The organism is Reichenbachiella sp. (genome assembly GCF_039941815.1).
Classification (GTDB): Bacteria; Bacteroidota; Bacteroidia; order Cytophagales; family Cyclobacteriaceae; genus Reichenbachiella.
Genome location: NZ_JBDVDW010000057.1, coordinates 115344 through 173014, shown reverse-complemented (window position 1 = coordinate 173014; position 57671 = coordinate 115344). Strand labels below are relative to the sequence as shown.

At 40.5% G+C, this 57671-nt stretch carries 50 protein-coding genes and 1 riboswitch (2 of these 51 cut by a window edge); of the genes, 28 read left to right on the top strand and 22 right to left on the bottom strand.

Annotated features, from left to right (window positions below):
* Positions 1–592 carry the start of a PorP/SprF family type IX secretion system membrane protein gene (locus ABJF11_RS12685; RefSeq protein WP_348120240.1) on the bottom strand. It extends 998 nt beyond the left edge of the window, so the window shows 592 of its 1590 coding nt (coding positions 1–592); it begins with the start codon at positions 590–592; the stop codon falls past the left edge of the window.
* 255 nt (positions 593–847) lie between these two features.
* On the opposite strand from ABJF11_RS12685, the gene ABJF11_RS12680 reads away from it, so the two are divergent.
* The gene (locus ABJF11_RS12680; protein WP_348120239.1) at positions 848–1678 is read left to right on the top strand and encodes an outer membrane beta-barrel protein; all 831 of its coding nucleotides are present in this window, start codon (positions 848–850) and stop codon (positions 1676–1678) included.
* A gap of 36 nt (positions 1679–1714) precedes the next feature.
* Here the strand turns inward: ABJF11_RS12680 and ABJF11_RS12675 are convergent, their stop codons facing one another.
* Positions 1715–2134: a TerB family tellurite resistance protein gene (locus ABJF11_RS12675; protein ID WP_348120238.1), complete on the bottom strand. Its 420-nt coding sequence runs from the start codon at positions 2132–2134 to the stop codon at positions 1715–1717.
* A 319-nt stretch (positions 2135–2453) separates the two neighbouring features.
* On the opposite strand from ABJF11_RS12675, the gene ABJF11_RS12670 reads away from it, so the two are divergent.
* The 9 genes from ABJF11_RS12670 (at position 2454) to ABJF11_RS12630 (ending at position 12845) form a co-directional block, all read left to right on the top strand.
* Entirely contained in the window at positions 2454–3893 is a 1440-nt protein-coding gene (locus tag ABJF11_RS12670) for an anthranilate synthase component I family protein (protein ID WP_348120237.1), read from the top strand.
* Positions 3890–4456 (top strand): aminodeoxychorismate/anthranilate synthase component II, encoded by a 567-nt coding sequence (locus tag ABJF11_RS12665; RefSeq protein WP_348120236.1) that lies wholly within the window; start codon positions 3890–3892, stop codon positions 4454–4456. Before ABJF11_RS12670 ends, ABJF11_RS12665 begins: the two co-directional genes overlap by 4 nt.
* A gap of 17 nt (positions 4457–4473) precedes the next feature.
* A complete protein-coding gene (gene trpD / locus ABJF11_RS12660; protein ID WP_348120235.1) occupies positions 4474–5493 on the top strand; it encodes an anthranilate phosphoribosyltransferase in 1020 nt (339 codons plus the stop codon).
* Positions 5490–6284: an indole-3-glycerol phosphate synthase TrpC gene (trpC, locus tag ABJF11_RS12655; protein ID WP_348120234.1), complete on the top strand. Its 795-nt coding sequence runs from the start codon at positions 5490–5492 to the stop codon at positions 6282–6284. The genes trpD and trpC overlap by 4 nt, the downstream gene beginning before the upstream one ends.
* Positions 6281–6916 (top strand): phosphoribosylanthranilate isomerase, encoded by a 636-nt coding sequence (locus ABJF11_RS12650; protein WP_348120233.1) that lies wholly within the window; start codon positions 6281–6283, stop codon positions 6914–6916. The genes trpC and ABJF11_RS12650 overlap by 4 nt, the downstream gene beginning before the upstream one ends.
* A complete protein-coding gene (gene trpB, locus ABJF11_RS12645; RefSeq protein ID WP_348120232.1) occupies positions 6882–8087 on the top strand; it encodes a tryptophan synthase subunit beta in 1206 nt (401 codons plus the stop codon). Before ABJF11_RS12650 ends, trpB begins: the two co-directional genes overlap by 35 nt.
* A 32-nt stretch (positions 8088–8119) precedes the next feature.
* Positions 8120–8890: a tryptophan synthase subunit alpha gene (gene trpA / locus ABJF11_RS12640; protein WP_348120231.1), complete on the top strand. Its 771-nt coding sequence runs from the start codon at positions 8120–8122 to the stop codon at positions 8888–8890.
* Positions 8891–9397: 507 nt separating this feature from the next.
* Positions 9398–11161, top strand: a complete 1764-nt coding sequence (locus ABJF11_RS12635) for a peptide MFS transporter (RefSeq protein WP_348120230.1) — start codon at positions 9398–9400, stop codon at positions 11159–11161.
* Between the two features lie 157 nt (positions 11162–11318).
* Positions 11319–12845 carry an oligopeptide:H+ symporter gene (locus ABJF11_RS12630; protein WP_348120229.1) on the top strand — a complete coding sequence of 509 codons (1527 nt, stop codon included), beginning with the start codon at positions 11319–11321 and terminating at the stop codon, positions 12843–12845.
* Positions 12846–12861: 16 nt separating this feature from the next.
* On the opposite strand, the gene ABJF11_RS12625 is transcribed toward ABJF11_RS12630, so the two are convergent.
* Entirely contained in the window at positions 12862–16134 is a 3273-nt protein-coding gene (locus tag ABJF11_RS12625) for a T9SS type A sorting domain-containing protein (protein ID WP_348120228.1), read from the bottom strand.
* 342 nt (positions 16135–16476) lie between these two features.
* On the opposite strand from ABJF11_RS12625, the gene ABJF11_RS12620 reads away from it, so the two are divergent.
* From ABJF11_RS12620 to ABJF11_RS12595, 6 genes are all read left to right on the top strand, one after another.
* On the top strand, positions 16477–16914 hold the full coding sequence (locus tag ABJF11_RS12620; RefSeq protein ID WP_348120227.1) for an outer membrane insertion C- signal: 438 nt from the start codon (positions 16477–16479) through the stop codon (positions 16912–16914).
* A 195-nt stretch (positions 16915–17109) separates the two neighbouring features.
* On the top strand, positions 17110–17436 hold the full coding sequence (locus tag ABJF11_RS12615; RefSeq protein ID WP_348120226.1) for a hypothetical protein: 327 nt from the start codon (positions 17110–17112) through the stop codon (positions 17434–17436).
* Positions 17437–17690: 254 nt separating this feature from the next.
* The gene (locus ABJF11_RS12610; protein WP_348120225.1) at positions 17691–18773 is read left to right on the top strand and encodes an efflux RND transporter periplasmic adaptor subunit; all 1083 of its coding nucleotides are present in this window, start codon (positions 17691–17693) and stop codon (positions 18771–18773) included.
* Between the two features lie 11 nt (positions 18774–18784).
* The gene (locus ABJF11_RS12605; protein WP_348120224.1) at positions 18785–22021 is read left to right on the top strand and encodes an efflux RND transporter permease subunit; all 3237 of its coding nucleotides are present in this window, start codon (positions 18785–18787) and stop codon (positions 22019–22021) included.
* Positions 22022–22026: 5 nt separating this feature from the next.
* A complete protein-coding gene (locus ABJF11_RS12600; protein ID WP_348120223.1) occupies positions 22027–23457 on the top strand; it encodes a TolC family protein in 1431 nt (476 codons plus the stop codon).
* Positions 23458–23545: 88 nt separating this feature from the next.
* Complete coding sequence (locus tag ABJF11_RS12595; protein ID WP_348120222.1) at positions 23546–24229, top strand: heavy metal transporter; 684 nt, start codon at positions 23546–23548, stop codon at positions 24227–24229.
* 81 nt (positions 24230–24310) lie between these two features.
* Here the strand turns inward: ABJF11_RS12595 and ABJF11_RS12590 are convergent, their stop codons facing one another.
* Positions 24311–26740: an ABC transporter permease gene (locus tag ABJF11_RS12590; protein WP_348120221.1), complete on the bottom strand. Its 2430-nt coding sequence runs from the start codon at positions 26738–26740 to the stop codon at positions 24311–24313.
* Between the two features lie 137 nt (positions 26741–26877).
* Between ABJF11_RS12590 and ABJF11_RS12585 the strand changes: the two genes are divergently transcribed.
* The gene (locus tag ABJF11_RS12585) at positions 26878–27378 is read left to right on the top strand and encodes a hypothetical protein (RefSeq protein WP_348120220.1); all 501 of its coding nucleotides are present in this window, start codon (positions 26878–26880) and stop codon (positions 27376–27378) included.
* Positions 27379–27600: 222 nt separating this feature from the next.
* Here ABJF11_RS12585 and ABJF11_RS12580 read toward each other — a convergent pair whose 3' ends face one another.
* The 4 genes from ABJF11_RS12580 to ABJF11_RS12565 all read right to left on the bottom strand — a co-directional run bounded on the left by ABJF11_RS12580 (position 27601) and on the right by ABJF11_RS12565 (position 31643).
* Positions 27601–27999, bottom strand: a complete 399-nt coding sequence (locus tag ABJF11_RS12580) for a hypothetical protein (protein ID WP_348120219.1) — start codon at positions 27997–27999, stop codon at positions 27601–27603.
* Positions 28000–28124: 125 nt separating this feature from the next.
* Positions 28125–28721, bottom strand: a complete 597-nt coding sequence (locus tag ABJF11_RS12575) for a TetR/AcrR family transcriptional regulator (RefSeq protein WP_348120218.1) — start codon at positions 28719–28721, stop codon at positions 28125–28127.
* Positions 28722–28894: 173 nt separating this feature from the next.
* The gene (locus ABJF11_RS12570) at positions 28895–30916 is read right to left on the bottom strand and encodes a dihydrofolate reductase (protein WP_348120217.1); all 2022 of its coding nucleotides are present in this window, start codon (positions 30914–30916) and stop codon (positions 28895–28897) included.
* A gap of 97 nt (positions 30917–31013) precedes the next feature.
* Complete coding sequence (locus ABJF11_RS12565) at positions 31014–31643, bottom strand: deoxynucleoside kinase (RefSeq protein WP_348120216.1); 630 nt, start codon at positions 31641–31643, stop codon at positions 31014–31016.
* Positions 31644–31779: 136 nt separating this feature from the next.
* On the opposite strand from ABJF11_RS12565, the gene ABJF11_RS12560 reads away from it, so the two are divergent.
* Together ABJF11_RS12560 and ABJF11_RS12555 are read left to right on the top strand one after the other, a co-directional pair.
* Positions 31780–32421 carry an O-methyltransferase gene (locus tag ABJF11_RS12560; RefSeq protein ID WP_348120215.1) on the top strand — a complete coding sequence of 214 codons (642 nt, stop codon included), beginning with the start codon at positions 31780–31782 and terminating at the stop codon, positions 32419–32421.
* Positions 32418–34304, top strand: a complete 1887-nt coding sequence (locus tag ABJF11_RS12555; protein WP_348120214.1) for a LysM peptidoglycan-binding domain-containing protein — start codon at positions 32418–32420, stop codon at positions 34302–34304. The genes ABJF11_RS12560 and ABJF11_RS12555 overlap by 4 nt, the downstream gene beginning before the upstream one ends.
* Positions 34305–34317: 13 nt before the next feature.
* Here the strand turns inward: ABJF11_RS12555 and ABJF11_RS12550 are convergent, their stop codons facing one another.
* From ABJF11_RS12550 to dnaX, 3 genes are all read right to left on the bottom strand, one after another.
* Positions 34318–34710: a RidA family protein gene (locus ABJF11_RS12550; protein ID WP_348120213.1), complete on the bottom strand. Its 393-nt coding sequence runs from the start codon at positions 34708–34710 to the stop codon at positions 34318–34320.
* A 58-nt stretch (positions 34711–34768) separates the two neighbouring features.
* Entirely contained in the window at positions 34769–34984 is a 216-nt protein-coding gene (locus tag ABJF11_RS12545; RefSeq protein ID WP_348120212.1) for a hypothetical protein, read from the bottom strand.
* 383 nt (positions 34985–35367) lie between these two features.
* On the bottom strand, positions 35368–36483 hold the full coding sequence (gene dnaX / locus ABJF11_RS12540; RefSeq protein ID WP_348120211.1) for a DNA polymerase III subunit gamma/tau: 1116 nt from the start codon (positions 36481–36483) through the stop codon (positions 35368–35370).
* Positions 36484–36966: 483 nt separating this feature from the next.
* Here dnaX and ABJF11_RS12535 point away from each other — a divergent pair, with 483 nt between their 5' ends.
* Positions 36967–37284, top strand: a complete 318-nt coding sequence (locus tag ABJF11_RS12535; RefSeq protein WP_348120210.1) for a hypothetical protein — start codon at positions 36967–36969, stop codon at positions 37282–37284.
* A gap of 180 nt (positions 37285–37464) precedes the next feature.
* On the opposite strand, the gene ABJF11_RS12530 is transcribed toward ABJF11_RS12535, so the two are convergent.
* From ABJF11_RS12530 to ABJF11_RS12500, 7 genes are all read right to left on the bottom strand, one after another.
* Entirely contained in the window at positions 37465–39708 is a 2244-nt protein-coding gene (locus ABJF11_RS12530) for a TonB-dependent receptor (protein WP_348120209.1), read from the bottom strand.
* Positions 39709–39757: 49 nt separating this feature from the next.
* A riboswitch (TPP riboswitch) is annotated at positions 39758–39865 on the bottom strand.
* A gap of 44 nt (positions 39866–39909) precedes the next feature.
* Positions 39910–40446, bottom strand: a complete 537-nt coding sequence (locus ABJF11_RS12525; RefSeq protein ID WP_348120208.1) for an ATP-binding protein — start codon at positions 40444–40446, stop codon at positions 39910–39912.
* Positions 40410–41036, bottom strand: coding sequence for a nicotinamide riboside transporter PnuC (gene pnuC, locus ABJF11_RS12520; protein ID WP_348120207.1), 627 nt, complete (start codon positions 41034–41036; stop codon positions 40410–40412). Before pnuC ends, ABJF11_RS12525 begins: the two co-directional genes overlap by 37 nt.
* A 66-nt stretch (positions 41037–41102) precedes the next feature.
* Complete coding sequence (locus tag ABJF11_RS12515) at positions 41103–41882, bottom strand: LuxR C-terminal-related transcriptional regulator (protein WP_348120206.1); 780 nt, start codon at positions 41880–41882, stop codon at positions 41103–41105.
* Positions 41883–42051: 169 nt separating this feature from the next.
* Positions 42052–42630: a GNAT family N-acetyltransferase gene (locus ABJF11_RS12510; RefSeq protein ID WP_348120205.1), complete on the bottom strand. Its 579-nt coding sequence runs from the start codon at positions 42628–42630 to the stop codon at positions 42052–42054.
* 165 nt (positions 42631–42795) lie between these two features.
* The gene (locus ABJF11_RS12505; protein ID WP_348120204.1) at positions 42796–44421 is read right to left on the bottom strand and encodes a tetratricopeptide repeat protein; all 1626 of its coding nucleotides are present in this window, start codon (positions 44419–44421) and stop codon (positions 42796–42798) included.
* Between the two features lie 44 nt (positions 44422–44465).
* Positions 44466–44984 (bottom strand): hypothetical protein, encoded by a 519-nt coding sequence (locus ABJF11_RS12500; RefSeq protein WP_348120203.1) that lies wholly within the window; start codon positions 44982–44984, stop codon positions 44466–44468.
* Between the two features lie 453 nt (positions 44985–45437).
* Between ABJF11_RS12500 and ABJF11_RS12495 the strand changes: the two genes are divergently transcribed.
* The 3 genes from ABJF11_RS12495 (at position 45438) to ABJF11_RS12485 (ending at position 47854) form a co-directional block, all read left to right on the top strand.
* Positions 45438–45839, top strand: coding sequence for a hypothetical protein (locus tag ABJF11_RS12495; RefSeq protein WP_348120202.1), 402 nt, complete (start codon positions 45438–45440; stop codon positions 45837–45839).
* A 147-nt stretch (positions 45840–45986) separates the two neighbouring features.
* Entirely contained in the window at positions 45987–47099 is a 1113-nt protein-coding gene (locus ABJF11_RS12490) for a histidine kinase (RefSeq protein WP_348120201.1), read from the top strand.
* Complete coding sequence (locus tag ABJF11_RS12485; protein ID WP_348120200.1) at positions 47096–47854, top strand: LytTR family DNA-binding domain-containing protein; 759 nt, start codon at positions 47096–47098, stop codon at positions 47852–47854. Before ABJF11_RS12490 ends, ABJF11_RS12485 begins: the two co-directional genes overlap by 4 nt.
* 136 nt (positions 47855–47990) lie before the next feature.
* Here the strand turns inward: ABJF11_RS12485 and ABJF11_RS12480 are convergent, their stop codons facing one another.
* Positions 47991–48824, bottom strand: coding sequence for a S1-like domain-containing RNA-binding protein (locus ABJF11_RS12480; RefSeq protein WP_348120199.1), 834 nt, complete (start codon positions 48822–48824; stop codon positions 47991–47993).
* A 90-nt stretch (positions 48825–48914) separates the two neighbouring features.
* Entirely contained in the window at positions 48915–50069 is a 1155-nt protein-coding gene (locus tag ABJF11_RS12475) for a vWA domain-containing protein (protein WP_348120198.1), read from the bottom strand.
* A 203-nt stretch (positions 50070–50272) separates the two neighbouring features.
* On the opposite strand from ABJF11_RS12475, the gene ABJF11_RS12470 reads away from it, so the two are divergent.
* The 3 genes from ABJF11_RS12470 to ABJF11_RS12460 are packed head-to-tail and all read left to right on the top strand — an operon-like array spanning position 50273 to position 53500.
* Positions 50273–50767, top strand: coding sequence for a GyrI-like domain-containing protein (locus ABJF11_RS12470; protein ID WP_348120197.1), 495 nt, complete (start codon positions 50273–50275; stop codon positions 50765–50767).
* Positions 50764–52758 (top strand): histidine kinase, encoded by a 1995-nt coding sequence (locus tag ABJF11_RS12465; RefSeq protein WP_348120196.1) that lies wholly within the window; start codon positions 50764–50766, stop codon positions 52756–52758. The genes ABJF11_RS12470 and ABJF11_RS12465 overlap by 4 nt, the downstream gene beginning before the upstream one ends.
* Entirely contained in the window at positions 52751–53500 is a 750-nt protein-coding gene (locus ABJF11_RS12460; RefSeq protein ID WP_348120195.1) for a LytTR family DNA-binding domain-containing protein, read from the top strand. Before ABJF11_RS12465 ends, ABJF11_RS12460 begins: the two co-directional genes overlap by 8 nt.
* Before the next feature lie 4 nt (positions 53501–53504).
* Here ABJF11_RS12460 and ABJF11_RS12455 read toward each other — a convergent pair whose 3' ends face one another.
* On the bottom strand, positions 53505–54302 hold the full coding sequence (locus ABJF11_RS12455) for a DUF3108 domain-containing protein (protein WP_348120194.1): 798 nt from the start codon (positions 54300–54302) through the stop codon (positions 53505–53507).
* Positions 54303–54439: 137 nt separating this feature from the next.
* Between ABJF11_RS12455 and ABJF11_RS12450 the strand changes: the two genes are divergently transcribed.
* Positions 54440–55615 (top strand): twitch domain-containing radical SAM protein, encoded by a 1176-nt coding sequence (locus tag ABJF11_RS12450; RefSeq protein ID WP_348120193.1) that lies wholly within the window; start codon positions 54440–54442, stop codon positions 55613–55615.
* Here the strand turns inward: ABJF11_RS12450 and yaaA are convergent.
* Positions 55590–56369, bottom strand: a complete 780-nt coding sequence (gene yaaA / locus ABJF11_RS12445; RefSeq protein WP_348120192.1) for a peroxide stress protein YaaA — start codon at positions 56367–56369, stop codon at positions 55590–55592. The genes ABJF11_RS12450 and yaaA overlap by 26 nt on opposite strands.
* A gap of 246 nt (positions 56370–56615) precedes the next feature.
* On the opposite strand from yaaA, the gene ABJF11_RS12440 reads away from it, so the two are divergent.
* A protein-coding gene (locus ABJF11_RS12440) for an AraC family transcriptional regulator (RefSeq protein WP_348120191.1) crosses the window boundary here: on the top strand, positions 56616–57671 show its 5' portion. It continues 144 nt past the right edge of the window; the window shows 1056 of its 1200 coding nt (coding positions 1–1056); it begins with the start codon at positions 56616–56618; its stop codon lies off the right edge, out of view.

Below are 57671 nucleotides of genomic sequence, written 5' to 3'. Positions count from 1 at the left end.
TGTAATTAGCCTGAAGAGTCAAGTCCTTATATGGAGCTACTTTTACCTCACTAAATCCACTCGCATCTACCGTGTTGCGTCCGACAAGGTTAGGTACTGAAAGGGCGACGTTAAAATTGTCATAATAATAAGATACTCCTAAGTCTGCCATAAGAAATGAAGTATTAGATAATGCTAGCAACGTTGGGTCTATGCCTGCATCCACGTCGTAATTAGTATAGCCACCTCCGACAGAAAGACCAAATCTGATAAACTGTCTTCGGTCAAGCTCTAGTAGATATCCCGCAGTAACTTTGGCACCTGACGTTTTAATTGCATTCTCATTATTATTAAAGGCCATAGCACCAAATGAGATATTGTTTTCAAGAGGTGTGCTAAAACTAAGGTGAGAATAGGACGGGGCTCCTTCAAGTCCTAGCCACTGTTGGCGGTAGACCCCAAAAAAGGTAGTATAACCTGTGGCACCAGCATATGCCGGGTTAACTACATAGGGATTCATAAAAAACTGACTGTAGATCTTCTGATCCTGAGCCAATAGGTCATATCCTGCAAAAAATGCTGAAAGCAGGAATACTAGAATTCTTTTTTTCATATGTTACACACCTGATTGTTAAAATAAAAGGGCCAAAATATTAGCTTTCACTTTAACATTAGTAAAGGTCAAATCTAATTTAAAATTTACAAAGTATGGAAATTAGAGTTAACTCAATACAATAATTCTAAAAAATGGATATTATTATTGAAGTGTGAATATTTTTTACTCATTATCTCACTTGTATAATGATAATGATTTAAAAATTGTAATTTGCAAATCTTGATACAAACAATGATTGTCAATACAACAAACATGAAAAGGTTATTATTTATAGGATTGTTATTTGTTTCGTTTTCGGGTCATGCTCAGTTTTGGTTTGGACCTAAAATCGGTGGACAGATCATAGTGCCCAGATATCAAGCGGCAGCTCATGCTGACTCATTTAGAGTGTCAAGTAAACTCAACTGGCATGCTGGAATTGCCATGGACTATTCTACGGAGGGTGCCTTTGAAGTGCATACCGAAATAGTATATGTAAGAGTTAATAATAGGGTTCGCCCCAAATCAATTTTCCCCGATCAAAGTTTAGATAATAAAACAGTATATCATTTTATCACTGCTCCACTGATGGCGCGTGTGGTGTTTATGAAAAATAGCCGATTCAAAGTTTTTGTTGAAGCTGGGCCAAGGCTAAGTTATTGGGTAGCAGGTAGTGGGTCTATTGTTTCCGACGAAACGGAAGAAAACGCGTCTATTCCAGGTGAATCAGTTGATTATGATATTCTATTTCTAAATAGAGATTTAGAAGATGTCAACGTGAGTGACTACACCGATAAACTCATAGTTACAAAACCGAACAGATTGCAATACTCATTGGATTTTGGGGTAGGTTGGTTGTTTGATATCACGCCTTCACAGCGTGTAATTGTTGACTCAAAAATCAGCTTTGCTCATTCTAACATGGCGTTCAATGATGGTACTCAGTTCTCCAATATTTTGCAATACAATGAGGATACAGAGTATAGATCACATATGTTTATGGTTTCAATAGCCTACATGTTTGGATATAATCCAGCACTGACCGCTAAGGGAAAAAGCTCATCAAACGTAGGAGGAAAGAAGGAGAAAAAGTACAAGAAGTAATCGCAACCACATCCGATTTGAAACGGACTTGTTTAATTACTTTTTCCTTGGCATTAGGTGCTCATCAACAATACTTCTAAGAAAGGTTTTACTCGTGTTGATCGTTGGGTCACTATAAACATAAGCTGAAAGATCAGCAATGACACCAGGCTTATATCCCAATTTTAGTGCTACTTTTTCACAGAAATCTATTTCTGATTGAAAAACCTTGCCATCCACCTTCATTAGTTGCACTATATTAAAAAGATACTCAAACTTGGTATCAGGATGCAAATCCTTTAGATCAGGAATAGGGAGTGGATTATCAATTATCGTTTCTATATCATCTTCTGTCAGCCCATGCAGATTACCCAAGTAGTGAATCATCTTCGATTCTGGCTCGGCTATGAAATTATCAACCTTTGAAAGGTGGACAAGCAAACTCAATTGCTGCTTTACATCTAACTCTGAAGACATATATAATGATTTAGGCTGCGTTCCTGATTGTTAAACAAAGTACAAGTTCTGTAATTTGTTTGAATTATTCAAATAAAATGAATTTTTGAAATATTATATTTAATAAATCTATGTTCGAGATATTTTTTTCACGAAAACTGCGAATAAATTTTGGTTATAATGAATGATGAAATATCATTGCATTAATGAAAATGATAAACAACAATACGAACTGGTGGTGGAGCATTTTGCAAGCAAAATGTGATCGGCACTAGTATGTATTGAAAGACATAAACATAAAGCCCCGATCATCGGGGCTTTTTTTTTGCTTAAAATCGAGATGAAACAAATAAATATCTATTCTAAAACCCGTGAACTGCTCGGGGATATTCTGACTCCGGTAAGTATCTATCTAAAGGTGCGAGATCGATTCCCAAATTCTTTCTTGCTGGAGAGTTCTGACTATCATGCCAAGGAAAACAGTATCTCATATATAGCTTTTTCCCCTTTAGCAGAATTTATGGTGGATGATAGATCTGTCTATCAGCAGCTTCCTGGTGCCAAAAAGGAAACCATACCTATAAATGGCACAAATGTTAAAAACTTATTCTATAATTTCAGCCAGTATTTTAATGCTGGTAAGGAGGCCAATAATGGATATACAAAGGCAGGATTGTTCGGATTTACTTCCTATGAGGGTGTTCAATTATTCGATACTATTCAATTTAACAAAAAGAAAAAATCGGTATTTGAGATCCCTCTTATGCAGTATTTTTTCTTCGAGTATGTAATTGCATTTGACCACTTCTCCAATAAAATATTCATTACTCACAATGGATTAAAGGATAGTAATCAGAATCAGAAATTGGATGAGATCGAAATGCTTATTTCCTCCAATAACACTCCTGAATATGGCTTTCAGACCAATGGTCTGGTCGAATCCAATATGACAGATTCTGAGTATAGAGAAAGCGTGCTGAAAGCCATCGCTAATTGCAAACGCGGCGATACGTTTCAGATGGTTCTGTCTCGCAATTTTAGCACACAATTCAAAGGTGATGAATTCAAGCTCTATCGTGCGTTAAGAAGTATTAACCCTTCACCATATCTATTTTACTTTGATTTCGGGTCATTCAAAATATTTGGTTCTTCCCCAGAGGCTCAACTAGAAGTGAACCAGGGCAAAGCTTCCATATTTCCTATAGCTGGGACATACAAGAGATCTGGTGACGACGAGCAGGATGCCGAAAATGCAAAGGCTTTGTTTGAAGATGTCAAAGAGAATTCAGAACATGTCATGCTAGTCGACTTAGCTAGAAATGATTTGAGTAAATCGGGAGAACGAGTGAATGTGGAAAAGTTTAAGGAGATTCAGTTTTTTTCACACGTGATTCATCTGGTTTCAAAAGTATCAACAGTGCTGAAAAAGGGCAAAACGGCGATTGACCTGGCAGCCGACACTTTCCCGGCAGGCACTTTGTCAGGAGCACCCAAGCATCGGGCCATGCAGTTGATTGATGAATACGAAAACACTAAAAGAGGCTACTACGGAGGCATGATTGGATTGATGGACTTTCATGGAAACTTCAATCATGCCATTCTGATTCGATCATTTCTGAGCCAAGATAACACGCTGCATTTCAGAGCAGGCGCTGGAGTGGTAGCTAAATCAGACCCGGATAGTGAAGTACAGGAGGTTTATAACAAGATAGGAGCGCTTCAATCTGCTATAATCAAGGCTGATAGCATCAATCAAAAATTAGAAACAAAGAAATCATGAAGACTTTAGTTTTAGATAATTACGACTCTTTCACTTACAATTTAGTGCACATATTGAGAGAGCTCAAGGGAGAAGAAGATCTGGACGTATTCAGAAATGATGAGATTTCACTTGAAGAAGTTGGAAAATACGATAAAATCTTGCTTTCACCTGGCCCCGGATTGCCTGCTGAGAGTGGAATCCTTCTGGATGTGATCAAGACTTATGCTCAGGATAAATCCATTTTGGGGGTATGCCTGGGACATCAGGCTATTGGTGAGGTATTTGGAGCCAAACTATACAATTTGCCTACCGTGCTTCACGGTATTGCTACCAATGTCAACGTGGAGACTTCTGATATTATATTCAATGGGCTGCCTGAGAACTTCATGGTATGCAGGTATCACAGTTGGGCAATCGACCCCATGGAGACTGGTGATGTGCAAGTGACGGCAGTAGATAATCACGGAGAAGTGATGGCAATCGCACATAAGAAATATGATGTACGTGGTGTGCAATTTCATCCAGAGTCTATTCTGACCGAACATGGAATAAAACTGATGGAAAACTGGATCAACGCATAACCTTTAATACGACAAGGATGAAAGAAATACTTCAAAAATTAACCAACAACTATATTCTCACCCAGCGTGAGGCTAAAGAGATCTTGATTAGACTAGCCAATGGCGAGTTCAATCAAAGCCAAATGGCTTCGTTCATGACCGTATATCTTATGCGTAGCATCAGAACACATGAACTGGCCGGTTTCAAGGAGGCTATGTTGGAGTTGTGCAAACCAATCAACCTGTCGGACTATGATGCCATGGATATGTGCGGTACGGGAGGAGATGGAAAAGACACTTTCAATATTTCAACGACCTCTAGTTTTGTGGTAGCCGCAGCAGGGCAGCAAGTGGCAAAGCACGGCAACAATGGGGTTTCCTCCATGTGCGGTTCGTCTAACTTATTGGTGGGTCTAGGGTATGAATTTACATCGGAAGAGGACAAGCTCAAACGCAGTTTGGATGAAGCCGGTATTTGCTTTTTACATGCGCCGTTGTTTCATCCGGCTATGAAAAATGTAGCTCCTGTTCGCAAGGATCTTAGCTTGAAAACATTCTTTAACATGCTTGGGCCTCAGGTAAATCCCAGTCGACCAGAAAAACAATTGATCGGGGTTTATAATTTAGAATTAGCCAGACTGTATCAGTATCTACATCAAAGTGAAAACAGAGATTGCGCTATCGTGCATGCGCTGGACGGATATGATGAAATATCACTGACCGGTGGATTCAAAGTAATCACCAATCACGCCGAGAAGGTCTATTATCCGGATCACCTTGGGTTGACTCAGGTTACGCAACAGTCAATCAATGGAGGCGAAACAATTGAAGAAGCCGCTACTATATTTTTGAATGTCCTCAAAGGAGAGGCTACCAAATCGCAGACCGAAGTTGTCCTGGCCAATTCAGGATTAGCCTTGACCATAGGTAAGGGGCTATCTGATATCACAGAAGGAGTGGCAATGGCTCGCGAGGCAATAGATTCAGGTAAAGCATATCAGTGCTTCAAAACCTTCTTGAATCCTTCAAAAACTCACATTTCACTCGCTAAACCATGAACGTACTAGATAAGATAGTCCAAAAGAAAAGGGACGAAGTCACCTTTCAAAAATCGGTTATTTCAATTGATGATTTGACCAAATCCAACTATTTTGATCGCCAATGTCATTCTACAGTTGAGAGATTAACACGAGCAGTTCCGTACGGGATTATTTCAGAATTTAAAAGACAATCACCTTCCAAGGGAGTGATTAATGATAAGGCTGATGTAGCTCAAGTGGCCAAAGGGTACTGCGAAGCTGGAGCTGCCGCGGTTTCTATTCTTACCGATCAAGAGTTTTTTGGAGGGAATATAGAGGATCTGCAACGTGCCAGAAAGCACATGAACTGCCCCGTTCTGCGCAAGGACTTCATTATTGATGAATTCCAGATATACAAAACCAAGGCAATAGGAGCTGATTTGATGTTGCTCATTGCGGCAATCTTAACCAAAGAGGAAATTGCCAGATTTACAGACTTGGCACATGATCTTGGATTAGAGGTGTTGCTCGAAATACACAATGAGGATGAGTTTCACAAAGGGTATTATGAGCCTGTAGATATTCTAGGAGTGAATAATCGAGATTTGAAGCAGTTTAAAACTACCATTCAAAACTCCATCGATCTTGCCAAAATTCTTCCTAAGGAACAGGTTAAGATATCGGAGAGTGGGATATCCACTACTGCTCAAATGGATCTTCTTGCTCAAGCAGGATACAAAGGTTTTTTGATCGGAGAGCAATTTATGAAGCACGAAGATCCTGCCGATGAGCTTAGGAAATTTATGTCCATGACTGCGGAGAAATCATGAAAATCAAAGTATGTGGTATAAGAACTAAATCCAATCTGGAATTTCTGAGTGCTCAGGAGGTAGATTTTGTTGGCTTTATTTTCTATTCAAAGTCCAAGCGAAATTTTGAAAATGGCGAACTGGGTATAACTGAAGTAGCTGATTGTGGAAAGCATACTGTAGGTGTGTTTGTGAATGAATCAGCTGAAACGATAAAACAAATAGTTGCAGCTTATCAGCTGGATTATGTTCAGATGCACGGCGACGAAACGCCTGGATTTTGCGAATCATTGAAGCTGGAGGGAATCAAGATTATAAAAGCGTTTTCGGTTATTGATCAGCTTCCACAAAATCTTGGGGCATACGAGCCATATGTTGATTATTTTTTGTTCGATACGAAAGGTCAGTCCTACGGAGGAAATGGCGTTCAATTCAATTGGCAACTGCTAGGCCAGTACGTCGGAGAAACACCTTTCTTCCTGAGTGGCGGAATAGGACCCGAAGATGTAGACAAAGTCACCCAGATGGATCATCCTGGATTAGTTGCTATAGATGTGAATAGCTGTTTTGAATCAGCGCCAGGGCTAAAGGATGAAGACTTATTAAGAAAATTTATTGATGAATTCAAAAGGAAAGAAAGAGATGGAAACTAAGTTGAGGCCCAATCAAAAAGGATATTTTGGTAGTTTCGGTGGTGCATTTGTTCCAGAAATGATGCAAGCCAACGTCGTCGAGCTCAAAGAGAACTACGAAGCTATACTCAATAGTGTTTCCTTCAAAGCTGAGTATGAAAAATTGCTTTCAGACTACGTAGGACGGCCTTCTCCACTTTATTTGGCCACAAGGTTATCTGAAAAATACGGTGCTCAAATTTACCTTAAAAGAGAGGATTTGAATCATACAGGTTCTCATAAGATTAATAATGCCCTAGGTCAGATTATTCTGGCTAAGCAGCTCGGTAAAAAGAAGATTATTGCCGAAACCGGGGCTGGCCAACACGGGGTAGCCACTGCTACAGCTTGTGCACTGATGGGGCTGGAATGCGTAGTTTTTATGGGAGAGGTGGATGTAGTACGACAGGCTCCAAATGTAGGACGAATGAAGATGCTTGGCGCAAAAGTAGTACCTGTGTCTTCCGGTAGCAAAACTCTAAAGGACGCAACTAATGAGGCTATGCGCTATTGGATTAGTAATCCATACGATACGCACTACATTATCGGGTCGGTCGTAGGGCCACATCCGTATCCGGATATGGTAGCCAGATTTCAGTCAATCATCAGTGAGGAAATCAAAAATCAGCTACTAGAGAAGACCGGAAGCGCTTTGCCAAATCGGGTGGTGGCCTGCGTTGGTGGTGGTAGCAACGCTTCGGGTGCTTTTTTTCACTTTATAGAAGAGGAAAATGTAGAGCTGGTAGCAGCTGAAGCTGCAGGCAAAGGACTTGACTCTGGTTTTACTGCAGCAGCTACTTTCAAAGGCAAAAGTGGTATTCTCCACGGAAGTAAGACACTTTTTATGCAGACGGATGACGGACAGGTTGTAGAACCACATTCAATCTCTGCTGGGTTAGATTATCCAGGTATTGGCCCTGCACTTGCGCATTGGTTTGAATCAGGGCGAGTGAAATACCTGGCGGTCACAGACGACGCAGCGATGGCGGCAGGTAAAGAATTATGTCTGCTGGAAGGTATCATTCCGGCTGTAGAATCAGCGCATGCACTTGCTGCTCTTGACCAGCTAGAGATGCTACCTAATGAAATAATTGTAGTCAATTTATCAGGTAGGGGAGATAAGGATCTTGAGACCTATCTTCAAAACATCTAAAATGAAATTCACATTTGTAATAATCTATTCCAATGGAAAATAGAATAAATAACTTATTAAATAAGAAGGATAATATCCTATCTATCTATTTTACCGCCGGCTACCCGGCGCTGGATGACACCACTCACATCATTAAAGAATTGGCACGAACCGGTGCTGATTTATTGGAGGTGGGCGTGCCATTTTCTGACCCGGTAGCTGACGGTCCTGTGATTCAGGAAAGTAACACTGCTGCTATTGCTAATGGAATGACTGTTAAGCTGCTCTTCGAACAACTTGGGGACATCAGAAAAGAGGTGGATATTCCTATCATAATGATGAGTTCATTGAATCCAATTTTGCAATTCGGTTTTGAGAATTTTTGCAAGCAATGCAAAACTATAGACGTGGATGGATTGATCATTCCGGACCTTCCAGTCGAAGAGTATATAGACCAATATAAAGAAATAGTAGAGGCCTATAACCTGCGAAATATCATACTGGTAACACCTGCTTCTACCAACGAAAGAATACACCTGGTCGACAAACATACAGACGGATTTATATACATGGTTTCGTCGTCCAGTACCACCGGAGAAAACAAGAATTTCGAATCGGATTTTGAAGATTTTGCCTTACGTTTGAAGGCTATGAACTTACAAAATCCACTCATCACAGGATTCGGAATCAAAGATAAAAATTCATTTGATCGAGTGTGTATCCATTCAAAAGGAGGGATAATTGGAAGTGCATTTGTCAAGGCTCTACCTCAAGAGGATACGATAACTGTGGCCATTCAAAAATTCATGAGTCAGTTCAAATAAGAGGCCATTTACTCAGTTTTCTAAAGTTTAGTCTCGTCTAAAAATAAGAGTATAAATTCTTATTAATCAGATACTTTAACTATTTTCAATTTAAGTATTAATTGGCTTTTCTTCTTAAAAGCCTAATTTTTACCACGCTGAAAGAATCTTCTAGATTAGTCGAAGGACAGGTACTTAAATTTTGGATGATCATAGACTTAGGCCGTCTTGTTTTTAAATCTGATTTTGGCCTTAACGTTTTTGTCGTATCAAGTCTGCCTATTCGGATTAAATATTGGTCACTATTTTATTTCAAGATATTCTTCTTATTTTGGCAGTTCATTCTATACCAAACAACATTCAAAATTGAACTACCTCCCACAAATTTATGGACCCCATTGTTGACAAATATTTGCGCAAGCTGGCTTGTGTTTGTCATACTAGGATACTGTCTAATGAAGAGGTAAAGGTTGAAAAGAAGAGCGTTGTTGATAGAGAGAAGTTTGACTTAGAATTCTTAAAATCAATATGAACGAAAAACAGGAAATTTTTGGCCACCCTAAAGGGCTTTACATTTGTTTCTTAACAGAAATGTGGGAGCGCTTTTCATTCTACGGAATGAAATTTTTACTTCTTCTATACCTCACTAAATACCACCTTTTTACCGATAGCGGCAGCCTTGATGTTCTTGGCGCTTACGCTGGTTTGGTATATGCACTTCCTGTTATTGGGGGGATGCTTGCGGACCGTTATTTAGGAATGAGAAAAGCCGTAATATTTGGTGGAATTTTACTTTGCTTTGGACACCTCGGTTTGGCTTTTGAAGGCGAGCAGGCTACCATCGTCAACGATGTAACTGTTCAGGACGATTTCGCCTTAAATATTTTCTATTTATCACTCGCATTAATAATTGTTGGCGTTGGTTTTCTCAAACCAAATATTTCAACCATTGTTGGTAAGCTATATGAAGTGGGAGACGAGCGAAGGGATTCAGGGTTCACCATTTTTTATATGGGTATAAATCTGGGCTCGTTTACTGCCACCTTACTATGTGGCTATCTGGGAGAAAATTACGGATGGGGTTACGGGTTTGGACTTGCTGGAATCGGAATGCTTCTGGGACTTGTCGTATTCTTGTGGGGTCAAAAATTCCTTCATGGACATGCAGATCCTGATAATCCAGAAGTACTCAAGGAGAATGGTTTTCTTGGTATCAATAAGGAAATGACTATTTACCTTGCCTCATTTGTCAGTGTTCCTGTGATTTGGTTCTTAGTGCAGTCAAATTCAATTGTTCACAGTACGCTCAACCTAATGGCATTCGCTGTTTTGATCTGGTTAATTTGGTTTTTATATAAGGAATGTAACAAAGTGGAAAGAGGTAGAATGATTGTTCTAGCTTCACTCACACTATTCACGGTAGTATTTTGGGCTTTGTTTGAGCAATCAGCTGCATCCATGACCTTATATGCTGACAGGGTGGTAGATAGAGTATTAGTGAATACCACATTCTTGCCTACAGAAACGACCGGCCTCTATATTATGGCCTTCTTGTTGATAATGATCCCGTTAGTCACTGGATTTATGGGACGTCAGAAGTTTCAGGAGATGAACGATTCTGAAAGAAAAATCACAGGTGGATTGTTTGTTATAACCTCTTTGACAATGATCTATTTTGGAATAGACGCAATTGGCTTTGCAGGAGATGTAGCAGAATCGGCTTCCGGGCTACCTGTAAGATGGGAAGTTACAGCCGTGCAGACTGGTTCACTTAATGCCATGTTTATTTTCTTATTGGCTCCATTATTTGCCTGGTTATGGACATTTTTGGGTAAAAATAAAATTGAACCAGGGACACCGTTGAAATTTGGTTTGGGTATCCTTCAAGCGGGATTAGGTTTTGGTGCTTTGGTGCTCGGGGCTACGATGCCAGATGCTTCTGGTAAGGTAGCTTATATTTGGATCGTCTTGGCTTATCTGCTCCACACTACAGGCGAGCTTTGCCTTTCTCCAGTCGGGCTTTCGGCAGTGACTAAGCTATCTGTTCCTAAGGTAGTAGGATTTATGATGGGGGTTTGGTTCCTTGCGACTGCATATTCCGAATTGGTCGCCGCACAAATCGCCAAATTTGCCGCCATAGATACCGATGCCGGAATTGTAACAGATGTCGCAGCAGCCAGTACTGTATATGCCGAGTTCTTTTCTTCCCTTATGTGGGTAGGAGTAGCCATAAGCGTCGTACTCTTTGTATTAGCACCTTTTATGAAGAAGAGTATGCACGGAGTGAATTAATCTCCAACAGAAAAAGTACAAAAAAACCACAGGGGAAACCTGTGGTTTTTTTGCTTACACATGTTCCAAAATTTGCAATTTTTAACCATTTGTACAATCCCGACAGTTGTTATTGTACAAACTTGCTATATTCGACAAATTTTTAAGTTCCAAACACATGAATACAACGCAAGAGCCTGAGCTATTTGGCCACCCAAAAGGATTGTTTTATTTGTTCTTCGCAGAGTTATGGGAGCGATTCAGCTTCTATGGAATGCGGGCATTACTTACCCTGTACATGGTGAACGAAATGTTTAGCGCTATTGCCGAACGGGACTCAATAGCCTTTGGTATCTATGCCTCGTATGGGATGCTTGTATACGCAACTCCAGCTTTAGGAGGGGTTTTGGCCGACAGACTACTTGGGCTTCGACGGTCTGTGATGCTGGGCGCTGTTTTCTTTACTATTGGCCATTTTGTACTGGCTATTGAGCATCCGATTTTCTTCTATACTGCTCTAGGGTTTTTGATTATTGGAAATGGATTTTTCAAACCAAACATTTCTTCATTTGTAGGTTCGCTTTATAAAAAGGGAGATGTGAGAAGAGATTCTGGGTTTACCATCTTTTACATGGGTATTAACGTTGGGGCGGCAACTGCGCCCATTTTTTGTGGATGGCTCGGTGTCAACTATGGTTGGCATTATGGGTTTGGAGCTGCAGGTATTGGTATGCTTACCGGTTTGCTAGTATTCTGGAATGGAACAAAAAATGGCGTATTTGGAGATCATGGTCTTGCTCCATCAGAAGACAAATTGGACGAGACATTTCTAGGAATGAAAATAAAATACTGGATCCCCGTGGGCGCTGTAGCCCTTGTTCCAATTATTGCCTTTATGATCCAATTTGGGGATATTGCCCTTACTGCTTTTGGCAACGTGATGTTCGAAGGCACGATCGTATCTTTCATTTTCAATATTTTGGTGCTTGGCGTAGCAGTATATTTGATATGGATGTTTCTTCAGGTATCCGGCAAGGAGCGTCAGCAGATGATCATGGTGCTGTGGATGACACTTCTCATGACCATATTCTGGGCATTCTATGAATTAACAGGAAGTTTGTTGACCTTGTTCGCAGACCGGAATGTTAATCTAGTTGGTTTTAGTGCGGCAGGCACCAATGGAATCACGGCTATCTTTGTTGTAATACTCGCCATTCCATTCTCAGCCATTTGGATCGCCCTACAGAAAATTAATCTAAACCCAAGAACACCATTCAAATTTGCTTTCGGCCTTGTATTAATAGGAATTGGGTTTTATGTCCTCTCTTTGAGTGGCGGATTTGCTGATGCAGAAGGAAGAGTGCCAATGCTATTTTTGGTTGCAGCTTATTTCTTGTTCGTCATCGGTGAACTAAATATGTCGCCAGTTGGATTGTCAAAAATCACTGAATTGGCTCCTAAAAAATTGGTGAGCTTCATGATGGGTATATGGTTTTTGGCTGTAGCCTATGCATTCAACATTGGAGGATTGATAGGTCGAACCATGGCCATCAATACTGATGACGTAAGCGAGGCTTCTGGGTTAGAATCACTTAATGTCTATGTTCAGGGATTCGAGCAGATAGGTACCTTCGGTCTTGGTTTAGGATTACTGGCACTGGTATTAGCTCCTTTCATGAAGAAGCTGATGCACGAAGTCCACTGATATCTGTGATTAGACTTTAGTCCACTTTAATTTTGATCACCTCCGAATAGTTAGGCGTGTTGATTTGCAGCTGATATAGTCCTTGTGCTATTTTATCTGGAAAATTTAGAATGACCGAAGATTGAGCGTCTGATATGTTGATCTGTTGTTCGAAAACTATCAATCCTGATAGATCATAGAGCCTTAAGTTGACGGTTTGATCATAATTGATTCCAGTCAGCATCAATCGTGTCTTTCTATCTTGAATCGGGTTGGGATAAACCTGAATCATACTACCGAAGCGATGCTCAACAGATACAGGATCAAACGTTTCTGATTGCCCATCGAAATCTACCTGTACAAGACGATAGTAGGAGAGGCCCGCAAAAGGATCCGAATCTACAAAGTGATAGTTTTGTGCTGTATTAGTAGTGCCGTTACCATCGACAGTGCCTATGGCTGAAAAGTTAACGCCATCTATAGAACGTTCTATAAAAAAATAATCATTGTCGATCTCTGACGAAGTAGACCAGGCGATGATGACTTGGTCCAACGTCGAGTTGGCCTCAAACCTGATTAATTCCACTGGTAGTGACATGCCTCCGCTTCCTACGCCAAAGGGGGAAAAGGTAGTGAACCCGGAAGCTTCAAAATAGTAGTCTGGACCAGTTGCATCTTTACTACTTGTAGAGGTTTCGACCCACTCAGACCCATCCCATCTGCCAATCTCAGTTTGGGTATCACCCGGAGTAAAAGAACCCCCAAAACTCATGGTGCCATCATCTCTCCATGAAAGTCGAACTGTGGTAGCCGCCGTACCCGCAGTTCTATTGATAGTCCATTCGGTATTAGCTACTCTGGCGGCATCATTGGGAGCGTTGCTAAATGAGCCACCCACACGTACTTGAAAAGTGCTGATGTCACCAGGAGTAAGCTGGACAAGATTAGAAAGGGAAGTAGTGGAGATCCCTACCGGAAAATCGACGCTGGCTGCAGCTGCCAGATCTCGCTGTAAATACCCCGTACCATCTGTCACGAAGTATCGATCTTGATTATATCCGGATATAGTATTGGCAATGACATCACTTGACCCGAGAATCAATTTTCCATCACTAAAACTAATATCGTCGTTTACTGTGACATCACTATTGAGCGTAACATTGTTGGAGTTATTGATGGACAATCCTTCTATGGTACTTAGTAATTCTGGGCCGGTCACCTGTGCAGCAGTACCGCTATAGGTAAGTACGGCTGTACCGCCATACGTAAGTGTATTGCCCCCATTGGCAAATGTAGCTGTACCATCAAGGTTGAGGGCGTCATTTACGGTCAGATTGCCTTCTAGAGTCTTTGCTCCACCTCCTGATAGTGTCAATGTGCCCATAGTCGTAATTGTAGTATTGCCTACCGTTGTTTGGATCGTTTGGGCGGTAGCTGAGCTATACTCAATTGTACTGTTGTTATTGACATTCCAGATTTGGGCCGTAGAACTTGCACCATCCTCAACCAAGCCACCGCCAGTTACGAGTGTGCTTCCTGAACTTGTAGAAAGATCAATTTCAACATTGTTGCCATCCGAAAATAGGGTAATATCACCACCAACTGTCAGCATCCCACCAGCAGTGAGGATTTGCGCCTGCTGCGTTGATCCTGCACCAGAGCTTTGGACCACCATACCTGCAATGATCAGGTTTGACGAACTACTCCAAGTTGCAGTTGGCTGTTCGGTAGCTGCTGCAGAGATTTGATTGAAGGCGGTGGCTGTAGACCAACCGTTTCCAGTTTGATAGTCTGATTCTGTATATCCTGTAGCCGCAGTATGTGTACGGTTGTTGGCACGTGTAGCTGTAGTATAGAAATACAAATCATTTGCGGAGACGCTGAGACCGGGTGAGGCTTGCACGGTGGTACTATTGATATTGCCGGTTGCCTTAGTAGCTGCTACCGGTGTGGTCTGATTCACATTGTATAGAGTGACTACACTAAATTTTTCAGCTGCAGGTCCAGTACTCCAGGTCACAGTAAAATCCTGAGCACCTGTTTCTCCGGTGATGCCGGCTTCGTCCAACGTCCATATCTCTGTCCTGATATCATTCCCTCTATCTTCGCCCACTTGAAAAGTAAGTGCGGTAGAACCCCAGGTGATACTGGAAACTGTGCCTATATTGTTGTTGTTTTCATCCCCAACAACTACTACCATGAGCCGGTCTGTTCCACTTGATGGGGTATATGAAGTTTTGGAATTGGATAACGATCCAGAGATTATACCAGACGTAACTGATGCGTCCAAAGTCAGACCTGAGGAGACGTTAATATTCCCACCATTCATATTCACTTGTGTAGTTCCAGTAGCAGTAGAAGCACCGGATGCCTGAACAAACATATTGTTGTTTACAGAGACGTCTGATGTATTGTCAAAGAGAGTCAGCGAAGCTGGGTTTGTACCTCGATCACTATTCAATATTAGATTATTACATTGGACTGATAGCCCCGCAGGTACGGTGACATCGATGTCGCCTGGAATCTCCACGTTCCAACCAACTCCAGGATAATCTATGCCTTCTGTACACCCTACGGCACATGCGCCCCCCCAGGTAGTGCCGATATTCCAATCACCGTCCACAGCGGCTGGAATCGGAGAAGAAGTGACTTGAAAGTACATGCCAGACATAACCATGCTATTACTGGTCGACATAGTAGATGTAGGCGTTTCAGAACTGGCTGTCGTAAGCACACGATAGGCATTGGCAAACGTATATCCGCTAGTTTGTTCAGACAATTCAGTATAATTAGTAGACGGGGTATGCGTCGTCACCGCTCGACTTGCTGTGACATAAAAGACCATGTCATTGTCTCCGGCATTTAATGCACCTAGTGTAAGGGAGTTAGAGTTACCAGCCGCGTTACGACTGTTAGGAACTGGATCTGATTGGTCTACATTTGCAAGTGTTACTACTGAAAAAAGCTCATCTGTAGGGGGAGCACTCCAGTTGACAGTAAATGCTGCTGAACCCGACTCAGCTACAATTCCTGCTTCGTCCAGCGTCCATGTCTCAACGACGATATCACCGCCTCGCTGTCTTCTTGTCTGGAATGTGAGGGCTGTAGAGCCATAAGTGATACTTGACACCGTGCCGACACAATTGTTGCATTCGTCACCAACATTTACCACTATCATTCTATTGTAACCTGAGCCTGCGTTATAGGTAGTTTTGACGGTGGCATGTGAGCCTGAAATGACCTGAACCTGTGCTTGAGATTTGGACATAATCCATAGCACGAGTGATATACAGATAAGGGCTCTTTTCATAGCAGAATTGGATCGATTGCCTTTCTAAGTCAAAGACATTCAAAAGAAAGCTTAAATTTATTACCGAGAAATGGGACTATGCCTCAAATATCGATAAAATGACTGGTTTATTCGATGATTAATCAATTTGCATTAAATCGAGTAGGCATTTTTTTTTGAATTTTCCTTAAATCAAAAGTGCTCGAAAATATTAATAATCCAATAAAAAGTAGAATTTATACCGATTATTTTTATAAAAATATACTTGTAAATAATTGTATTATTCATGGGCTTATTTGAGCTTTGCTGCTGTTATTTCAAAGCTGTTATTTCAAAACTGATATAAAAAAATCATAGACAAAAATGAAGAAATATATACTAGTACTCGCCATCGTTTTGCTTCCGCTTTTCACTTCTCAAGCTCAGGAGATTGGTATCAGACTTGGCGATGTCCTTGGTAACGATGCTGCGGTGGACTTTGTTCTGCCAACTGGTAACTCTAGCAGATTACACGCTGATGTGAGCTTTGGTGATCATGTAGGAGCTGAAGTTTTATACGATTTTTTATACAAAAGACTCGGCGACACACCAAATTTAAACTGGTATGTAGGCGTGGGGCCTTCTGCCTTATTTGCAGACGATTTGTTTTTAGGAGCAAGCGGCGAAATCGGACTGGAATACCACTTTGACTTCCCCATGGCTATTGGAGCAGATTGGAGGCCAACATTTTGGCTGATCGAGGAAACTGATTTCAGAGGAGATAGTTTTGGTTTGAATATCAGATATGTATTCAATAGATAAACAAGTAGTACTCAATTGAGTGTGTCCCTCGTGTGAGACCACTTCTAAAAAAAGAATATGATAGTAGCATCGGCTTAAAACCCGATGCTTTTTTTTGTATTAGCAAGGATAATTCATGTTGATCGAATATTAAATCTTCTTCACGAGAATTAAGAAGTACTAGTTTATTGATAAAATTCTTACATTTGTCGGTATATGAAGATAAGATGGTTTCATATTTTCCTTTCTCTGCTGCTTACGCTTGCAGTAAACGACTACATCTGGATAGAACTGCTCGAAGACGAGTATATAGTCCTGGAGGTAGAAAAAGAGGAAAAGGAAGAGCTTAGGGAAGAACTCAGAGAGTCTAAATCTGACGAATTTGATAATTTCTCTTACCATAGTTCTGTTTCCTCATATTCATTCATATTTCAAAATATTGCTTCGGGCATTGTCAAGCATGGCAACTCCTTTCGTCCGATCATCAAAAGCAATGACCCCAGCTTATATATTCTATTCTGTCAGCTTCGGCTGGATTGTTGATTTTTTCTTGGTTTAAAAGACTCTGTTCGAAATTCGAACTTTTCGAGCCAATGAGTCTTTTCCCAATCTACTAGCCATGTAGAGGTTTAGGTGATGCATTTCATCTAACCATCAGAAATAAAATTAACACGGTGTTTAACCCTGCCTTTTTACAAATTTTGATTTGAATCATGGATAACATGTTCAACATAGAGCAATCCATTCTGATTTTCAATATCACATCAGGAATGTAGCACCCCATCCAAAAGAATATTATGAATAAGTTATATATACTCATAGTCTTGACAATACCTATCGGTTTTTTAAGCTGTGAAACACATAAAGAGCATCATCAGCCGGCAAGCAAATTTTTGGTAACAAGCCCAATGAGACAAGATACGCTTGTCACAAGAGATTACGTCTGCCAAATACATTCCGTACAGCACATAGAATTGAGAGCTCTGGAAAGAGGTTATCTCGAGAAAATATTTGTTGACGAAGGCCAATTTGTAAAAAAAGGTCAGTTGATGTTTCAAATCATGCCACGACTTTACCAAGCCGAATTAGAGAGAGCAGAAGCAGAAACGAATTATGCCAAAATCGAGTATGAAAATACGCGACGACTTACTGAGAGCAATGTGGTAGCCCCCAATGAATTGGCATTGGCCAAAGCCAAACTGGACAAAGCCAAAGCAGAGTTGTCATTGGCACAGGTACATTTAGATTTCACGCAAGTGAGGGCCCCCTTCGACGGTATTATAGATCATTTCCATGTCAGGCTGGGCAGCTTGGTTGAGGAAGGCCATATGCTAACCACGCTGTCAGACAACCATGAAATGTGGGTGTACTTTAATGTACCAGAAGCGGAATACTTGGACTACAAGGTGAAAGCCAAGTCCGACAGTGTGATGAACGTAAGATTGGCATTGGCTAATAACAAAGCTTTTGAGTTTCCGGGCAAGGTGACAGCCATAGAAGCAGATTTTAACAATGAAACGGGAAATATAGCCTTTCGAGCTACTTTTCCAAATCCAAAAGGGCTGCTCAGACATGGGGAGACAGGTAATGTACTGGTCGATACTCCGCTGAAAAATGCGCTGTTGATCCCTCAGAAGGCCACTTTTGAGATTTTGGATAGAAAGTATGTCTATGTGATTGGAGATGACCAGGTGGCACATTCCAGACAAATCACCGTAGCTGCAGAATTGCCTCATTTATATGTGCTCAAAGCTGGGCTAAAGGATACGGACATCATCTTATTAGAAGGTTTACGAAAGGTAAGGGATGGTGACAAAATCGGATCTGAGTTTATAGCTCCGAAAGTAGCATTGGCAGATCTTCAATTACACGCTGAATAAATAGTAAGATCATGTTATTGAGCAGAATAATCCGTAGACCTGTTTTGGCGATAGTCATTTCAGTAGTCCTTCTATTTACTGGTACATTGGCAATCAATCATTTGCCAATTTCACAGTTTCCGCAAATCGCACCGACTTCGGTGAATATATTTATTGCCTACCCCGGTTCAAGTGCAGAGGTGCTGGTAAATTCAACATTGATCCCGGTAGAACGCGCCATCAATGGCGTACAAGGGATGCGATATATATCCTCTGATGCAACAAGTGCTGGTGAAGCTACGATTCGTGTGGTTTTCGAACCTGGTACAGATCCGAATCAAGCAGTAGTCAGGGTCAAAACCCGGGTAGATCAGGTGATGCCGTTGCTTCCGCCATTGGTGCAGAGAGAAGGGGTCATTATAACCCCGATACAGCCGAGTATGCTGATGTACGTCAACTTGTATAGTAAGAATACAGATTCTGATGAGAAGTTTTTGTACAATTATGCCAACGTCAATATGATACCTGAGATTCAAAGGATCAAAGGAATTGCCAGAGCGCAGATATTGGGTAGTCGTCAGTACGCCATGAGGGTCTGGTTGAAGCCTGATCGAATGCGCGCGTACAGAATTTCTGCAGAAGAGGTGATGGAATCCATGCTGGAGCAGAGCATTATTGGGAGGCCAGGTCGATTAGGGAGGAGTTCAGGAAAGCAAGCTCAGTCTTTGGAGTATGTCTTGGTTTATAAGGAGCGATACAACAAACCTGAGCAATATGAGGATATCATCATTCGTGAAAACGAAGAGGGACAAATTATCCACCTAAAGGATATTGCTGAAGTAGAACTAGGAAGCGAATTTTTTGATATTTATTCCAATCTAGACGGCTATCCGGCTGCTTCTATAGTTTTGAAACAGACCGTCGGGAGCAATGCCTCAGATGTCATCGAAGAAGTCAAAGGTAGACTGAAGGAGATGAAACGGGATTTTCCTCCGGGGATGGACTACAAGGTAAGCTATGACGTATCCAATTTTCTCGATGCCTCGATTGAGCAAGTCATTCACACGCTTAGGGATGCGTTTATTTTGGTCGCGCTCGTGGTGTTCATTTTTCTTGGAGATTGGCGTTCTACGCTGATTCCTATATTGGCTGTGCCGGTTTCTCTGATTGGAGCTTTTTTTGTGCTGCAAATTTTTGGTCTGTCTATCAACCTAATCACACTATTTGCCCTTGTATTGGCCATAGGTATAGTGGTAGATGATGCTATCGTAGTGGTAGAAGCTGTCCATGCCAAGATGGAAGAGGAGAATTTGTCACCATTCCTTGCGGTAAAAGCCGTGATGGGAGAAATCAGTGGTGCTATCATCGCCATCACACTCGTCATGACCTCGGTATTCTTACCTATTACTTTTATGCCCGGACCGGTAGGTACCTTTTATCGTCAGTTTGCTATCACTATGGCGAGCTCTATTGTTTTGTCAGCCGTAGTGGCTCTGACACTTACACCTGTGCTGTGCGCCATGCTTTTGAAAAATAATCATGGGAAACCAAAAAGGAAATCCGTGATGAACAAATTGCTTGATGGGTTCAACAGTGGATTTGGTAAGGTCACCGACAAATACGTCCGTCTACTAAGGCTGATTGTAAATCGTCGGTTGATCACTTTTGGGGTTTTGTTAGCGTTTGGAATCGGCATAGTTGTAGAAAATCATCTCCTACCATCTGGCTTTATTCCGAATGAAGACCAAGGGACAATCTACGCTATCATTCAGACTCCTCCTGGGGCAACACTCGAACGCACAAATAAACTTGCACTCGAACTTCAACGAATTTGTGAAGGGGTCGATGGTATAGAATCCGTTTCAGCGTTGGCAGGTTATGAGATTATGACCGAGGGTCGAGGCTCTAATGCAGGTACCTGCCTGATTAATCTGAAAAACTGGTCACAGCGCAAACATTCCGTGCATGAAATCATGGAAGAGTTAGAAGAGAAATCAGAGAACCTTGGGGCCATTGTAGAATTCTTTGAGCCACCGGCAGTGCCAGGGTTTGGGACTTCGGGCGGTTTTTCGCTTCGTCTGCTGGATAAGACCAATATCACTGATTATCAGGAGTTTGAAAAGATAAACAACCGTTTTATGGATGCACTCCGTAGTCGGGAAGAACTAACAGGCCTGTTTACCTTTTATGCAGCCAACTATCCTCAATATGAGTTGGAGATTGATAACAAAGCGGCCATGCAAAAGGGAGTGACGATTGGTAAGGCGATGGAAAACCTAAATATTATGATCGGCAGTACTTATGAGCAGGGCTTTATCCGATTTGGACGATTCTTCAAAGTATATGTGCAGGCTGGCCCAGAATATCGAAGATATCCCTCGGACCTCGCCAATCTTTATGTGAAAAACGAACATGGAGATATGGTGCCTTATTCGTCATTTATGAAAATCATCAAGAAGCAGGGTCCCAACGAGATTACCAGATACAATCTCTATAACTCCGCCGCGATCAGAGGCCTTCCAGCTTCGGGATTTACAACAGGTGATGCGATAGAGGCCATTCATGAAGTAGCTGAAAATATGCTCCCTCGAGGATATGATGTGGCATGGGAGGATCTGTCATATGATCAAGCCAGACGTGGAAATGAAGCACTATTCATTTTTGTCATCGTACTAATCTTCGTTTATCTGGTATTGGCAGCGCAGTATGAAAGTTTCTTATTGCCGCTTGCAGTTGTGTTGTCGCTCCCTATGGGCATTTTTGGTTCGTTTCTTATGCTGAAGATGATGGGGTTGGCCAACGATGTATATGCGCAAGTGGGTTTGATCATGCTCGTCGGATTGCTGGGGAAAAACGCAGTCTTGATTGTTGAATTTGCAGTGCAAAAACATCGGCAAGGTGCAACAATTTTAGAATCCGCTATAGAAGGTGCTAAAGTGAGGTTCAGGCCTATTCTGATGACTTCATTTGCGTTTATAGCCGGATTGATTCCGCTGGTGCTGTCGCATGGTGCCGGAGCAGTTGGTAATCAAACTATAGGCTCCTCTGCTATGGGAGGTATGCTCATGGGCACTCTCTTTGGTGTCATAATCATACCAGGATTGTATTTCATATTTGGAAGCCTCGCAGAAGGACGTGATCTCATCAGAGATGAGAAACATGAGCCACTGTCTGAGGAGTATGTGCACACCATGGAGGATCGAGAAACGATGCTCAAGAGAATACAGCAGGAAAATCGAGGTGAGGATCAAGAAGAAAAAATCAAATGAGAGTTATGAAAACAAATGCCATATATAGAAGTTTGGCTATAGCCATGCTAGCAGTTGTCATAGATGCATGTGCTCCTCAATTAGTCGTAAAGGAAGCCGGCACGGTGATTCCGGATCAGTTTTCTGGGAATATTGACACGTTGAATGCCGCTAATATCAACTGGAAGGATTATTTCAAAGATCAACATCTGGTGGCGCTCATTGATACCGCATTGTTCAACAATCAGGAGCTGAACATTTTCTTACAGGAGATGGAGGTATCCCGAAATGAAGTGAAAGCAAGGAAAGGAGAAATTTTACCGGCTGTGGATTTACGGGCCGGTGCTGGTGTTGAGAAATCGGGCCACTATACTAGAAATGGGGTAGTGGAAGAAAATCATGAAATCAAAGAAGGGAAGGAGTTTCCAGAACCACTCGGTGATTTTATGATTGGCGCGCAGGCTACTTGGGAAGTTGATGTTTGGCGAAAGCTCAGAAATTCCAAAAAAGCGGCTTATACCAGATACTTGTCTTCCGTGGAAGGAAGAAATCTCATGCGTACCAATTTGATTGCTGAAATAGCCAATTCATATTTCGAATTGCTTGCGCTGGACAATCAGCTGGATATTGTGAAGCAGAACATCGAAATTCAAGAGAATGCATTGAAAATTGTGAGGCTGCAAAAACTATCAGGAAGAGTCACAGAGTTAGCGGTCAGGCGATTTGAAGCCGAAGTATTTGATACAAAAAGTATCCAGTTTGAAATTCAGCAGGAGATCATTGAAACAGAAAACAAAATCAATTTTCTACTGGGTCGTTATCCACAATCTATTGTGCGCGATTCGGACGGATTTGTCAATATTATCCCTGATTCTATCCAGGCAGGGATTCCATCTCAGTTGCTGAAAAACCGACCGGATATTAGACAAGCCGAGTTGGAGTTGATGGCGGCCAGATTGGATATAGACGTGGCTAGAGCCAATTTCTATCCAACAGTGGGAATTTCTGCAGGTATAGGGTATCAGGCGTTCAACCCTAAATATCTGCTTAATACACCGACCTCCTTGACCTATTCTTTATTTGGAGATATAGTTGCTCCTTTGGTTAACAGAAATGCGATCAAAGCCATTTATTTCAATGCCAACGCAAAACAGATACAGGCTGTTTATAATTATGAACAAACGGTATTGAATGCCTATATAGAAGTGGCTAATCAGCTTTCAAATATCAATAACCTGCAAAACAGTTATGATTTGAAGCTACAACGGGTGCAAGCACTCAACGAGTCCATCGTCATATCCAACAATCTTTTCAGATCAGCAAGGGCTGACTATATGGAAGTAATGCTTACGCAGAGAGATGCTTTAGAATCCAGATTTGAGTTGATTGAGACCAAAATGGAGCAAATGCATGCCTGGATCAATGTCTATCGCGCCCTGGGAGGTGGCTGGCAATAATTCCTGCTAGTTATAAAAATTACACAAGGAGCGTCTGTCCATCGAAAATGACCAGACGCTCCTCAACAATCATTAAAAACAAATACCAATGGGAAAAATAATAAGAGCTAAGTTACCTATAGAGTATAGCATAGGCATACTGTTGTTGATTTTTGGTTTGTCCTTCTTCTTGGCAGGACGCATTTTTGAAACCCCAATGCCAGATACTGAAGCAGGGGCGAACATGTATTTAGGCATGTTTCTGGTCAGTAGTGCAGTCACAGTTATGGTTTTGATTCTATGGGAAGAGCTTCTGTTTCCTGTCCAGATCAACCCATCAGAAACAGAAGTTGTATTTAGAAACCACAGAAGCAAACTTCGAATTCAGGTCTTGATTTACCTGTCCATACCAGTTATTGTGGTTTTTCTCTATGCTAACTATGATTTGAACCTATACAGTTTTGTCCCCTGGGCCGCCGTCTGTCTAACTGCACCTGTGGCGAGTAAACTCGTATCAGGAATCAATAACTATAATGATTTTTTACGGTTGACAGATAATGAGATAGAATACAAAAACAATGAGAAAGAAGGTATCCTACTGGTCAGCAATATTCGGCAAATCAAACTGATCAACGATGATGATGGTATTCTTAGCAAATTGGGAGTTTCACTGACTGACAAAAGTCAGGTCACAATTGACTTGGATGAAATGGAGCTGGAGGAATTTTATGATAGTATAAAAGAGTATTTATCTATTCATTATCAAAAATTACTCGAAAAACGGATGATGTAGTTGTTCTATGATCTAATAAAAAACGGTCATAACCTTTTGTAGATTATGACCCTATTTTATTCTGATGATCCTAATGGTAGATTATTCTTGTCTTAAAGAATCCACCGGATTGCTCATCGAAGCCTTGATCGTTTGAAAACTGATCGCAAGACTTCCAATAAATACAACTACAAAAGTAGATGTGATGTAGATCCAGGGACTAATCGCCAGCCTGTCGGCAAAATTTTGAAGCCAGTAGTCTGTCGCGAAGTAGGCGAGCGGCCAGGCAATCAATGTAGAGATTACGATCAGCTTCACTATTTCATTAGACAGTAGTTTGATCAAAGTGCCTGTACTTGCACCGAGTACTTTTCTAATCCCGATTTCTTTTTTTCTGATGGCCGCGGTATACGTCACCAGACCGATCAGACCCAGACAAGCGATGAATATTGACAACCCTGCAAAGACTACAAATACCTGAGCAGTGGTAGACTCAGAATTGTAGAGCTTGGCATAGTCATCATCAAAAAAGAAATATTGAAACGGTTTGTTGTAAGAGTGATCAAACCATGTTTTTTCAATGTATTGTAGCGTTTCACGGACATTGTGTGTATTGCTCAGTTTTACAGTCACATAGCCCTCCCAGTTGCCAGGCATGAGTCTCAGCATCACAGGCTCGATTCTTTTATGGAGTGATTCAATATGATAGTCCTTTACTACACCTATGATGGTCATCGGTCTTGAACTGGTGCCATCAGAGTTAGGGTCCAAGAATTTTTTACCAAGCGGATCAACATAACCAATGGTGCGAACCGCGGATTCGTTGATCACCACAGCGCTAGAATCGGATGGATAGTCCTTTGAGAAAAACCTTCCTTGCACCAATTCTAAATTCATGAGTTCAGCATATCCAAAGCTCACGCGATTTTCATAAAGCAAATACGGAGAATCAGGATTCTCTTCTGTCATGTGTGCATTATTGTTGTATCGATCCTTTCCAGGCAACGACATAGCATTAGCCACCTCTTTGATGTTAGGGTTTTTAAGTAGATTGTTTTTGAAGGTTTCCAGGTTCTTTCTCAACACATCAGAGCGTCTAATCACAACTATTTGCTCTTTGTCAAATCCAAGATTTTTATTGAGCATAAAATCAATTTGATTGTATACTACAATGGTTCCGATGATAATAATGATCGCCGCCGTAAACTGTATCACCACGAGTAGATTTCTCATCCAACCGGATTTTGCTCCAGCACTCATTGTACCTTTCAGTACATGTACAGGCTGGAAGGCTGCTAAAACAAATGATGGATAAAATCCTGCCATGACACCGATCACAATGGCGAGTCCGGCAAGTATTGCAACGCTCCACATACTTGAGGTCAAAGAATATGCGATCTCTTTACCGATCAATTCAATAAAATACGGAGTGAGGAAGAAAACCAGGAGTGAGGCCAATATAGTGGCGATAGAAGAGACTACTATTGATTCGAAGATGAACTGAGTCACCAATCTTTTCTTGCTGGAGCCAACTACCTTTCTGATGCCTACTTCTTTGGCTCTGGAGGAGGATTGCGCTGTCGCCAGGTTTACAAAGTTGATGATCGCGATAAAAAGTAGAATAATGGCAATCAGGGAGTAAATGTAGATATAGGATATGTCGCTATTAGCCTCCATTTCTTCATCTACACTTGAATGTAGATAGATGTCCTCTAATGGCATTAGATAATACCCAAATGAATTACCGGCACTTTCCCATGCATCCATAGTTGTACCTAGAAATTGCTCTACCTGTGGGCCCACATATTTGTAAACTAAACCCTGAAGCTTCTCTTCAAATTCTTGAACATTGGCGTTTTCATTGAGAACGACATAAGTATAATGGTTGTGACTGACCCACTGATTGTTGTTCAACCAATGACGATAGGTACTCATAGAACCCATCATATCAAATTGGATGTGTGAGTGATCAGGTACATCTTCCATGACTCCCGTGACCGTATAGAAAATGGTGTCTTGTTCTACCGTAAGTTTTTGCCCCAGCGGATCTTCATCACCAAAGTATTTTTTAGCATAAGACGCTGTGAGTACAACAGATCTGGGTTTTACCAATGCAGTTTCTCTATTTCCAGACAAAAGCTTGAAATCGAATACATCAAAAAAACTAGAGTCTGCAAATAGCACCCCGTCTTCGTTGAACTTCTTATTGCCCCGACCAATAAACCAGGCACCGCTTTCTTTGATTCGGGTGACTTTGGACACATCAGGAAATTCACTGATTAAAGCCTGAGCCATTGGTGTGGCTGTCACTGCCATGTCCATGGCTTGACCCATCATTTGTCCATGAACATGCACGCGATACGTGTTCTCTGATTGGCTATGAAATTTGTCATAGCTGAGTTCATTGATGATGTAAAGTGAAATAAAAATGAAACTGGCGATACCAATGGCAAGGCCACTGATGTTAATCAGAAAATAGCTTTTGTGTTTAAGCAAATTTCTAATTGCGGTGAGATAAAAATTTTTAAGCATGATATTGAGTTTTTGATTTGAGTTTTCTTGTTGAACTTGCCGCTATTAATTAGATCTTCGTTAAAAGATGCAGTGAGTTCCTTTTTGGTTGCATGTTAGACGAAAGATGTCTAAAGTTATTACAAAAAAATCTGGTGATGTACACAGCTTCGTTAAGTGAATTGAAAAAAGAACTGAAAATGCTGCCTGCTGATGAGTTGTTGGCGGTCTGTTTTCGGCTTGCACGTTATAAAAAGGAAAATAAAGAACTGTTGCATTACTTGTTGCTTGAGTCTGATAATGAATCATTCTACATAGAACAGGTCAAGGAAGATATTGTAGAGGCATTCTCAACGGTAAATACAAGTAGCATGTATTTGGCCAAGAAGACGATTAGAAAGGCATTACGCCTTGCTGCCAAGCAAATACGGTACTCGGGTAATAAGCAAACTGAGCTGGAGATATTGATGTTTTTTTGCAAGTCACTTCTTGAGTTGGACTTACCACTAGGTCACAGCAAAGTCATGATCAATCTTCTTAAAAATCAATTGAAAAAAATAGAAAAGGCGCTCCAAAGTATGCACGAAGATTTGCAATATGACTATAGAATTGAGCTTGATGAGCTCATAGAAAAAGTACGACGACTATCTCCTTTTTAGCCCTTGAGAAATACCGAGATCCTAAAAGTGGCAATGAAGAAGGCAAGGCATAAGTGGAGAGCATATTGTCAGGTTGGTAGATTGAATCCATCGAGACGGAAGTTAAAGGTATTTCGAATGATCATCAATCACCAGATAATTATCAGGCATATCTGGTTGGATATAAAAAAGGACAGTCACAAAAATGACTGTCCTCTTAATCAACAAAACAATAATGATTTCTTAGTTGGCTGTGTAGGTCTCGTCGCTTACGCTTAATTTAAGCATGACGCCTTTACTAGCTCTGAGAGACTTACCCTTGAGGATGATCGCCTTATTGAACGGTTCTGCATTGTCTGCAGCTGATACGATCATTACTCTATTGATCATCGGGTTCGTACCGTTCTCAAATGATACTGTGACGCCTTGAGGTAGGGAAGAGTCAATTAATAGATCTATAGCTGTTTTTTTGTAAGATTTGGATCTATTCAAAGTCACCTCATACTTTTTTGTTTCACCTGGCTGTACAGCAATGTTTTTATCTGATACAGTGATAGTAAATTCTTTCTTAGGAATTTCTTGTGCAAACGTAGTCACCGACGAAAGTAGTGCTACAATAAGGAGTAAAGCTAATTTTTTCATGTTTTAGATGTTTAGAACAAATTGGTTAAACGTTCGAATTTCTGTCAAATTAAAATCCCTTTACGGGATCTTTTGCAAATTTAACGATGATTCGAACAAAAGGTTGTTTTGTTCGAAAAATAATTCTAGATTTTTCTAATTCCATTCAAAACCAGACCTACAGCATATAATATTTGTTCTCGGATATGCGTCCAATCTTCTTCACTGGGATAGGTGTGGAGAAACATGCTCAACTGGTCGTACTGTATTGAGAACTTGATTAGAAACAGTGCTTCAGCTACTTTTTCAACTTCACATTCTTTGAATTCGCCACTTTGAATCCCTTCGTTGATGGCTGTAATATAAAATTCAATACCACCACGATTTATCTTATTTACGAATGATCGATAAAGATTCCTGGTCTCAATAAGTGCCTTCACCGGTATTCTGTGTTCGATCACTACCTTTTCGTAATAATTGAGAGATTGCGTGATATAAGTTAGAATTTTCTCTGAAGGCTTATTTTCCTTGTTTGCTTCTTTTTCAAAAAGCTTGAATTTTTCTCCCCAGTCATTTTTGAATGAGCACATGAATAAGTCTTCCTTATTCTTGAAGTAGTAATAAAGCGAGGATTTTCTCATCCCGACGGCCTGAGAGATATCGTCTACGCTAGTTTTCGAATATCCCTGTCGATTGAATAGCTGCTTGGCAGCATCTAATATTTGTTCTTTTTTATCGGCCATCTAATTAATTATACAATATTTCTCCTAATTATTAAAGGGTTAATTCAAATGTCGAATTAAGATGAAATACGGAGCAGGGTGTTTTACTCTCACTCCGTATTTCAGTCTTTGAATGTTCATCTATCTCTACGCTATTAACTTCGGTTTAGCGCCTAAGCTTATTTCAAGCTATCTCAGTTAGTCAAAAAAGAGTATTTCTTGCTATAGTCCATCATTTGTTTAGTGAAGTCCATTGGATACTGGACCTCAATATCAACTACATTTCCAGCATCATCAGTCACTGGTACCAGTTCGGGATTGATAAAACCACCATAAGGCGCTCCTTTCAGTTTAGACGCTCTTTCCAGCACCTCTTCATGCAACCCCGTATCTACTTTTACTCCATATCCTTCGACTAAAGCTTTAGCAGCTTCATAATCACCTTCAGATTTGATTCTTTGTGTTTCTCTTAGCAGTCTGCCAAAGATCTCTCTCAGTTTCTCATAGTCATTGACTACGAAATAAGTTTTCCCTTCTTTTACTACTTTTTCGATCACATTATCCTCCATTCCTTGTTCAAATGACCAGGCTGATACCCAAGCTCTATTTCTCATATGAGCTTCTTCTATGTCTTCACCCAATTTGAGTCTTCTCAGCTGAGTCATCATACCATTTCTAATGTAGCCGTCATATTCTTCCTTACCCACTTCCAGGCTCTCGATCAATCCGAGTTCAACCAGTTTGGGTTCCATCAGAAAATATAATCCGACCAGATCAGCTCTGCCTTCCTCGATCGTAGAGGCATAACTTTTAAGTGTTTCCTTTGGTGTACCTACGCCTGGGTTGAGCTTACCAGAAGCATGCCCTATCACCTCATGCAAGGCAGTATGCATTTTATCACCAATTTCACCATGCTGTCGAGCTCTTTCGATTTCGGCTTCATTGAATGCAAATTCTGCAAGAAATCCACTCGTACCAGCTTTGTCATAAGCGTCGATTATGTTGCCAAGACTTACTGATTTTGATCCGTGTTTGGCTCTGATCCAATTTGCATTTGGCAAGTTGACTCCGATAGGAGTAGAAGGAGAGGCATCACCAGACTCACCGGCAACATTCACTACCTTATAACTGACACCGACCACATTTTCTTTCTTATGACTATCCATGATTGGAGAGTTGTCTTCAAACCATTGTGCATTTTCTGACAATACCTTCATTCTTTCTGATGCATCAAAATCATTGACCTGAATGATAGATTCATAAGATCCTCGGTAGCCTTTTGGGTCATTGTAGACCTCGACGAATCCGTTGATATAATCTATATCTCCTTCGGTCGCGGCAGCCCACACTATATTGTATTCGTCCCATGTGCTCAGCGATCCTGTCTTGTAGTACTCGATTAGCAACTCAAAACCTCTTTTTTGAGCATCATTCTCTGCTACATCCACGGCTTTTTCCAACCATCCCATGATTTGGTTGATCGCGGGACCATACATGCCTCCTGATTTCCAGACTTCTTCTCTCAATTTGCCGTTTTCATCTCTTACAAGTTTAGAGTTCAAACCATAAGAAATTGGCTCTTCAGCACTTCTGTCGATGATTTGATTATAAAACTCCTCAACCTCTTCTGCAGTGATATCCGGATCATAAAAGTTAGTGGCCGAACCTATGAGCAATCCTTTGTCAGGATCTAAGTTTACTTTTTTGTTATCAATGCTTGGGTCGAATATTACATTGACAATTGCTTCATCAAGCTTTGTATTGGTTTCATCAAGTAAACTTTGGAAATATTCTTGACGGAATCCCGGTTCGATTTTAGCCATTGAATAATGATGATGTATTCCATTGGAGAACCATACTCGTTTGGCATAAATCATCAATTCGTTCCATTCGCTGTTATCCTTTTCGCCTGTGAAATTGGTTATTATATTCTCCAGTGCGGTTCGGATAGTCAAATTGTGTCTGTAGTTCTGATCCCAAATAATGTCTCTACCAGATAGCCCCGCTTGGGTAAGGTAGTAGACCAATTTTTTCTGGTCAAGTGACAATTGATCAAAACCAGGGATTTGGTATCTGATGATTTTTAAATCTGCAAATTGTTCGGTTTTCCAAACAAAATCATCTCCGGCTTTTGAAACAGGTTCTTCATTGACTGTAGACGGCGTACAAGCCCAGACCAATGTTAATAATAATAAATAGGTTATCTGCTTTCTCATATCTTAGTGGGTGTGTGTTTTTAAACAATCTCGCAATATACAATTCATGTAGGAAATCACCATAGAAAATCATTTGAGTGGAGCAAATAGATGTTTGCTAGCTAAAAAGTCCGTGTAACTCTACGTCTATTTTGGAAACAATACCGGCAAAATCTTCCTGGTTTTGTACAAAATCCAGGTCATTCACATCTATGATTAGGAGTTTTCCTTCTTTGTAATTGCTTATCCAGTCGTTATAATGCGTGTTCAGCCCCTGTAAATAATCTATTCTAATAGCACTTTCGTATTCTCGGCCACGCTTTTCGATGTTCTTTACCAACTTGTCAATATCGGATCGAAGATATATGAGCAAGTCAGGGGCTTTTACAAAATTGATCATGGAGTCAAACAATGTCAAATAATTGCTATAATCCCGATCATTAAAGTATCCCTGATTATGTAAGCTTTTAGCAAAAATATAGGCGTCTTCGTAAATAGTTCTGTCCTGAATTACGGTTTTTTCTCCGTTTCGAACTTTATTCACCTGCTCGAATCGACTGTTCAGAAAGTATACCTGGAGGTGAAATGACCACTTACTCATGTCTCCATAAAAGTCGGCTAGATATGGATTGTCTTCTACATCCTCAAACTCTGCCTGCCAGCCATAGTGTTTGGCGAGCATTTCTGTCAAGGTAGTTTTTCCGGCGCCTATGTTGCCCGATACCGCGATATGCTTGGGTTCCGTCATTATCATCACAAATTTAATAGACGACCGATTAATCACAGCATGATTTATCGATTGTGGATAAATTCTTTGATTGCCATACTTATTGAGATTTGTATATATTTTTGAACAAACTCCAACTATAAATAATAAACCAGAATTGGACTTTATCAGCAAAGACATTAGCGAGTACTCTAGCCAGCATACCTCAAAGGCTGGTGACCTACTTGAGAAAATTGACAGAGAGACAAACCTCAACGTGCTTCGACCACGAATGCTATCAGGACACATGCAAGGAAGAATCTTGTCGATGATTTCTCACATGATCAAGCCCAGGGCTGTTTTGGAAATAGGTACTTATACCGGCTATTCTGCCCTTTGTCTGGCAGAAGGCCTGGCAGAAGACGGTCGCCTCATTACCCTTGACATCAATGAAGAATTGGAGCCTTTGGTTAGTAAATACTTTCAAGAGTCTGTCTACTCAGATCGACTGGAATACCTTGTCGGCAATGCCTTGGATTTGATCCCTTCTCTAAATCGTAAGTTTGATTTGGTTTTTATAGATGCAGACAAGACTAACTATTATAAATACTACGAGTTGGTTATTGATAAAATGACTACCGGAGGATTTATTATCGCAGACAATATTTTATGGAGTGGTAAAGTTGTTTCCAAACCAAAAGCTGGAGATAAAGACACTAAAGCTTTGATTGAATTTAATCAAAAAATCCACGAAGACCCAAGGGTCGAAAATGTTCTATTGCCTGTACGAGATGGCCTGATGATATTGCGCGTGTTATGATCAAATACCTAATACTCCTGTTGTGCTTCTATTCGACGATGGTTCTTGCTGTCGACGACGTGCGTAGAGTCCGTGTACCAAGCGAAATTACTCTTGGAGATATGAAATTGAAAATTTCGGATGCGGCCAGACGAAATATACAGAAGGATGTGGATGCCTTAATTAAAAGCCCTAAGTATATGGAAATCAAGGCTGATCGAGCTAGATTATATTTTCCGTACATAGAGAAAGTATTAAAAGAAGAAGGTATTCCTACTGACTTCAAGTTTTTGGCCCTACAGGAAAGTGCCTTGATCTCAGATGCCGTCTCATCAGCTAACGCGGTGGGCTTTTGGCAATTCAAAGATTTTACGGGACGAGAAGTCGGACTTAGGATTGATCGCAGCGTGGACGAAAGATTAAATATTGTGGCTTCTACCCATGGAGCTGCTAAGTATTTTAAACGTCACAATTTCTACTTTGATAATTGGGTCTACACGATTTTGGCACACATGACTGGTCGAGGCGGAGCAGGGAAGTATGTCGATAAAGGTAATTTTGGCAAAAAAAAAATGACCCTTGATGGAAAAACCCATTGGTATGTAGTGAGGTTTTTGGCTCACAAAATCGCATATGAGGGAATTACGAGCGGACCAAACAGTAAGGGACTAAGTTTGGTAGAATATAGAAAAGGTAAAGGCAAAACATTAGGTTCCATAGCTAAAGAGGCCAAAGTGGATGAAACGGAACTTAAGAAATACAATAAATGGCTGAAGACAAATAAGATACCAGGAGAGAAAGAGTATTCCGTAATGATTCCTGTGCGTGGGAAAGCTCCAAAGTTCAAATCAGGGAAGACCAAACCGGTATCAAAGGAAGACGAAGACGAGTCATCAGATGATGGTCTGCTGTCAGTCAAAATTTACCCTTCAATCGATAAAGACCTCAATATTTCCGGTACCATTTACATAAAGATCAACGGCTTGCCGTCTATTCTGGCCAAGTCCGGTGATGGTATCAATGTGCTGGCCATAAAAGCCAATTTATCGCCCGAGAGATTTGCTAAGTACAATGACCTGAAAATGACTGATATTATCAAGGAAGGAGAGATTTACTACACGAAGCCAAAGCGTAATAAGGGTAAAATATATTTCTATACGGTCCAGCCGAATGAAAACCTGTGGGATGTATCTCAAAAGTTTGGAATCAAATTAGCAAAGCTGGCAAAACTTAATCGCCTATCAATTATAGATGATATAGCTCCAGGCCGTGTATTGTGGTTGCACAAAAAGAGACCGGCCAATATGCCCATAGAATATCGTGAGCTACCAAAGCTACCTGTAGACGAGGCCATTCCGCTCAAAAAAGTTAAGGTGCCTTTGAAAAAGATACCTGTATCATCACCCACTCCTGTTGTAGGCACAGAAGAGAATGAATCGAAATTGCAGCCAATAGAAAACAGCAAAGATTCCGTTGAGACACGAATAGATCATGGTACTGAGGAAGATGAAACGCAAACGGAAGAAGATACGATTCAAGATGAGGTGGTGGAGGCTATATCTGAACTAGATGAACCCATCCTGGTAACTTCACACATGGTAGAGAAAGGAGAAACATTATATGGTATAGCGCAGAAAACAGGAGTATCAGTAGAAGACCTCATCGAATGGAATGACTTGTATGGCACCTCACTCAGTATTGGACAGAAATTGATCATTCATGGTACGGTTGAGTCAAATACTCAGCAACCGTCTTCAGAATCTGTCAACTTTCATGTGGTAGAACCCGGTGACACCATGTATGGTATCTCAAAGAAATATGACATTTCGATTGAGCACCTTTTGAGACTCAATCAAAAGGATAATTTTAATCTCGATGTAGGAGAACGCCTGCGGGTGAAATAATTGGTGCAACCGCTTATAAGTCTTTTACTGCTGTTCCGGTGATTTTAATTTTTCCACCGAAAGGAAGGCTCTCAGCTTGATAAATGGTACGAGCAGGTCTCTGATTAGGCGGGAAAAGACTTTTGTACAATTCGTCTATTTCAGGTTGGTCTTTCAAATCGTCAAAAGCAATGTCAATAAAAACAATGTCACTCTGATCAAAGCCACTATTGCTTATGGCGGCAAAGAAATTTTTAAAAGCATTTTTTGCTTCTTCCAATGCAGTACCAGGAATATACCTCCCATTGCTACCCACCGATAATTGTCCACTCACAAAACACATATTGTTGACTACTACCGCATGACTGATTGGGTTATCCCATTTTGGAAGTCCTTTGCCTGTGATGATATACTTCTTGTTACTCATTGATTCGATTGATTATTTGTGAAATTCCGACCGATTAATACCAGGAAATCCAGTTGGATCAATGATCGGTATCCAGGCCGAATTCGTCTGCAAGTTTTATCAATGCCGGATTTTTCTTTGCCATCGCCTTAAATTTTTCCTCGCTGGTGTATGGTCGACGTTCTTCTGCATCTTCTGTGATGTCATAACTAAAGGCTACGCCGCTATTTTTTAGAGTGGTGCGTAGAAAACCGAGAAGTTCGACTTCAATGTTTTCAATCATTGCGATTTCCACGGAGTTGGTTATGGTGAGCGCGATTTTGTTTCCCTCGACTTTTATGGGCTTGGATAATATGATTTTAACAGCTCCGGTTATACTTTTCTTACTTATATACTGATCTAGTTGCTGTCTAACGAGCTCTTGAGTTATTTCAGCTTGTGGCTCATCAGATGGAGTTGGAGAATCTGGTTTGGATTCTTTAGTTATTTCTTCCTTCTTGTCGAATATCTTGTTGAGACTCGGAGTGTCTTTTTTCGCATCAATCGATGCAGTCTTTGGTATTGAAACTTTGGGTGTGGTTACAGAAGTTGCATCCTGTATTGTGGGTGTGGTGGTTTTGGTAGCAGATGAATGAGTGGAGCTGGGATCGGGTTTAGTCGCTTTTGACGTCGTAGTATCTACGCCGTCACTTTTTTTTTTATGTCAGCTCCCTGTTGGGCTGACACATTGATGGCATCTTTCAAGTAGCCTAGCTTCATCAAGGCCAACTCTACGTGCAATCTCTGGTTCTTGCTGGACTTAAAGTTAAGATCGGCCAGATTGAGAATATTCAATCCAGACATTAGGAACGAAAGCGAAATGTTCTTCGACTGATCAAGATATTTTTCCTGAATGTTTTTTGAGACATTTAACAGCTTGACTGTTTCCGGGTCTTTACAAACCATTACATTTCTAAAATGCTCCGATAATCCAATGAGAAAATTGTGACCATCAAATCCATTTTTCAGAATTTCGTCATAGGTGACGAGTGCCTGAGATACGTTGCCCTGATCGAGCATATCGGTAAGTTTGAAGAAGTAATCGTAGTCAAGGATGTGCAGGTTTTTGATCGTATCCTGATAGGTTACTTTGCTTCCGGAGGAGAAGGTAACTATGAGGTCAAAAATGGATAAAGCATCTCTCAATGCGCCATCTGCCTTTTGGGCTATCAAGTGTAGCGCCTCTTCTTCACAGTCAATATTCTCTTTCTCCGCTATTTTTTTGAGCTGGTAAGTAATGTCGTCAATTTCTATTCTATTGAAATCAAAAATCTGACATCTGGACAAGATCGTTGGGATGACCTTGTGCTTTTCTGTTGTAGCCAGTATAAATATGGCATAGGAGGGTGGTTCTTCCAAAGTTTTCAAAAAAGCATTGAAAGCCTGGTTGGAGAGCATGTGAACCTCATCTATGATGTAGACTTTATGAGTTCCTTGCTGAGGAGGGTATCGTACCTGATCAATTAGGTTCCGGATATCTTCAACCGAATTGTTTGAGGCAGCATCCAGTTCGTAAATATTGAGTGCGTTGGATGATTCACCTGAGCTTTGCTCTTCGAACTTGTTGACCATGCGTGCTAAAATTCTAGCACAGGTCGTCTTGCCAACACCACGAGGACCACAAAACAATAAGGCTTGCGCGAGGTGATTGTTGTCAATGGCATTTTTTAAAGTAGTTGTAATATGGCCCTGACCCACGACTTCATCAAAGCCGAGTGGTCTGTACTTACGTGCCGATACTACAAAATTTTCCATGGGCGCAAGATAGTAATCCGACAATAATTTTTACTCAAAAATGGAATCAATAATTCAAAAAACTCATCTCTAATGAGACGGTATGTTAAATTCTCAAAATCAGAGAAATTCTTTCAACAAATAATACAAAACAATACATCCATAAAAAAGTAGGGGGTCTTTGTAAAAGAAATGAGTTTGACAAAAGTCGTGATGCCTAGAATCGAAGTTTAAAATTACCTTAAAAGGGAGCAGCATCGTATAGTCGATTTGACTCTACAGTATTAATTGCTTCTATCGAATAATCAGTTCTGGTGTCGTACAGCCAGTGCCTTAGGGACATGGCTAGTGGAGAATGTATAAACTAGAATGAAACCCGTCAGAAAATATCATCCAGTTTTCTAAAATATTAAGATACATGATAAAAAAAATTTAAAATTTTCGATCCTGTCTGGTTGCCATTATTGTAATTATTACTTTTGAATAAACAAAACCTAATTAGCCATGTATTTAAAATTAATATTTGCTTCTGTTCTCTTCTTATTTCTCTTTTCTGGTTCTGCTTCTGCTCAAAAGAAAATGAATCACAGGCCGAAAAAAGAATCAGCCAAACCAAAAAAAGCATTTCATATTCATCAGCATGTGATGGTCACGATGAAGGACGGATCTCAAGTGGAGGCTGTGGTACACAGTCACATGACAAAAAAGAAATATTGGGTACGTCAATGGCATAGTGGAAGAGAAGGAGCGGTAAAAGAGAAGTACATGCGTGCACTCAGCGAAGGTGAAGTGACCGAGCTCAAGAAGTCAAAAAAGAAGTAGTTCGCTTATCCGAGGTCTTGTAGTTCTAGCATCTGAGATCACTCAAGGTAGGAAGAAATATCATTTGCCTCAGACCAAATGAAATACTTTGGTAATAAATAAGGCCATAGCAACCGCAGTGTTGCCATGGCCTTATTCAATGTTATTTCTTGATATTCAGAATCAGAAAATAATCAATTATCAAAGCTTAATATTGAGTCCAATCATAAAATTGGTGCCAGCCTGTGGGTAATAGAAATTCTCTCTAATTTCTTCTCCACCTCCTCTATAGCCCCAAGTATATCCGTTTGCTGAGTACACCTTGTTGAATACGTTGTAAACGGCTAGATTAAGCGATATGGATTGGAATTTCTCTCCTTTGAGCGAGTAGCTCACCAGCGCGTCGCTTATATAATAAGCATCTAGTTTTCGTGTATCAGACGATGTGTTGTCCAGATATTGGCTACCTACATACTTATGTACCCATTGGATGTTCACCCCCTTAATCGGAGCATAGTTCAGGCTTCCACCAGCGACTACGTTAGGAGAAAAGGCAATGTCAGATGCTTTGTGAGAGACCACATCTGCATTGTATTCGTCCCAGCCCAAGCCATAATTGTAAATGGTTTCGTCAAAACTATCTATTCTATTCTGACTCAAAGACGCATTTGCGCTTACGCTAAGCTCAGGTAGTAGCTGATAGCCAAACTGAAGTTCAATACCTCTTCTATAGCTTTTGTCCACGTTGGATCTAAGAGATGAACCTACATCGTTTAATTCGCCAGTAGGCACCAGCTGGTCTTCATAATCCATCCAGTAGAAATTGGCCTTAAAACTGTAGTTTTCACTCGCTCTTGAATATCCTACTTCCAGGTCTCTAAGTTTTTCTGATTTTGGTTCCTGGCCTATAGGATGATCAGTGAAGTCTGATCGTATGGGCTCTTTGGATCCCACTGCCAAAGAGGCATAAACGCTTGAATTCTCATTAATTTTATATTTCAAACCAAACTTGGGATTAAAAAAACTGAAGTCATGTGACTGATCAAGCACAAGTCCATCATTGTCATCGCCCTTCATGGTATAGCTTACGCTACGGTACTGAAGGTCTCCGAATAGAGAGAGCTGATCAGTGAGATCATAAATGGCTTTAGCGAAAATATTGAAATCATTTTTCACGCTATTGTTTTCATAATAGGGATGTCTGATGCTCCCATTGCTGGCATATTGAGACCAAATAATTCGTCCAAAATGATCGCCGTCGTATTCACTCCAGGCTCCTCCAAGAGTCAGCTTGAAGCTGTTGTTGGGTTGATAGTCAAGTGAAAATGTTGTACCGTAGAAATTGTTGTTTAACCATCGACGTTGTATCAAATCAGTGCTGGTAATGGTTTGTCCACCAATCGATATCTCTTGTAGACCATAGTCAGCAAGGTCTCGATCCTCTTTATACTGCTCAAAGTACCCTTCACCATGAATCAGGAACAGAGCTACATTGAATGTTAAGGTATTTGAAAGATCAAATGCAGAGATCAATTGATAATGTGTTTGCTCATAGTCATCCACCTCGTTGTCATAGGTGTATTGATTATAAGTTCTGCCGGAAGTGAGCAAATTGAGTGAGTCCGCTGAACTCAAACCGTTTCGTGCTACATAGGCATTCATGCCGTCCACGTCATTCTCTATTCGAGACTCCGGCACACCGTACCAGGATTGATAAGTTGTCTCATGGCCTGAGAAAATGTTGAATTTGATCAGTGATTTTTTACCATAGTACCCGCCAGAAACAAAATAGGAAGTCAGATCTGAACTCGCTCGGTCAACATATCCGTCAGATGTGATTTGAGACAACCTGGCGTCGAAAGCAAATTGATTTGACAGTAATCCTGTGCCAACCTTGACGGTGTGTTTGCGTGTGTTAAAAGAACCAATGGAATTATTTAGTTCCACATAAGATTCTCGATTCAATCCGTCAGTTTCAATGTTGACGGAGGCTCCAAAGGCCCCAGCTCCATTGGTAGATGTACCAAGTCCGCGTTGTACTTGAATACTGGAAACCGATGAGGCAAAATCAGGCAGATTTACCCAGAAAACCCCTTGAGATTCGGGGTCATTGTATGGGATACCGTTAAGCGTTACGTTTACCCGTTGAGCATCACTACCTCTGATTCTGATTCCGGTATATCCAACTCCAGCACCCGCATCCGAGGTGGTTACAGTAGATGGGGTCATTTCCAATAAGTAGGGAAGGTCTCTTCCCGTATTATTTCTTTCGATGACCTCTTTTTTCAAGGTATTAAAGGTCATTGGTGTTTTTTCTGTGGCACGGGTAGATGATACCACTACTTCTTTTAAGTCTACAGTTTTGATAGAGTCATACGATGCTTCATTTTGTGCATGTGTATGAAAGCCCAGGAACATGGTCAGGGCCAGAAATACATTTTTCATTTAATTAAATTATCAGTTAATACTTGACAAAAGCTAAGGGTTCTTCTGTCTTTAGCGTACCACTATTTCCCTTCGACCGCATTATCGGCATCAGGTTCTATGGGTATAATCTCAGCCTGTAGGTAATTTCACCGTTTAGGCACCCCCTTAATAGGCGCAAAGTTATCTGAATAGTTTTGTAAAAAACAAATCTTTAAGACTCTACCACCGAAAGTAATTGTTTATTGCTTTGATTGCTCTTCTTGTTCTGAGTAAGCCAAGTCCTGAGATTACTTCATAAGGACAACCAAGTGATTCCAGTTCTTGTTTATAAATATCGAAAAGTAGCTCACGGTCATCGGGGTTTTCTCTTAAAGGGTCCTGTTCCCATGACATATCGGGTGAAAGTAGTAGGTAGAAATCCGCTTTTCTGGCCTTCAAGCTATCGACTATATGATTGTCGCAGTGTCTATATTTCCATTCTGACCAGATTTTTATGACCTCCAGACTGGTATCCATAAAGACCTGATTATGGTTTTCACCAAGCAGAGTATTCTCACATTCAATTTGCCCTTTAGCTATCTCAAGGAGATCCTCTTGCTGATATGGGCGATCCAGCTGGGACAAATAGGTCCTTGCATACTCGGGCAGCCAAGGCTGTTCGAAATATTCGCTGAGCTGCCTGGACAATGTAGATTTACCAGTACATTCAGGCCCCGTAATTATGATTTTAGTTGTAGGTTGGGTGATTTTTTCCATGCTAAGTAGCCCATCACTGCCATCACAATGTAGACCCCATATAAGATTGAATAAAAATAAATGCCTTTGTAAAAATAGATACCACACGCGAGAACATCTACTACAAACCAATAATACCAGTTTTCAAGCTTCTTCTTTGTCATGAGCCAGATACCGGTCACGCTAAGAATGGAAGTCGTAGAGTCCCAGTAGGGAAGAGCGGCCTCAGGAATATGTGGCCAAATGAGATGGATGTTGCTAAGAAAGAGTCCAAAACCAAAGATGCCAAGTATGGACAGAGCTAATATGATTAGATTTTGATACCATCCATAAACTGTGATTGGTAGTGTGTCTGAATTGTTTTTGTTTCCATATATCCAAAAATACCACCCATAAATATTCAGCGCTAAGAAAATCACATGCAGCAGGAGGTCTCCATAGAGTTTGATTTGCCAAAAGACAACAAAGGATACGAGCACGTAGAGAATTCCGGCTGGCCAGGTCAATATGCTTTCTTTGATCAGATACCAAACGGCTAATAGCCCGAAAATCAAACCTAGCAGCTCATAAAGATCTATACCAAGGGCATAGTTGACTATTTCTTGTATCATGAATTAGGAATGTCGGAATAAAATAATTGGCAATATTAATAACAATCGACGGAATATTATTCAAGATTAAATCATGCCTTCTCGGATGCTTCGTGCAACCAGTTCGGAAGTATTTTTACAGTCAGTTTTTTTAAGGATGTTTCGTCGATGAGAGTTAACGGTGTTAGCAGATATAAACAGCTTATCAGCTATTTCTTGTGTGCTATTTCCAAAGGAAACCAGTCTGATAATATCTCTCTCCCTATAGGTAATCTGATCTGCTATGAGCTTAACCTGACTGTAAGTCTTGAAAAAGATTGTTTCATATTCATTATTCTTGTTCAGCATTTTGGCGGTGGCCTGAATAGGTAGAGCGGAGCTAATCATAGGTAGTATACTATAGTGCGCAAGGCCTATGACGGGCTTGCCTTCTTCATCAAAATACATGGGCGTAGTGTGCTGAAGCAACGGGCGATAAGAGCCATCGGCAACTTTGATGCGGTAGTTCCAGGTGTAGCTGACTTTCTTTCTGTCATGAAGGTCAACTTTTGACATGGTAAATGCCATAAGATCATTGAGGGATTCCAGCCAAAGATTCATTTCATCATTATGCATACGTTCCCACCAGAAAGTCATGCCTTGTTCACACATTTCATTCACGTCGAGACCAGTACAACTATGAAAATTTTTGCTTACATACTCAAATGAGCGTGTAGTAGTATTGGTGATACAAAAGAAGGTGGAACTGTGGGGCATGTATTTATCAAGTTCTCTGAGTTTTGAAATATGACTTTCGAGAAAGTCGCCCTTAAATTCCTGATAACTTTCGAAAATTTCTGAGTAATCCGAGATGATTCTTTTGTCCATAGAGAAATGTAATCCTAAGCTGATTCCAATTAATTATTCAGTAGGAGATTGGTCAAAAGTCTGAAGCACTAATATAATCAATATTAAATTCTATGGATTTATTTAGCAAAAAAAAACACTCGGACTTGCTTATTCCGAGTGTTGTTAGAGGTTGATCATCAACTTATAGCTAGTTTAAAGATTTGCAGAGTTGAATTTCATAAGGGTTGTTGGTAGTGTGTGGGAGCTCCTTGAATCCATTTTTCAGGAGAAAAGAATAGAAAGATTCATTTCTTATTTCCATGGTGACTTGGCAATGCTCATATCCCATTCTAGAGGCTTGTGTTAGTGCATTGTTAAATAGTACTTTGCCAAGGCCTTTATGCCTGCTGTCTTTGTGCAGGTAGAGTTTCTTGATTTCACAGATGTTTTCTTGCTCCGTACGACCTATACCTACCGTACCTATTATTTCTTCTTGATAGGTGAGTACATTGAATCGGCTCATGTCCCTAGTGTAATATTCGGACAGGCAGGATAGCTCACGATCATAGTACAGAGATTCTATTCCCAATCCGCCTCTTTCGAGCAATATTTTTTTGATTAGCTCGCTTACTTTTTCATCATCCTGAGGCCTGATTCGTCTCAGTTTGTATTGCCCCATTGCTTTTGAGAACACATTGAGCACTGCTTCGGCAAATATCTCTAAGCCACTGCCGGCTTGCTGCATTTTGAATAGAAATCCTCTATTCAGCGTAGTTGACTTGTTCATTATACATTCGTTTGTTTGATGATTCAAATGTATTGGTGTCGACAACGGTTTTTAAATTATCCAGGTGGACAAGAGGTGAACAGGCTGTAAGAGTGAGGTGAACAATGGGTAAACATAAGTATGTAACACACTGAAAAATAGAACGTTATGTTTTTCTCCGAATTGTTAAGCTATTGCGAGATGCTGCGATTCACCATCGAATTTGATGAGAAAATCGACCAAATTATCTTCAGTGGCAAGCCCTAATTTCTTTCTTAATCTGTATCTGGCTGTTTTCACGCTATCAGCAGAGATCCCAAGTATGCGGGAAGATTCTTTGAGGTTCATATTGAGTCTTAGCAAAGCACACAACTTTAGTTCAGCATTACCTAATTCAGGGAACTTCTCTTTGAGCCTGGAGAAAAAGTCCCCATGTAGCTCCTCAAACATGAGTTTGAAATTGTCCCAGTCTTGATCCATTCGAAAGCTGCTGTTGATAATGCCATTCATTTGATTCAATTCCTTTATTGATTTGGAATCAGATTGTTTTTTGAGCTCTGAAATTTTATCCGTCAACTCATTGAGCAACTCATTTTTTTGGATAAAGTTGAGTGCGTAGGAGGTAAGCTCTTTGTTTTTCTGTTCCAGTTGCGATTGAAGCTCTTTCTGGCTCATGCGAGAATTTCGTACCCTTAGGTGAAGAGTGTACATAATAAGTACACTAATCAAAAAGATAGCAGACGACAGAATGACAAGTAGCCAAAAATCAAAGCGATCTTTTGCTTGCTGTTTTTCTAAGATTACCAGCTGTCTGGCCTTCTTTTCATCATCATATTGAAGTTGCAAAATTTCAGTCTCTTTTTGAACATCAGCACTGCTAATCGAATCTTTGAGAGTTACATTTTTCTCGTAATAATCCAAGGCATTTTTGTAATCACCAATTCGATGAAAGTAATCAGACAGCCCTAAATACACTTCTTGTTCAATCTCCTTAGCGTTGATTTCTATGGCCAGCACCAAGGCAGAGTCTAAATATATTTTATCTTTTTCCAGATAGCCAAGTTCAGCATAGTTAGAAGCAAAGTTAGTGTACACTTCAGCTAGTCTTTTTTTGCTTTCTTTCAGTTTTAGCTGCTTTCTAGCTACCTCCAAATACTCCAAAGCTTCTGCAAATTGCTTTTTGCTGTTGAGGGCTACTGCAATATTGTTGTTGACCAGTGCCACACCTACAGTATCCTTGAGTGCCTCGACATATGGTAAGTCTAAGACCAGATAAGTCAGTGCGGAGTCAAAATCACCTAGTTTGCGATACTCAGTGCCTATATTGTTGTACATCCAAGCAAGCAGCTGGCTATCCTGCTCGATCTTCGCCATTTCTATGACGGTCTTCAATAATTCTATGGCTTTTTCGTGCTGCTTTAAGTCACTATAAATATTGGCCGTATTCATTTTGATAATCCTTAGCCATCTCTCCTCGTTCAAATTTTCGTAGATCTTTTGTGCTGCCAGGTTTTCTCTTAGTCCTTTTTCAAGCAAGCCTACGGTCCAATAGGCTATTCCCAATATGTGATGTGCTCTGGCGACACCAAATTCATAGCCTGTCTCCCTTGAAATTTCTAAAGCTTGCAAGCCAAGCTTTTCTGTCAGGTCTGGATCTGTCGTGTAGTAGTCATAAGCGGTACCCAGCATCCAATCCACTTTTTCATCTGTGCTTTTTATGGTATCAGTAAGTGCGATCAATGAATCCAACTGTGCAAATACAGCAGGAGAAAAAATCAACATCAAAACCAAAAAGGAAAGTGATTTTATCATGATCAGATGGATGAATGTAAAAATTGGTTTATTTACAAAAGAAATCAGCTGGGTTCTTGCATAGTGGAATCTATTGAAGCCTTGTTAGGGATTTCTATCTCAACATATCCTGCTGATATAATCTCTCTCTGGATCATATACGAATTATCTTGATGACAAATATGAGAACAACCAATCGAAGTAGTCTGACCAGCAGAGAGCTGATATAGCCTTACCATTTCATTGATCTTATTTCCCGGCAATTTGAATTTTGCCTTGATTACAACTCCGATAGATTTCTCGGTATTTTTGTTTTCCATGATCAGGGACTTGCCACAATTATCTTTGCTGCAGTTGCCACTCGCATAGATACTTATATCACCTGTAGCTTCATTTCCGAAGGCATCACCGTGAAAATCCAGTCCACCACCGTTTTCGGCTGCCAGAGCCAAATTGTATATATCTATATAAGTCAGTTCGCTAGGATGCTTCTCCTCAGGTGGAGCAGACGGATCCGAAGCTCGCTGAGTACAGGAGAACAAACTATTGGAAATGAAGGCTATTAGTAGTAGCTGTTTGATCATGTGGGTAAATCTTGTATATCTGTAATATTAGCTAAAGTTAATATTATTTGTAAAATGACGGCCCAAAATTAACAGGCATAAATAGGCATAACGATTATATTTTATCGACCTGACACCCATATCGTGCCTGATTATCCGCTGATGTAGCATTTAATTATTAACTTACAGCCATGAATCTGACAAGAAGCTGGACGGAGCACTATTGTTTGCTCGATTTGAGATCTTCTTTTTCAACTTGATAGGAGCGGAGCACGACTCTTCAAATAGACGGCCAGCTGATGGATATAGGCACTTTTTTTTGTGTCATGGTCATTTTAGCCTTTCGTTAAGCTAAATTGTCGTCTGCCACCACATCTATTTGCAGAAAAATGTTACGAGCCTAAAATTCCGGATGGGAATAGGCTTTTTGTCATCATAAAATTAACACTAGGACACATTAAACAATAAATTGATATGGAATATCATGCTCTCGATAGTCTAAAATACTCGTACTTATGGAATAAATATCGCCCGGTTATTCTGAGGTTAATGATCAACGCAAAAGATGGGCCTCAGGATTATCAATTTCTAAAACATGAATTTCATGATATCAATCCTAAGGAAAAAGGCGGACATACTTTCGATGTTGAGTTCTTGGGTGGCAGGCCAAATCGCGCTGTCAATGGATCAGCAGTCGCTAAAAGCTTGTATGCAGTTCTTGATAGATCTACAAAGGCAACTGAATTAATCGAAAATAGCGATTATGGATTTGTTCTTGACAAACAGTATATGCTTCATATCACAGAAATTGAAAGGGAAGTAGTAGTGGCAGAAACAGAGCAAGACCTGGCCACAGAAGAGAAGGAAGACCAATAGGTTTACAAAAACCATTGGTCTTTTTGTTGCTAATAACTGATTCTTTACTGATCAAATCAGACTATCACATTTTATGCAAATAGTCACACAAGGCTGGCGATAGCTCTTGCCTTGCCGTATCTTTAACCATAGAAATAATGGATATTGATGTTGTCAGTTAAGCGTTTTATAAAGGCATACTTTGATCGGCTCCCCCTTTCAGGGGTGACAATAGGTCTAATTGTGCTAGGAGTATCCACATTTCAATTGACCCAGCAATACGCGTATCATGTTGCTAATGAATTTGACTTTCAATTCAGCTGGGTAACGATTGCCATAAAACAATTCATAGGAAATCTTATTTGGGCGATGCTTGCACCACTTCTGTTTAGAACTGGTCAACAGTTGTCAAAATGGAGTGGTATACTCAATTGGATTCATGTCAGATTTATACTCAAGGTCTCTCTGATCGCAGTGAGTCAAAACACATTGGCCCTTTGGTTGTACAATTTCAGTTATTATCTGCAAAGCGGATATATGAGGGATTTTTTCGGTAGCAACAATCGTTCTGAGCTGATTACGGGATCTTTTACCAGTTTGATTGAAGCCTTGGTGATTATAGGAGTATTTATGGCGATAGACTATCAAAAAAAACTCGCCAATAAAGAGCGTGATCTTGCAAAGGCCGAACTCGATGCCTTGAAAATGCAATTGCATCCACATTTCATATTTAATACGCTGCATTCTATTTCGTCGATGATAGATATAGATGTAAAAAAGGCGCAGCGGATGATTACAAAAGTGGGAGATCTCTTGCGGAGTATGCTGGCTCGCGATGAAGGGGAGTATGTGACGCTGCAGGAGGAAATGAAATTTATCCGGAACTACCTGGAGTTGGAAGAAATTCGATTTCAGGATCGAATGGAGCTGAGTTTTGCCATAGAAGAGCAAGTAATTACTGGTAAAGTTCCTGCCTTGATTTTGCAGCCATTGGTAGAAAATTGCATTAAACATGGTGTGGCAAAAAGTACAGGATTGAGCAAAATTGAGGTATGCGCGTCACTGTTCAAAAATGGATCGATGCAACCGTGGCTGAAGCTAGAAATCAATAACTCAGATGAGCTTGAGTTGAGCAGCATCGGAACGAAGGGATTTGGCATTGGGCTGCGCAACGTCGAGATGAGACTTGAACAAAATTATGGTCAAAAGTATTTCTGTAGATTTGAAAAATTGGATGCTAATAACTATAAATCTGAAATCCGAATCCCCTTTGATACATGATTAGATGCGTGATAATAGATGATGAGTTCCTGGCTCGCGAAAGACTTAAAAAACTGTTGGAAGACCACCAGGAGTTTGAACTCGTAGGCGAGGCTAAAAATGGATCTCTTGGTATAGAACTTATTCAAAACAAAGCACCTAACCTTGTTTTTCTTGATATTCAAATGCCAGATTTGGGTGGATTTGATGTGATTAATCAATTAAATAAAATACCGTATATCGTTTTTACCACAGCATATAATCAGTATGCACTCCAGGCCTTTGAGGTGCATGCCCTGGACTATCTGCTAAAACCATTCGACGAAGAAAGGCTAGCCAGCTCTCTGGAGTTGGTTAAAGAGAGGTTGTCTTCAGATAAAACATCTAAGCTGGCCGAACAGATGAAAAGCTTGCTGCAATCGTATGAAGCACCTACGGGTCAATACAGAAGTAATTTTCTGATTAAAGAGAAGGGATTTGAAATCGAAGTGCCCGTGGATGATGTAATCTATTTTGAGGCGCAAGGCAATTATGTAAAATTGTTTACCGAGCGACGGGACTATCTTTTTAGAATTGCCATGAATATCCTCGAGACAGAGCTCAGCCCAGATCATTTTCTTAGGATACATAGAACCTATGTGCTGAACAAAAACTGGATCAGCAAGCAGACTTATCAAGGAAACAATGAGTTTAAGTTTTTGCTCAAAAACGGAATTGAAGTATGCTCATCCAGATCATTTAAAAAACACATCACTGAGCGAACCGCTCATCACTGACCTAACGGTCTGACACGGGTTACTTGAATTGAGGAATCAGTCAATATATCTTAGTTGGGTACAAATAAGATGATTGCAGGTTAATTGCAGATCTGTTTGAGTTCAAGTAGCCTTCCCGGTGGTGCGGGAAGGTTTTTTATTTGATCAATTCGATGCCATTATCATTCAATTTGACTTTTTTTTGTTTGTATAGGATACCCAGCGATCTTTTGAAGTTTTTCTTGCTCATCTGTAGCATCATTTGGATTTCCTCTGGTGTGCTTTTGTCGTGTATCGACAGCCGTCCGTTGTTGAGCTCCAGGCGTTCGAGAATTTTGGCTGCACCATCTTCTAATTGCTCCAAGCCAATTTTTCTCAGGCTAACATCGATTTTTCCATCTTCACGCACCTCCTTCACGAAGCCGATCATTTTTTCCCCTTTGAGTAGTTCTTCAAATACTTCGTTTTCATAGACCAGCCCCTGATACTTGTTGTTAACGATGACGGCAGTGCCTATAGGAGTGGTTTCCCCGATGATCAAATCCACTTGTTCGTCCTTTTCGAGAGGTATATTTTCAGTAGCTATATAATGATGGATTTTGGCGCTAGCTGCTAGTCTTTTGGTGATTTGATCTAAATAGACATAAACCATGTGCCATTGACCTGGACGCATGTTTTTTTGCTGTTCGCTGAATGGGACTAATAGATCCTTTTCCAATCCCATATCCATGAAGGCTCCTATATTATTGACGTCCTTCACTTCAAGACAAGCAAATTCGCTTCTCATGACCTTGGGTACAAGAGTCGTGGCTACCGGGCGGTCTTCTGAGTCTGTATATACAAATACATTTAGTTCATCACCTTCTTTCGCATTTTCTGGAACGTACTTGTTTGGAAGAAGAACTTCATTTTCTTCATCATCCTTAAGGACGGCACCGGGAGGAACCAGTCGGGTAATGGAGAGGGAATTATTTCGACCTATTTCTATCATGACACAAAGCTAGGCCTTTTCTAAATTAAAAAAGGTCAAGACTTATCAGTCTTGACCTTTTAGTGTGAAAGTCGTATTTAATAATGCTTGTCAATCGAAGGTTAACGATTTGGATTTACCTACTGACTTGATTGAATTGATCATGGCATTGTCCAAGGTGTTCTGATTAGCCTCTTTTGGCTGATTTTCGGCTATGTATGTTTTTCGTTTGACACTCAATGTTTGAATCTGTTTTTTGATAGACGCTCTCTGTTCCGAATACTCTTTAATGTATGCTTTTCTCTCAGTCGAGCTCATATCTTGCATGGGTTCAGGAAGTTCTTCATCTATCATAGTTTCTATTACTTCATCGTTTTCCTCATAGGCATCAACCAGATCCCAACTTGAGTTTTTGTAGGCATGAGAACTTTTGGAAATAGCTCTTTTAACCTTGTTGGCCTGACCGTACGAGGCAGCATTGGCATCCTGCTTCATTTGTTTCTCTTTCTTATCTTTCCCATCTCTACCGTAATGTATATATGTTCGGTTCATTTCATCATTGAGACGATCTATTTCATCATCATAGGGAGTGCGAACATATACCGTTTTCCTGTCTTGTTCGATACTCATATACGACCCTCCAGTCAGTGTTGCTCCATGTCTCCACGAGGTGCGAACACCTTCGTTATAGTTGCCACAAAATATTGTATTGACTACGATGTCGTTGTCCTTGGCCAACTGGCATGAAGACTCATAGGCCACACTTCCTTGGCTGAAGGGCTCATTTCCGGCAATGAAGATCATTTTGAGATCTGCATTAGATTTAGACCAGTCTAGCTTTTTGATTGACTTGTCTATCGCATACCCACAGTATTCCTCACCACCATTAGTAGTAAGTGCAAAGAGTTTTTCGGAAATCTCATCCAGATCAGAGGTAAGATTTGTGACCATCCGCATGTAACCCTCTGTCCTCGGTAGGCCATCGTTTCCATACTCGAAGAGAGCGATTTGAATCTCCGGCCTGGCACCATCAGAACATTTGGCAGCGGATAGTTCGTTTACAATTGTCCATAATTGCGATTTGGCCTGATCGATCAGACCATCCATGCTGTTGCTGGTGTCGAGCAACAAGGCGAGCATTATTTTTTGTTTGTCAGGTGCTGGCTGAGCTTGGGCTTTGCTGTTGGGAGACATACAGCCTAGAGCGAGAATACTTATTAGAAAGAAAGCGATAGTTCGAACTGAAGTTGTGATTGAATTTTTCATGATTCTATTTTTAATTGATACTTCAAATCTGAGCGTTACCATCGAGAGAAAATAGCTGAAATGAGTGAATAGGCCTTTTGATTGAGGGAACTCAGTATTTAATTGAGTGACAGAGGATATTCAGCTTATATCATTGAATCACGGGTTTTTTATTCCATTGTTTTGTATGCAAATTTGTTGAGTCACCTACTTTAGTGAAGTATATGCAAGAGCCTCAGATTGTAGATTTAATGCCAAAAAAACTTATTGGATTCTCTAAGGAAATGTCCTATGCGTCAAACCTTACAGGAATGCTTTGGGGGCAATTCATGCCTAGAAGAAGGGAGATTCAGTATCTGGTATCAGAGGATAAATTTTCCTTACAAGTATTCAATCAAGGCTTTGACTGGTATAGCGCAGATGAGCATACCAGTTTTACCAAGTGGGCAACCATGGAGGTGAGCAAAGTAGAGGGTGTTCCGGATGGAATGAAACAATTCGACCTTGTAGGAGGGAAATATGCGGTTTTTACTCATAAAGGACTGGCCAGTGATTTTCCAATTACCTTACAATATATTCTTCAGGAATGGCTTCCAAATAGTGAGTACGATCCTGATTATTCTCGACCGCAGTATGAAGTCCTGGGGGACAAGTATATCAATCAAGATCCAAATTCTGAAGAAGAAATCTGGTTTCCAATAGTCAAAAAATCACTTTGAGAATTTCAAAAAATATAGCGCTCTTTTTATTTCTCTTACTTTCTACTGCTACAGTAATGGGGCAGGAGAAGAGTAAAAAGTCTAAGTATGAAAGCCTATCAAGAAGAAATATATCTACCGATCAAAGTGTGCCAGCATTATTGTTGGAGGCTGAGCAGCTGATGTATCAGGACGCTGCGGCTGCTTTAGCGAAAGTCGAGCAAGCCCTGGCCACAAGCATCACACTAAAGAGCACTTTTGAAGAAGCCAGATGCTATCTCACCTTGGGAAAGATCAATGAAAGTCTCAATGAACTGGAATTAGCATATCAAAACTATTTTGAATCCTATCAAAGGCTGAAAAAGAACTATCGTACGACGAAAGAATATAGAGTTGCTCTGGAAGGTATGGGTAGATCCGCATTCGAATTACAAAATTTTGTTGATGCAAATCGATATTATGAATTACTCCTTACCGAGACCTCGGAGGAGCAAAAGAAGCTAGAAATAGAACTGAAGCTAGCAGAGATAGAAGTTGCACTGGGCGACTCACCGAAAGCGCTAGAAAGAGTTAGCCAACTCGAACCATCGACCACCTATAAAGAATCCAATTCATTGCAGTCTCGAGGACGAGCGATCAAGGCGAGAGCTTTCGCTCAACAAGAAGATTTTGAGGCTGCTGAGAATGCTTTGGTGCCTAGTGAAATAAAATCAGATCAGGGGGACGTCAGCTATGACGAAGATGAGGTGATGGAAGAGATCGTAGTAGCCGAAGACTTTTTGCAAGATGAAGAAGCAGAAGAGCTTCTCAACATCTATCAACAGCAAGATAGAAAGGAAGAGGAACTAGCGCTCAGAGAAAAAATCGCCGTGAATAAAGCGGATGCAAATCTTCCTCTACAGGCGACAAAACAAAGACAGGCCATTGGTAAAGTGCTCAGGTCGCAAGGTCGCACTTCTGATGCTATTGAGCAGCTCGAGAAGGCGGCGGTATTGGCCGAAAAAACCTCAGATTTTAGGGAGCAGGCAAAAGTCTATTCTTCTTTGGCAGAATCCTATAACCATTCAGGAAATAGTACTAAGGCGCTGAATGCCTATAAAAAATACAGTCTCGCTATGGAAGGCCTCCTTCAACAAGAGCAGGAACAAAGAAGTCTTCGTGAAACTCTACTCAAGAAGCAGCAAGACATTCAAGAATTAACCAAAGATCTTGCACTAGACGAGTCCAGTTTCAAATTGGAAGAAACAACGACAGCACTTCAGGCGCAGCAATTGAATGCGCAACGCATACTGATTTATGGACTTCTGATCGTTTTGATTTTGGTCTTATTTGGCTCAGTATTGATCTACAGAAACGCTAAAAAAATTAAAAAAACAGGGCAATTACTGGCTCTAAAGTCTCTGCGGACGCAAATGAACCCGCACTTTATTTTTAATGCCTTAAACTCTGTGAATCAATTCATAGCCTTGAATGATGAAAGGGCAGCCAATAAGTTTTTAGCCGAGTTCTCCAAATTGATGCGAATGGTACTTGACAATTCACAGAAGGATTTTATAAGCATGCGCGAAGAGCAAGAGCTACTTACTCTGTATCTAAAGCTAGAGCATTATCGATTTAGAGATCAATTTGACTATGACTTTGAGATAGACCCATCAATAGATCTGGATGAAGTGGATATCCCGCCTATGTTGATTCAGCCCTATATAGAAAATGCCATCTGGCATGGACTCAGATATAAAGAAGAAAGGGGACACTTGCAGGTGAATATGATACGAAATGAAGGCGGAATTCAAATCAGTGTGGAGGACAACGGTATCGGCCGTAAAGAGTCGGGACGACTGAAGACGGCTAACCAAAAGAAAAAGAATTCGGTAGGCTTGAAGAATACCCTGGAGCGAGTGAGTATTATTAATGCGGTATACCAAACTAACTTCGAAATTAAAATTACAGATCTGGATGGTGAGCATGCCGGTACCAGAGTAGAAATCCTAACCCCTTTAAAACATGGGTAAACTGAAAGCCATATTGGTAGATGACGAGGAGGATAGTAGGCAAATTCTATCTAATTACCTCAAAAAGTACTGTCCTGACGTAAGCTTACTCGAAGAGTGTAAGAATATAGAGTTGGGCTTGAAGGCCATAGAAAAGCACCGCCCTGATTTGGTCTTTCTTGATATAGAAATGCCCTATGGTACTGGGTTTGACCTTCTGGAAAAAGTGAAAGAAATCACTTTCGAAACTGTATTTGTAACGGCATACGATAATTATGCTATTCAGGCTTTGAACATGAGTGCGGCCTACTATCTACTCAAGCCGCTTGATATTGATGAATTGGTTTCGGCAGTAGAAAAGATCAAGCTAGAACGGGAAAAGGATTCTGATTCGTTTCATGTACAGGTATTACTTGATAATATCAAACAGGAGAACGAACGACCAAAGAAGATAATGCTGCCCACTTTTGAGGGTTTTGAAATTGTACCAATAGATAATATAATCTATTGTGAAGCAGACGACAATTTCACAAAATTTCACTTGACAGAAGGAAAACCTCTTTTGATATCAAAAACGCTGAAGCACTTCGAAGACATGCTGCCTAGCAGCAAGTTTGTACGTATTCATAGATCTAGTCTTATCAATACGGATTACGTAGTCCGCTATACCAAAGGAAAAGGTGGGTATGTCACCATGGAAAACAATGTGGAGTTGGAAGTATCCCCAAAGAAAAAGCCTCAGTTTCTTGAAGTCTTCAAATAGTTTTTTAGAAAAGGGGCTCTCTATTATTCAGTTCTACCAATTCTACTCGACCTTTACCCAAAAAGGGGAGTTTGGTTTGAATTAAAAGTGGATATTGATTTTTGTCTGAGCTAATCCAAATTTCCACCGGCCGTTCTTTTTTCAGTTTTTCGTTTTCAGGAAGTAGTAAATGCAAGCGATAAGCGCCTACGTTTCGCCCATTAAATTCTAGAATTTCTTGCCCCATATATCGCACGCCCACCTTGTATAGTTTGTCTTCATAGTGCGTTGTCAGCATTACCGAATCCCCATGATTGAGTCCGAACCAGTTGTAGTGTTTGAAATACATAAAAGTCCCTAGTACATCCTGTGTGTCTTTTTCAAGTTGAACCCGCCAGGATCGATTAGGCTCATCTCTCTTATGATCCAAGACTTTCACATTTACGATCATAGAATCATAATCAAAATTGGTCCACTGCTCCCATGTACTACTGCCACTCGCTACGTTTTTTTCATTATACATTGGTTTTAAGGTGCGTTTGTCGATTATCGAAGTATAATGATCATCCAGGCTGCCTAGCCAATTGCCCAAACCAAGGGTTTCTGCATATACACCTACTTTGTAACATGGAGCGCCTTTCCAGTTGGAGCTATTGTCTATGGTGACTTCTCCACTACCGATGGTGAACCATCCGAGCTTCAGTTTATACTTAAGGCTTTCGTTTTTATTCTCTGGCTTGTTGGGGTCGTTGGATTGTGCATATAAAGCATGACTCAAAAACAAGGTAACCAGTAATATAAATTTGCTGAATTTTAAATTCATACTTCACATTTTAGGGTGAGCAATGATAATCAATTGACCGCATTAAATCGTAGATTTGATGCTTCTAACAGCTTCAAACACTAATTTAAACCATAGTCGCCGAGTTCTTGCAAAATCCAAACCAAAACTTATGCATTATGCCATGGCTTCATTTGTACATAGATACAAATGGAATGGTAAAGGCATGCTGTAATGCCAATATCACATTTGGAAATATCAACACTCAATCTGTTGAAGAAATTTGGAATGGAGAACCTATTCGCCAGTTTCGCAGATTGATGCTTGAAGGCAGGAAAGACCGCCGTTGTGCTACATGCTTCCAAAAAGAAGAAGCTGGGAAAAGCAGCATGAGGCTGGAGACCTTAGAGAAATTTGACCATAAACTGGATTGGGTAGGGCAGACTCATGAGTCAGGATTTTCAAAAAATTCCAAACCAATATATTTTGATATCAGATTTAACAATCTGTGCAATCTCAGATGTCGTACCTGCTGGCATGGAGCAAGTTCGAGTTGGTTTGAGGAGGCCAAATTGCTAAATACTAATCTCGGTCAGCAAGCTATAATACAAGCTACGACTGACAATATGAGCTTGATTGGCCAACTGCTGAAGAACCCTAACGAAATTGAAGAGATCTACTTTGCCGGTGGCGAGCCCTTAATGATGAACGAGCACTATGAAGTGCTCGACCAACTCATTCAGACGTCGTGTACATCGGTTCATCTTAGTTACAATACAAATTTGAGCACACTCAAACTTAAAAGTAGGTCTGTACTGGACCTCTGGGAAAAATTTGAGCACCTCACTATTTCTGTAAGTATAGATGGATTGCACGATCAGGCAGAGTACATACGAAAAGGCCTCAAGTGGGACTTGTTTATTGACAATATGTCAACAATCAAGGCGAGATTGCCACATGCCAAATTGGAGATAGCGCCGACCATTAGCGTATTTAATATAATTGGCCTTGGAGATCTGCATCAATATTTTGTAAACGAAGGACTGATTGGAGCGGATTCTATCTATCTCAATGTGCTCTCCAGACCCGATTATTACAATATCAAGATATTAACCGAATCTTTAAAACATCAGGCTGAGGCCAATATAAGAAGACATTTGGAATGGCTGAAACCGCTCAGTATTAGTGAAAATTTAATTTCTGAGTTTGAATCAGTTATTCAATATATGAATCACGAAGATTGGTCAAAAAAAATCACACAACTAAAGACTCACATTCAGACCCTGGACCAGATGAGATCAGAGCAATTCAAAGTGGTCTTTCCAGCGCTTAATTCTTTGTTTGATCCCTTCTAAATACCAGATGGTTGTCTTTGGAATTGGTAGGTTCGAAATAATATCCCTCATAATCGAAACCCTTGAGATCTTCAGGATTACTGATTCGATTTTTAATGATGTAGCGTGCCATCATCCCGCGTGCTTTCTTAGCAAAAAAGGAGATGACTTTATAGTCGTTTTTATTAAAATCAAGAAAATCTACATTGATGACCCTGGCCTTTAGTCTCTTTCTATTTAGTGCTTTGAAGTATTCTTTTGAAGCCAGATTCACAATGATCTCATCCTCCTGTTCTTTTAGGTCCTTGTGCATCAACTTTACAATTTGATCTCCCCAGTAGCCATAGAGTGAGGTATAGTCGCCGATAGAGACGCTGGTACCCATTTCCAATCTATAGGGTTGGATGATGTCCATCGGGCGTAACAGGCCATATAGCCCTGATAAAATTCTCAGATGAGATTGAGCAAATTCGAAATCTGATGAATCCAACTGATCTACATCCAGACCGATATAGACATCTCCTTTGAAAGCATGAACGCTAGGTCTGGAATTGTCCAGGCTATGCTGCTGCCTATAATTTTTGTACCTTTTTACGTTGAGCTGAGCGATGTTTTCGCTCACATCCATCATGGACATGAGTTCTTCTTCCTTTCTCTGGCGCATTTCTCTAATCAACTTATTCGTCTGAGTAGAGAACCTCGGCAACGTATGTGAATCGAATTGAATTTCATTTTCGAAATCAAGAGTTTTGGCTGGAGAAATTACTGCTATCATTAATTTGAAACTTCTAGTCGTGAGTGGCGAATTTAAATAGAATGATCATGACTTTCTTCCTGCATAATTTTCTATTTCAAATTTTTATCATTGAGACATTAATTGGATGTAGCAAAACTTATTTTGACTCCGCAAACCAGGATCTACATTCGAAAAGGAAATTATTATCAGATTTAACCTTAATTTGATCATGTTAATAGAACTTTATACCAAGTATATCATTGATGAGAATACTAATCTTCAGAATTGATTAATCAGAAAACCAACATACTGACTATAATATTATTGGTCATTCCGTGCACGCTGCATGCCTTGGCCCAATCAGAATCTCAGCTAAACCTCGCACCTTCCTTTGATACCTGGACTTCTCTTTTCCTATTTGTAGCGCTCCAAGGGTTGTTTGTATTCATCGCACTATTCAATCTGAAAGGAGCTCAGGTCCAGGCCAATAGGATTCTCGCCTTTTTGCTTCTGACCTTCTCTATTGTGATATTCAGCTATGTGCTGTATTGGACGAGATATAATCAGGTTTTTCCATATCTCAATGCTTGGTATCATCCCTTGATATTTCTGTCAGGTACACTGTTTTATCTTTACATTAGAAATATTACGACTGGTAAAAAGTTGAATCGACGGGATTGGTTTCATTTCATCATTCCATTATTGATCATTCTTGGGCTTACCCCATTATTTATTGATAATTACTTGGGCGAACGCTGGTTGCTCACCAACAAAACGCTCTATCTGATATTTGCGATTGCCATCAATGCCTATTTAAAACTGACCTATCTTGGCGTCTATCTGTTTTTGTCTTACCGACATTATTATAGAGCTAATCTGAGGGAATCATACCTCAAACCCTGGTTCAATTACCTACTTTGGAGTTATACTGGCTATTATTTTACCATAGTACTCTACTATGCTCTGGTCAATTTCAGTTTTTTCAATGTGGAATGGGACTACATGATCTCATTCGCTATGTCTTTTTTTATTTTCTGCGTTAGTTTTTTGGGATATATCTATCCACAGGTGTTGGCAGGGAAGCCTTTGTCCAATATTTTGTTGAGACATAAATATAAGAACTCTGGTCTGACAAAAAGGGGAGAAGAAGAGTTGAAAAACACTCTCCTTAAGTTGATGCAAGAAGATCAACTCTTCCTTCATAATGATCTTTCACTCGATCGATTGGCATTAGAGGCGAACACTACAAGGCATAACGTCTCGTTGGTCATCAATAAATACTTTGAGAAAAACTTCTTTGATTTTATCAATCAATTTAGAATTGAATTCGTGAAAGAGTTG

Bases quoted from the DNA above. Each gene is read 5' to 3' on its own strand.
- ABJF11_RS12680 (WP_348120239.1), top strand. From the start codon at position 848: ATGAAAAGGTTATTATTTATAGGATTGTTATTTGTTTCGTTTTCGGGT.
- ABJF11_RS12675 (WP_348120238.1), bottom strand. From the start codon at position 2,134: ATGTCTTCAGAGTTAGATGTAAAGCAGCAATTGAGTTTGCTTGTCCAC.
- ABJF11_RS12670 (WP_348120237.1), top strand. From the start codon at position 2,454: ATGAAACAAATAAATATCTATTCTAAAACCCGTGAACTGCTCGGGGAT.
- ABJF11_RS12665 (WP_348120236.1), top strand. From the start codon at position 3,890: ATGAAGACTTTAGTTTTAGATAATTACGACTCTTTCACTTACAATTTA.
- trpD (WP_348120235.1), top strand. From the start codon at position 4,474: ATGAAAGAAATACTTCAAAAATTAACCAACAACTATATTCTCACCCAG.
- trpC (WP_348120234.1), top strand. From the start codon at position 5,490: ATGAACGTACTAGATAAGATAGTCCAAAAGAAAAGGGACGAAGTCACC.
- ABJF11_RS12650 (WP_348120233.1), top strand. From the start codon at position 6,281: ATGAAAATCAAAGTATGTGGTATAAGAACTAAATCCAATCTGGAATTT.
- trpB (WP_348120232.1), top strand. From the start codon at position 6,882: ATGAATTCAAAAGGAAAGAAAGAGATGGAAACTAAGTTGAGGCCCAAT.
- trpA (WP_348120231.1), top strand. From the start codon at position 8,120: ATGGAAAATAGAATAAATAACTTATTAAATAAGAAGGATAATATCCTA.
- ABJF11_RS12635 (WP_348120230.1), top strand. From the start codon at position 9,398: ATGAACGAAAAACAGGAAATTTTTGGCCACCCTAAAGGGCTTTACATT.
- ABJF11_RS12630 (WP_348120229.1), top strand. From the start codon at position 11,319: ATGAATACAACGCAAGAGCCTGAGCTATTTGGCCACCCAAAAGGATTG.
- ABJF11_RS12625 (WP_348120228.1), bottom strand. From the start codon at position 16,134: ATGAAAAGAGCCCTTATCTGTATATCACTCGTGCTATGGATTATGTCC.
- ABJF11_RS12620 (WP_348120227.1), top strand. From the start codon at position 16,477: ATGAAGAAATATATACTAGTACTCGCCATCGTTTTGCTTCCGCTTTTC.
- ABJF11_RS12615 (WP_348120226.1), top strand. From the start codon at position 17,110: ATGAAGATAAGATGGTTTCATATTTTCCTTTCTCTGCTGCTTACGCTT.
- ABJF11_RS12610 (WP_348120225.1), top strand. From the start codon at position 17,691: ATGAATAAGTTATATATACTCATAGTCTTGACAATACCTATCGGTTTT.
- ABJF11_RS12605 (WP_348120224.1), top strand. From the start codon at position 18,785: ATGTTATTGAGCAGAATAATCCGTAGACCTGTTTTGGCGATAGTCATT.
- ABJF11_RS12600 (WP_348120223.1), top strand. From the start codon at position 22,027: ATGAAAACAAATGCCATATATAGAAGTTTGGCTATAGCCATGCTAGCA.
- ABJF11_RS12595 (WP_348120222.1), top strand. From the start codon at position 23,546: ATGGGAAAAATAATAAGAGCTAAGTTACCTATAGAGTATAGCATAGGC.
- ABJF11_RS12590 (WP_348120221.1), bottom strand. From the start codon at position 26,740: ATGCTTAAAAATTTTTATCTCACCGCAATTAGAAATTTGCTTAAACAC.
- ABJF11_RS12585 (WP_348120220.1), top strand. From the start codon at position 26,878: ATGTACACAGCTTCGTTAAGTGAATTGAAAAAAGAACTGAAAATGCTG.
- ABJF11_RS12580 (WP_348120219.1), bottom strand. From the start codon at position 27,999: ATGAAAAAATTAGCTTTACTCCTTATTGTAGCACTACTTTCGTCGGTG.
- ABJF11_RS12575 (WP_348120218.1), bottom strand. From the start codon at position 28,721: ATGGCCGATAAAAAAGAACAAATATTAGATGCTGCCAAGCAGCTATTC.
- ABJF11_RS12570 (WP_348120217.1), bottom strand. From the start codon at position 30,916: ATGAGAAAGCAGATAACCTATTTATTATTATTAACATTGGTCTGGGCT.
- ABJF11_RS12565 (WP_348120216.1), bottom strand. From the start codon at position 31,643: ATGACGGAACCCAAGCATATCGCGGTATCGGGCAACATAGGCGCCGGA.
- ABJF11_RS12555 (WP_348120214.1), top strand. From the start codon at position 32,418: ATGATCAAATACCTAATACTCCTGTTGTGCTTCTATTCGACGATGGTT.
- ABJF11_RS12550 (WP_348120213.1), bottom strand. From the start codon at position 34,710: ATGAGTAACAAGAAGTATATCATCACAGGCAAAGGACTTCCAAAATGG.
- dnaX (WP_348120211.1), bottom strand. From the start codon at position 36,483: ATGGAAAATTTTGTAGTATCGGCACGTAAGTACAGACCACTCGGCTTT.
- ABJF11_RS12535 (WP_348120210.1), top strand. From the start codon at position 36,967: ATGTATTTAAAATTAATATTTGCTTCTGTTCTCTTCTTATTTCTCTTT.
- ABJF11_RS12530 (WP_348120209.1), bottom strand. From the start codon at position 39,708: ATGAAAAATGTATTTCTGGCCCTGACCATGTTCCTGGGCTTTCATACA.
- ABJF11_RS12525 (WP_348120208.1), bottom strand. From the start codon at position 40,446: ATGGAAAAAATCACCCAACCTACAACTAAAATCATAATTACGGGGCCT.
- pnuC (WP_348120207.1), bottom strand. From the start codon at position 41,036: ATGATACAAGAAATAGTCAACTATGCCCTTGGTATAGATCTTTATGAG.
- ABJF11_RS12515 (WP_348120206.1), bottom strand. From the start codon at position 41,882: ATGGACAAAAGAATCATCTCGGATTACTCAGAAATTTTCGAAAGTTAT.
- ABJF11_RS12510 (WP_348120205.1), bottom strand. From the start codon at position 42,630: ATGAACAAGTCAACTACGCTGAATAGAGGATTTCTATTCAAAATGCAG.
- ABJF11_RS12505 (WP_348120204.1), bottom strand. From the start codon at position 44,421: ATGATAAAATCACTTTCCTTTTTGGTTTTGATGTTGATTTTTTCTCCT.
- ABJF11_RS12500 (WP_348120203.1), bottom strand. From the start codon at position 44,984: ATGATCAAACAGCTACTACTAATAGCCTTCATTTCCAATAGTTTGTTC.
- ABJF11_RS12495 (WP_348120202.1), top strand. From the start codon at position 45,438: ATGGAATATCATGCTCTCGATAGTCTAAAATACTCGTACTTATGGAAT.
- ABJF11_RS12490 (WP_348120201.1), top strand. From the start codon at position 45,987: ATGTTGTCAGTTAAGCGTTTTATAAAGGCATACTTTGATCGGCTCCCC.
- ABJF11_RS12485 (WP_348120200.1), top strand. From the start codon at position 47,096: ATGATTAGATGCGTGATAATAGATGATGAGTTCCTGGCTCGCGAAAGA.
- ABJF11_RS12480 (WP_348120199.1), bottom strand. From the start codon at position 48,824: ATGATAGAAATAGGTCGAAATAATTCCCTCTCCATTACCCGACTGGTT.
- ABJF11_RS12475 (WP_348120198.1), bottom strand. From the start codon at position 50,069: ATGAAAAATTCAATCACAACTTCAGTTCGAACTATCGCTTTCTTTCTA.
- ABJF11_RS12470 (WP_348120197.1), top strand. From the start codon at position 50,273: ATGCAAGAGCCTCAGATTGTAGATTTAATGCCAAAAAAACTTATTGGA.
- ABJF11_RS12460 (WP_348120195.1), top strand. From the start codon at position 52,751: ATGGGTAAACTGAAAGCCATATTGGTAGATGACGAGGAGGATAGTAGG.
- ABJF11_RS12455 (WP_348120194.1), bottom strand. From the start codon at position 54,302: ATGAATTTAAAATTCAGCAAATTTATATTACTGGTTACCTTGTTTTTG.
- ABJF11_RS12450 (WP_348120193.1), top strand. From the start codon at position 54,440: ATGCCATGGCTTCATTTGTACATAGATACAAATGGAATGGTAAAGGCA.
- yaaA (WP_348120192.1), bottom strand. From the start codon at position 56,369: ATGATAGCAGTAATTTCTCCAGCCAAAACTCTTGATTTCGAAAATGAA.